Source organism: Streptomyces sp. SS8 (assembly GCF_054072955.1).
In genome coordinates this window covers 113,705-154,599 of the sequence record NZ_JBSVCZ010000015.1, presented here as the reverse complement: position 1 = coordinate 154,599, position 40,895 = coordinate 113,705, and the positions used below count along the sequence as shown (strand labels likewise).

Sequence of the window (40,895 nt, the reverse complement as noted above, 5' to 3'; positions counted from 1 at the left end):
CCGATATCACCCCTCTGCCCCACCCCCCCGCTCTCCCGATCGGGCGCGGCCGGGGCCCGGCCGGGGCGGGGGCGGGGGCTTCACCGGCCTCCCCGGCTCCCCCGGCGGCGGCGCGTGCCGGGGCGCCGGCCGGGACGGTCGTACGGCGGTGCTGCGGCTCGTCCGGAAGGTCGGCGGCCGCGCCGCCGGTCTCGGCTTCGGCGGTGGTCTCGGGGCCCGATGGCACGGTCGCGGCCTTTCTCGCAGGTCGTGCGGTGACGAGCCCGACCGTACAACGCCCGGGGGCTTCCGCGGGGGCGGGGTGGGGACGCGGGGGCTCCGCACGGGGGCGGGGCAGGCGGCCCCGCGCGGCCGGTGGGCGGGAGGGGCGGTGCGGAAGAGGGCAGGGGCGTCCTCGGGATCGGGGCCCGGCGCCCTTCGGGCCGACCTGGGACCCGCTGGCTGCGGATCGGCCGAAAGTCGTTGTCTACTGAGCCTCCGGGCCCCCACCCGGGTCGCACCGCCGACCGGCCGGGATCGCTCCGTCCCCGTGCCGCGGACGCTGGATCTGGCTCCCGGCCGTACGCCGGTGCGACGCACCGCCCATGACCCAGCTCGCTCGACGACTGTGCGCGGAGGATCCCCCGGTCGGATGTCCTGTGGTGGACCCGGCAGAACCTACCCGCCGACCGCCGCGGCCTGTCAACACCCCCACGACCTGCGGCGTTTCCTCAAAGCAGCAGGTCAGTGCGGAGAGAGCCGCCCCGGGAGGGCAGACCTGGGAGGGCATCGTTCGGCGGTATGGCCCGCCCACCGTCACCCGTTCGGGTGTTCGTAGACCGTCCTTCCTCCGACGACCGTCCGCAGGCAGACGGGCAGCGGGCGGTCCGGGCCGAGGTCGGGCAGGCCCGGGGTGCCCGAACGCGGATCGGTGGACCAGGCGGCGATCCGGCCGTCGGGCACCTGCACCACCAGGTCGCCGGTGCGCCACAGGGCGTAGTCGGCCGGGGCCCCGGGGACGAGGACGCCCGCGTCGTCGCGGCCGATCGCCCGCCAGCCGCCGCGGGTGTGGGCGGTGAAGGCGGCGCGGACGGAGATCCGGTGCTCGGGAGTGCGGTGGAAGGCGGCGGCGCGCAGGGTACCCCAGGGGTCGAGCGGGGTGACGGGGCTGTCGGAGCCGAGCGCCAGCGGCACACCGGCGCGCAGCAGGGCGGCGTACGGGTTGAGGGTGCGGGCGCGCTCGCGGCCCAGGCGCCGGGCGTACATGCCGTCCTCGCCGCCCCAGGCGGCGTCGAAGGCCGGCTGGACGGAGGCGGTCAGGGCCAGTTCGGCGAAGGCGGCGATGGTGGCCCCGGTCAGCATCTCGGCGTGCTCGACGCGGTGCCGGGCGGCCCGCACCCGCTCCAGACCGACCCGTTCGGCGGCCGCGCGCACCCCTTCGGTGACGGCGGTGAGGGCGGCGTCGCCGATGGCGTGGAAGCCGGCCTGGAGCCCGGCCTCGGTGCAGGCGGCGACGTGGGCGGCGACGGCGTCGGCGTCCAGGTGGCCGGTGCCGCGGTGGCCGGCGTCGGCGTAGGGCTCGTGCAGATGGGCGGTGTGGGAGCCCAGGGAGCCGTCGGCGAAGAGATCGCCCGCGGCACCGAGGGCGCCGAGCCCCCGCACCCGCCGCGCGCCCTCGGGGGAGGTGATGTGCTCGGCCCAGTAGCCGAAGACGCGGGGTCCGGGCTCGGCGGCGGCCAGTTCCAGCAGCCCGGTGAGGTCGTCCTCGCTCGAGATCTCCGGTCCCGCGCACTCGTGGAGGGTGCCGATGCCCCGGGAGGCCGCGTGGCGCAGGGCGGCGCGCTGGGCCTCGGTGCGCTGGGCGGGGGTGATGGAGGCATGGGCGACGGCGCGCACCGCGTGGTGGGCGTCGCCGGTCAGGGCGGCGCCGGGGGTGTAGCCGGGCAGCTCCGTGACACCGGGGGAGCCGGGGACGAGGTCGAGCAGTGCGGTGGTGGCCAGGGCCGAGTGGACGTCGACGCGGGTGAGGTAGAGCGGCCGCCGGCCGGCGGCCTCGTCGAGCTCGGCGCGGGAGGGGAGCCGCTGCCCGGGCCAGGCGGACGCGTCCCAGCCGTGGCCGAGCAGGATCCGGTCGCCGGGACGGGACCGGGCGTACTCCCGCACACGGTCCAGGAGCTCGGCCGGGGAGCGGACGCCGGCCAGGTCGAGGCCGGTGAGCGCCAGGCCGGTCGCGGTGGCGTGGACGTGGGAGTCGGTGAAGGCCGGGGTGACGAGCGCGCCGTCGAGGTGGACCACCTCGTCGACGCCGTCGGCGAAGGAGTCCGCGGCCCCTTCCGAGCCGACCCAGGCGATGCCGCCGCCCTCGACGACCATGGCGGTGGCGAAGGGATCGGCGGGGCTGTGGACCTCGCCTCCGCGCAGGAGGACGGTGCGGGGGCGGCCGGGGCGGTCAGGGCCGTCGAGGGGGGCCGTGCTGTCGCTCATGGCTGCCAGTCTCCCCCTCCCCCGCCGCTCCCGGCCGCCGGGGTCGCCCGTACGCGGCGCGGAGGCCCTCACACGCGGGGCGGCCGGGCCTCGTAGGGGGTGGACAGCACGACGGTGGTGCGGGTGGAGACCCCGGCCAGGGAGCGGATGCGCGCCAGCAGGTGCTCCAGCTCGACGGGGGCCGCGACCCGGACCTTGAGGATGTAGTTCTCGTCGCCCGCGACGCTGTGGCACGCCTCGATCTCGGGCACCTCGGCGAGCCGGTCGGCGATGTCGTCCGGGGCGCTGGGGTCGAACGGCTTGACCGAGATGAAGGCGGTCATGGGCAGCCCGACGGCCTCGGGGTCGACTACGGCCGCGTAGCCGCGGATGACACCGCGCTGCTCCAGCCTGCGGACGCGCTGGTGCACCGCCGAGGTCGACAGGCCGGTGGCCCTGCCCAGGTCGGTGTAGCTCATCCGCCCGTCCCTGACGAGCAATTCCACGATGCGACGATCCAGCTCCTCCACGACAGGCAACCTACTGCGCCGGGCGCACCACGGCACACCGTTCGGCCCGTCGGCGCCCCCGGGGCGCGGGCATGTGACGAACGCCACACCCGTGCTCCCGTGTCCGGGAGGGTGCGGAGATTACGGATGGGCAACGGAGGGAAATGCTTGCTGTGGCCGGGACACCCTCGATCGGACACCCGGCAGCCCGTCCAAGGGGGATTGCATGCGCAAGGTGAAGTCGCTCCACGCCGGTCACCCGGACACCGAGGCCCAGGAGGAGAGAACCGAGGCCTACGAGAACCACGAGACCTACGAGATCTTCCGGGTGGTCTGCCCGGACTGCGCGCGGCCGATAGCCCTGCTGGCGGACGAGGAGACGCTCCCCGAGCACGCCCTGTGCCCGACTCCGTGGAACCCGTTCGGCCTGACGGTGTGCCAGGGCTCGGGGCGTCCGGTGGAGGACGCCGGGCCCGAGGGCCCGGAGCACGAGACCCGCGAGCAGGACGCCGCCACGCTGCTGACGCTGCCCGAGGGGCTGCACTGGCGGATGCAGCCCTTCTCCCACGCCGGCGGCCCGGGTACGCACCCGATGCGCGTTCCGCACGGGCGGCACCCGCGCCACTGACGGCGTACGCCGCCCCGGCCGGAAGCGCCGTGAGCCCGAAGAGACACCGCACGCCCGGACACCGCCGGGCACGGACGCACCGGCGGTCCGGCCGGCGGTCCGCGCCCGGGCCTCTCCCGGCGGCGCGGACCGCCGTCGCGCTCAGCGGCTCTCGGGGCCGGCCAGGTGGCGGGCGATGACCACCCGCTGGATCTGGTTGGTGCCCTCGACGATCTGCAGCACCTTGGCCTCCCGCATCAGGCGCTCGGCCGGGTAGTCGCGGGTGTAGCCGTAGCCGCCCAGCAACTGGACGGCGTCGGTGGTGGCCTTCATGGCCGTGTCCGTGCAGAACAGCTTGGCCATCGCGGCCTGCCGGGCGAAGGGCTCCCCCGCGTCGCGCAGCCGGGCCGCGGCCAGGTACAGGGCGCGGCCGGCCTCGATCTGGGTGGCCATGTCGGCCAGCATGAACCGCACGCCCTGGAAGTCGGAGACGGGACGCCCGAACTGCTCGCGCCCGGCGGTGTGGGCCAGCGCCTCGTCGAGGGCCGCCTGGGCGATCCCGATCGCACAGGCGGCGATGCCGAGCCGGCCGGAGTTGAGGGCGTCCAGGGCGATGGCGAAGCCCTGCCCCTCCTCGCCGATCCGGCGGCTGTCGGGGACACGGACCCCGTCGAAGTGGACCTGGGCCGTCGGCGACCCGCCCATCCCCATCTTGCGCTCGGGGGTGGCGGCGCTGAGTCCCTCGGCGTCGCCCGGGACGAGGAAGGCGGTGATGCCACGCGGGCCCTCTCCCCCGGTGCGGGCCATGACGGTGTAGAAGTCGGCGATGCCGCCGTGGGTGATCCACGCCTTGGTGCCGTCGAGCACCCAGTCGTCGCCGTCGCGGACGGCGCGGGTGCGCATCGCGGCGGCGTCGGAGCCGGAGGAGGGCTCGGACAGGCAGTACGCGCCCAGCAGCCCGCCGGTGAACATCGCCGGAAGGTGCTCGGCGCACTGCTCCTTGGAGCCGTAGTGGGCGAGCGCGTGGCAGGCGAGGGTGTGGACGCTGACGCCCAGGCCCACGGTGAGCCGGGCCGCGGCCAGCTCCTCCAGGACCTGCAGGTACACCTCGTAGGGCTGCTCGCCGCCGCCGAACTCCTCGCCGTAGGGCAGTGAGAGCAGGCCGGACTCCGACAGCAGGGCGAAGGTCTCGCGGGGGAAGCGGCCGCTCTCCTCCTCCTCGGCCGCGACCGGACGGATCTCGCGCTGGGCGAGTTCACGCACCAGGGTGAGGAGGTCACGGGCCTCCTCGGTGGGCATCCGGCGTTCCACCGGCTGGGTGCCGTACTCGGTCATCGCGGCGCTCTCCTCCCTGTCGGGGGCTGCGGCGGCGGGCGCTCGGGGTGGGGCGCCGCCACCGGGAAGTGGTGGTACCGGCCGATGTCGCCCCTCGGGTCGCGAGAGTGGCTGACCAGCGGCTGTGGCGATTGGAGTATGCCCGATCGGCGGTCCGGCGTCACCGCGGGACGGAGACCGCTGTGGGGATCGCCGCCGGTTGTCGGTCCCCGCTGTCAAACTCCACCGTATGCGGGACGGCCACGGCCCCGGGCGAAGGGGCGGACGGGAAGGGGAGGGCGCGGTGCGCTGGGCGGTGGCGGTGACCGCCGAGGGCACGGCCCTGCTGTGCCCGCTGGACGGGCGGGGACGCGCGGCGGGCCCGGTGGAGGCCGAGCCGGACGTGGCGCGGGCCGTGGCGGAGCGCACCGCCTCCGGCTCGGTCACCCGGTGGGTGTGGCGGTCGACGGCGCAGGTGTACCCGCGGCTGCTGGAGGCCGGGGTGCGGGTGGAGCGGTGCCACGACACGGAGGCGTGCGAGGCGCTGCTGCTGGGCCACGAGGGCCGGTGGGGCGAGCCGCGTTCGCTGGCGGCGGCCTGGGCGCGGCTGCACCGGGCCCCGGTGCCGGAGGACCCGCCGCTGCCCGCGGCCGACCAGCAGCCCTCGCTGTTCGCGCCGGGCCCGGTGCCGCTGCCGCCGGGTGCGGACCCGCTCGCCGCCCTGCTGGAGGTGTACGCCGACCAGCTGCGGCGGGTGGAGGCGGCCGGGCACCCGGAGCGGATGCGGCTGCTGCTGGCGGCGGAGTCCGCGGGGACGCTGGTGGCGGCGGAGATGAACCGCGCGGGGGTGCCCTGGCGGGCGGACGTCCACCGGGAGCTGCTGCGGGAGCTGCTGGGCGAGAGCTATCCGGGCGGCGAGCCGGTGCGGCTGGCCCAGCTGGCCGAGGAGGTCTCGCGCGCCTTCGGGCCGGGGGTGCGGGTGCGGCCCGATCTGCCGGCGGACGTGGTCAGGGCGTTCGCGCGGGACGGGATCCGGCTGTCCTCGACCCGGGCGTGGGAGCTGCGGAAGGTCGACCACCCGGCCGTCGCCCCGCTGCTGCGCCACAAGACGCTGTACCGGCTGCACACCGCGCACGGCCGGTCCTGGCTGCGCACCTGGGTGCGCGACGGCCGCTTCCGTCCCGAGTACGTGCCCGGCGGCTCGGTCACGGGCCGCTGGACGAGCAACGGCGGGGGCGCGCTGCAGATCCCCAAGGTGGTGCGGCGCGCGGTGGTGGCCGATCCGGGGTGGCGGCTGGTGGTCGCCGACGCCGACCAGATGGAGCCCAGGGTGCTGGCCGCCGTCTCCCGCGACCGAGGCCTGATGGAGGTGGCCGGCAGCGGCCGGGACATGTACTCGGTGCTGTCGGACCGGGCGTTCGGCGGCGACCGGGACCGGGCCAAGCTGGCCCTGCTGGGCGCGGTGTACGGGCAGACCTCGGGGGACGGCCTGCGGCACCTGGCGGATCTGCGGCGCCGCTACCCGGCGGCGGTGGCGTACGTGGACGAGGCGGCGCGGGCCGGCGAGGAGGGCCGGCTGGTGCGCACCTGGCTGGGGCGCACCTGTCCGCCCGCGGCCGCCCGGGAGGCGGACTTCGGGGACGGCGGGGTCGGCCCGCCGGATGCGGGTGCGGAGGGTCCGGCGGGCGGCGGCGCGGCCCGGGCCCGCGGGCGGTTCACCCGCAACTTCGTGGTGCAGGGCAGCGGGGCCGACTGGATGCTGCTGGTGCTGGCCTCCCTGCGGCAGTCCCTGGCCGGGATGCGCGCCGAGCTGGTGTTCTTCCAGCACGACGAGGTGATCGTGCACTGCCCCGAGCGGGAGGCGGAGGCGGTGGTGGGGGCCGTCCGGGCGGCGGGCGAGCGGGCGGGCCTCGCGGTCTTCGGCGAGACCCCGGTGCGCTTCCCGTTCACCACGGCCGTGGTGGAGTGCTACGCGGACGCCAAGTGAGCCGGGCCGAGCGGAAGCCGGGGCCCGGGCACCCGGACCGCCCGCGTCCGTTCCGGGCTCAGCCCGCCCGCACTCGTTCCGGGGCGAGGAAGGCGCGCAGCGCCCCGGCTAGCTGCTCGGGCGCCTCCTCGGCCATGTGGTGGCCGCTGTCGATCGTGCCGCAGGTGACGTCGTCCGCCCAGTCGCGCCAGATGCCGGGGATGTCCGGGTAGAGGTCGCCGAGGTCGTCCTTCTCCGACCACAGCACCAGCACCGGGCAGGCGACGCGGCGGCCCGCGGCCCGGTCGGCCTCCTCGTGGCGGCGGTCCACGGTCAGCCCGGCCCGGTAGTCCTCCAGCATCGCCCGCACGGTGGCCGGATTCCGGATGGCCGCCCGGTAGTCCTCCCACGCCTCCGCGCCCATCGCCTCCTTTGAGCCGCCGTACCAGGCGGCGGGGTCGGCGAGGATGGCGCGTTCGGGCTTGTCCGGGACGGCGAAGAAGAACCAGTGGTACCAGGCGCGGGCGAAGCGCTCGTCACAGCGGGCCAGGTGTTCGCTGATGGGGACGCAGTCGCCGACCGCGAGGCGGGTCACGGCCTGCGGCGCGTCCAGCGCGAGCCGGTGGGCGACGTAGGAGCCCCGGTCGTGGCCGAGGACGGCGAAGCGGTCGTGGCCCAGCCGCCGCATCAGCTCCAGGCAGTCGCGGGCCATGGCCCGTTTGGAGTACGGGGTGTGCTCGCGGTCGGTGGGCGGTTTGGAGGACTGGCCGTAGCCGCGCAGGTCGGGGCAGACGACGGTGTGGCCGTCGGCGAGCAGGGGCGCGACGCGGTGCCAGGTGGCGTGGGTGCGCGGATGGCCGTGGAGGAGCAGCACCGGGGGGCCCGAGCCGCCGTGGCGCACCCGCAGGACCGCCTCCCCCACGTCGATCCGCTCCAGCGTGAACCCCTCGAACACACCCGCTCCCTCCGCCGCCCGCTTCCCGGCTACCCGGCGTGGCGGCCGCCACGCCCGGTGGCGGAAGGCCCGCCCGCCCCCAGCATTGGTATGGACATGACCTCAGATCCCTTCTACGCTCTCCTGGACCAGACCTGAGAGCGCTCTCACGTCTCCGCTGTCCGACCCCACCTCGACCTCACCAGGTAGAGCCGACAGAAGGAGAACAACCGTCATGCGACGCAGGATCGGTGTGCGCGCGGGCCTGTCCGCGCTGCTCGCGCTGGGAGCCCTGACCGCCACGGGAGGCGGGCTCGCCTCCGCCTCCCCCGCCCCGGCCGAGCCCCGCGCCGGCGCACCCACCCAGGAACTGGTGGACGCCATGGAGCGCGACCTCGGGCTGACCGAGGGCCAGGCGCGGAAACGGCTGCGGCAGGAGGCGGCTGCCATGGAGGCCGCGCCCGGGGCCGAGCGGGCCGCGGGCGCCGCCTTCGCCGGCTCCTGGTTCGACGCCCGCACCGGCGAGCTCGTCGTCGGTGTGACCGCCCCCGGCAGAGCCGGCGCCGTACGGGCCGCAGGCGCCGAGGTGCGGGTGGTCGAGCACAGCGCGAAGGAACTGGACGCGGCCAAGGAGCGGATCGACGCCCGGGCCGAGCGCGAGGCCGCCCCGGAGGGGGTGAGCGGCTGGTACGTCGACCCCCGGGCCAACAGCGTGGTGGTCGAACTCGTGGAGGGCGCCGGGGACGACGCCGCCGTGCGCGGCTTCCTGGCCGCCGCGCGGAAGACCGGTCCCGTCGAGGTGCGCGAGAGCGCCGGGGAGGCGCCGCGCACCTTCGCCGCCGGCGTCGTCGGCGGCGACCCGTACTACACCGGCAGCGCCCGCTGCTCCATCGGCTTCTCCGTGCACGGCGGCTTCGTCACCGCCGGGCACTGCGGGCCGGCCGGAGCGTCGGTGCGCGGCTGGGACGGCTCCCAGATGGGCACCTTCGCGGGCTCCTCCTTCCCCGGCAACGACTACGCCTTCGTGCGGACCGGTCACGGCTGGTGGACCGTCCCGGTGGTGCTGGGCTGGGGGACGGTGCCCGACGTCCTGGTGCGCGGCTCGGCCGAGGCCCCGGTCGGCGCCTCGATCTGCCGCTCCGGCTCCACGACCCGCTGGCACTGCGGCCAGGTGCTGGCGAAGAACGAGACGGTCAACTACAGCCAGGGCGCCGTCCACCAGATGACCAAGACCAGCGTCTGCGCCGAGCCCGGCGACTCCGGCGGCTCGTTCGTCAGCGGCGACCAGGCCCAGGGCGTGACCTCGGGCGGCTGGGGCAACTGCTCCGGTGGCGGCCAGACGTGGTTCCAGCCGGTCAACGAGATCCTGTCGGTGTACGGCCTGACGCTGCACACCGCCTGACACCGCCCACACCCCCCGTACGCCGCGCCCGGGGGTGCGCGGAATGGAGGCCGCCCGGCCGGACGCCGGGCGGCCTCCGGCCGTCCTCCCGCCCACCGGGGCGGATCTGTGTTACGGTGGACCACGTTGCAGTTTTGGTACCCATGAACTTTGTGCGCGCCTGACGGTTTGTAACCTTCAGGCGCCTTTGTTTTTCCGGCTCTTCCGGCGGGGTCTCATTGCGGCGACACGGAGGTCCGCGCAGTGCGGATCTCCTGCTCTGCCCCTATCTGGAGGAGAAAAAGTATGGCTACTGGCACCGTGAAGTGGTTCAACGCGGAAAAGGGTTTCGGTTTCATCCAGCAGGACGGCGGCGGCGCCGACGTCTTCGCGCACTACTCGAACATCGCCACCCAGGGCTTCCGCGAGCTCCACGAGGGCCAGAAGGTCACCTTCGACGTCACCCAGGGCCAGAAGGGCCCGCAGGCGGAGAACATCCTCCCCGCCTGATCCCGCCGCGTTCGGCGAACGCGACGCGCAGCACCACGAAAGCCGGGGCCCGCACCGCAGGGTGCGGGCCCCGGCTCGTGCCGCGTTCCGGCCCACGGCCGCGCCGCCGCACACCCCGGCCGTACGCCCCTCGCCGGGCCCGTCCGGCCGGCCCTCCCCGCGCAGCAGCGCGATCCGCTCTTTCACCGGCTCGTTCCCGCGACTCTCCGCCCGCTCACGCGCCGCGGAGCCTCCCCGGCACGCGCCGCCCCGAGGAAGGTCACACCCCGCGTGAACCAGAATTCCGGAACCCGTTCCACCCGCTCCTCCCGTCCCGCCCGCCGCCGCCCCTCCCGCTCCCAGGCCCCCGCGCGGATCCCCGCGCAGAAGACGGCCCCCGGCCGCGGGAGCGCCCCGCACCGGGATGAGCCCATGGCGCCGGCCGGCACCCCCGGTCTGCCCCCGGCCGCATCGTTCGCCGAGCTGGACATGCCCGCCCCGCTGCTGGAGGCCCTGGGCCGCGAGGGCGTCACCGCCCCGTTCCCCATCCAGGCGGCCACCCTGCCCGACTCGCTCGGCGGACGTGACGTCCTGGGCCGCGGCCAGACCGGTTCGGGCAAGACCCTGGCCTTCGGACTGGCCCTGCTCGCCCGCACCGCCGGGCACCGCGCCGAGTCGCGCCGCCCGCTGGCCCTGGTGCTCGTGCCCACCCGGGAACTGGCCCAGCAGGTCACCGACGCCCTCACCCCGTACGCGAAGGCCGTACGGCTGCGGACGGCCACGGTCGTGGGCGGTCTGTCCATCGGCCGCCAGGCCGCGGCTCTGCGGAACGGCGCCGAGGTGGTCGTCGCCACCCCCGGGCGGCTGAGGGACCTGGTCGAGCGCGGCGACTGCCGGCTGGACCAGGTGCGCACCACCGTGCTGGACGAGGCCGACCAGATGGCCGACATGGGCTTCCTCCCGCAGGTCACCGCCCTGCTGGACCAGGTGCGCCCGGACGGCCAGCGGATGCTGTTCTCCGCCACCCTGGACCGTGACGTGGATCGGCTGGTGCGGCGCTTCCTGTCCGACCCGGTGGTCCACTCCGTGGATCCCCCGGCGGGCGCCGTCACCACGATGGAGCACCACATCCTGCGGGTGAGCACCGACGACAAGAACGCCGTCGCCACGCGCATCGCCGCCCGCGACGGACGCGTGATCATGTTCGTGCACACCAAGCGCGCCGTGGACCGGCTGGTCAGAAGACTGCTGGCCAGCGGGGTGCGGGCCGGCGCGCTGCACGGAGGCAAGTCGCAGAACCAGCGCAACCGCACGCTGGAGCAGTTCAAGGACGGGCAGGCCACGGTCCTGGTGGCCACCAACGTCGCCGCCCGCGGCATCCACGTCGACAACCTCGACCTGGTCGTCAACGTCGATCCGCCCGCCGACCACAAGGACTACCTGCACCGCGGCGGCCGTACCGCACGGGCCGGCGAGTCCGGCAGCGTCGTGACCCTGGTCACCCCCGAGCAGCGCCGCGATGTCGACCGGATGGTGGCCGCCGCCGGTGTGTCGCCCAAGGTCACCCCGGTGCGCTCCACCGGTGAGGAACTCGTGCGGATCACCGGGGCGAAGGAGCCCTCCGGCGTCCCCGTGGTCCTCGTCGCGCCGCCCGCCGAGCGGCCCCAGCGGCCCCGGGGCGGTTCCTCCGGCCGGAGCGGCGCGTCCGGCCGGGGAGGCTCCTCCGGCCGGGGCGGTGCGTCCGGCTCCTCCCGCGGGCGCCGGGGCCGCCCGGCGCGGGGGCGGCGTACTCCGGGCGCGGCGAGCAGCACCTCCTGAACCGCTCCCGGCCGCCGGGGCACCCGGCGGCCGTACGGGCCGTGCGCCCCCCGCACAGGGGACCCGACGGCGAGGATCAACGACCCGATCGAGCCGCAGAAGGCCCTGGGCGGCGTGGACCACCCCGCCGACCGCGGGTCCCCGGTCAGGAACGGCAGGGAGAAGGGTGCCGAGAAGGAGGCCGTCGAGGAGCTCTCCTCACTGAAGAAGGACCGTTTCGACGGACCGGACGACGTGAGCGAGGCGGTCTTCGGCAAGGACTGATCCCCGCCCGCACATGCCCTCGGGGGCGCGGCCGCCGAGCGGTCGCGCCCCCGAGGGCATGTGCGGGCCGTTCGCGGGGCGGCCCGGCGGCGGTCCGGCCGGCTCGCGGCTAACCCCGCCCGCCCTCGCCCTTCTCGCCGGTGAGGTCCTCGCGGTCCACGCCGGCCTCGTTCATGGCGTCCTCGAGCTGCCGCCCGACGTTCCCGCGGTCCCTGTTGGCCTCCTCGGCCCGGCGGGCGGACTCCTGGCCCTGCTCGTCGAAGACGACCTGATCGGTCTTCTCGGTTTTCGGCCGGTTCTCCTCGGGGGTGGTCATGACGGCCTCCTCGGCTCCGTGGCGTACGCGGTCGTCCGCGACCGCCGTCGATCTCCTGTGCAGGAGGACGCCGTACCCGTTCAGGAGCGCCGCATGCGCGTCCGCGGCCCGCGCCCGCCGGTTCCCGCGGCGGTTCAGGCGGGGACCGCGCGGTCGCCGTGCTTGAAGACCTGGCGGTCGTGCCACTTCACGAAGACGGGGTCGACCGGCGGCAGTCCGGGACGGGGCCTGGCCAGCGGGGCGCCGTCGAGCGCCCCGACGGCGCGGCCCGCCGGGCCGCGGGCGGTGTAGCGGGGGGAGACGCGGATGCGCAGGTCCGGGGTGAGGCCGAGCGCCCCGAGGTCGAACAGCGCGTGGTGCAGGGCGCACAGCGCCAGCCCGTTGGACGGCTCGTCCGGGCCGTCCTGGCTGTGCCAGCGCACATGGGCCGCCTCCAGTCCGGCCGGGTGGCGGCCCAGCGCACCGTCGTAGCCGCACATCGCGCAGGCGCGGGCGTACGCGTGCAGCACCTGCCGGGTGAACTCCGGCCGGCGCGGGCGGCGCCTTCGCGCCCCGAGGGTGAGGGCGGTCTCCTCCACGGCCGTCAGGTCCAGTGCCGTCAGGTCCAGTCCGGCGTCGGCCCGGATGGCGGGTTCGAGGGCAGGGGTGAAGTGGAGGTCCAGCAGGAGCCGGGCGGCGGCGGCCAGGGTGACGGGGTCGGCCAGGAGACGCTCGACGGGCGCGTGCAGCCGTCCGGTCGCGCCCCGGGCGCGCAGCCAGGAGCCGCGTTCGGGGGCCGAGGTGGGTATGGGGCGGCCGTCGGCGTCCCGCAGGTCCCACAGGGTGCGCTCCAGGTGCACGAAAGGCATGGCGGCGCGGTCGGAGGACCGCGCGGGAGGGCCGTAGTCGTCGATCATGCGGCCGACCGGTTCCCCGGCCTCGCCGTAGGCCGCCGCCGTGCTGCCGGTGGCCGCGAGACGGCCCAGCAGCCACAGCAGCAGGAGCGGTTTGTGCGGTGCGCGCCGGCCTGCGACCGGGGCCCGCCTGAGCCCCGCCAGCGCGGACAGCAGTTCGTCCTTCGTCGCCACGTCCCTCGTCACGGCGGCCACGGTGCCATGTCCGGGCCGGACCGCGCCGGGGAACGCGTGGACGGGCCCGGCCGCTCGTCAGTCGCCTTCGGAGGAGGAGCCGCCGCGAGAGGCCCACGGGACGGTCGGCTGGAGCACGGCCTCGGTCAGCGCGCGGGTGCGCAGGGCGGTGACCTCCTGGTACTCGGGGTCGGCGACCATACGGCAGAACGCCTCCCGGCTGGGGTAGCGGACGAGCAGCACCGCGTCCCAGGCCTGCCCGTCCTCGGCGACCAGGGCCGTGGCGCCGTCGCCGGCGTAGAGCACCTCGGCGCCGTAGCGCTCCAGGAAGCGGTCCGCCAGGTGCCGCGCGTACTCCCCGTACGAGGCCCGGCCGTCCGGGGCGAAGCGCAGCAGGTTGAGCATGACGACCGGGCCGCCGGGGTCCTCGGCCAGCATGCGCTTGAGGTCGGCTCCCGTGGGGTCGATGGCCATGGGGTCTCCTTGCCGCCGTGTCGGCGCGTCGGTGAGCGGGCGTGCCGGTGTGCGGGCGTTGCGCCGGTGCACCGCCGGCGGGGTCGGCAGGAGCTTAGACGCCCCACCGCCCGTTGCATACCGTCTGGTCGGTCCGTGTTGGGGCCGTGCGGTTCACCGGTACGGGCGAGCCTGTACCGGACGCCGGGGGGTAGGCCCCTGTGCGCACTGAGGCGGACGGGTTCCCGTCCTCGTCCCACCCCCTCCCCACCCCCTCGGCGGCAGGAGATCCCCTTGTCCTCCACACCCTCCCCCAGACCGTCTCCCGGGCCGTCCTCCGGCCCCTCCCCCCGCCCGACCCGGCGCGGATTCCTGGGCCTGACCGGCGCCGCCGCGACGGCCGCGGCCGGTGCCGCCGCGCTGCCGCCCCTGGGCGCCTTCGGCGCCGGCGCCGCGGCCGGCGAGTACCGCCTCCCGGCGGTCACCCATCCCTACCACCCGGCCGCCCTCTACCCCGGGGACGCCGACGACGACGCCCCCGGCGAGCCCCTCAACGCCGGTGTGGAGTGCTGCCGGGAGGGGGTGGACGCCTGATGGCCGTCTTCGTCCCCCGATCCGAATGGGGCGCCCGGGCCCCCACCAACCGGCCCTCCCACATCACACCGGGCAACGGCGGCACCACCGTCCACCACGTCGGCGGCACCCGCACCGCCCGCTCCGACCACGGCGAGTGCGCCGGCCAGGTGCGCGGCATCCAAAGGCACCACATGGACGGCAACGGCTGGGCCGACATCGCCTACACCTATCTGGTGTGCGTCCACGGCCGCGTCTACGAAGGGCGCGGGCCGTGGGTGCGGACCGCCGCCAACGGCACAGACTCCGGCAACCGGGACTGGTACGCGGTGTGCGCGCTCACCGGCGGCTCCTCCTCCGACTACGACCCCGTCACCGAGGAACTCCTGGACGCCTTCCGCTGGTCGATCGCCAATCTGCGCGACATCGGCGGCGCGGGCCGCGGGATCAACCGGCACAGCGACCACCTGCCGACGTCCTGTCCGGGCCGGCTCTCCTCCTATGTGCGCGACGGCTCGCTGGAGCCCGCCTCCGGTCCCCCCGCCTGGCCCGGCGTCCACCTCAGCCATCCGCCGGCCACCGAGCACCCCGCCGTGGGGCTGTGGCAGCGGCGGATGCGCGAGCTCGGCTGGTCCCCCGGCACGGACGGGCGGTACGACGCGCGCTCCAAGGAGGTGTGCCAGCGCTTCCAGGCGCGGCACGGCCTGACGGTCGACGGTGTCGTCGGTCCGGAGACCTGGGAGGCGTGCTTCGGCTGACGCTCCGCCGGGAGCGGGCCGGTGCCCGGGCACCGGCCCGCTCCGGGCCTCCGGGCGGGGCCGGGTGGCCCGTTCGGCCCTGGGCCCGGGGCGGGAGTCCGCGGAAGGCTTGCGGGCAGCGTGTTCCACGGGGGCGCGGAACCCCGCGCCCCCGCCGGCCCCGCACGGCCGGCCGGACACGTGCACGCGCGCCGGGGCAGGGCGCAGGACGAGGGAGGAAACGGTGGAACGGACGGCACAGGGCACGGCCGGCAGGGCGAAGGAGGCGGTGGACGTCGTCGCCTACGGCGTCGTCGCCGACGAACGGCCCCTGCTGGAGAAGGCGTTCGACGGGCGGCACCGCCTGCGCTGCCTGGATCTGGTCCTGGACCGGGACACCGCCGCCACGGCCGCCGGGTGTGCGGTGGTGTGCAGCAGCGTCAACGACGTGCTGGACGAGGAGGTGCTGACCGCTCTCGCCGACGGCGGCACCAGGCTGGTCACCCAGCGCGCCACCGGCTACAACAACATCGACCTGGACGCCGCCCGGAAGCTGGGTCTGTCGGTGGCGCGGGTGTCGCACTACTCCCCGCACTCGGTGGCCGAGTTCGCCTGGGCGCTGGCCCTGGCGGTCAACCGACGGGTACCCCGCGCGGTGACCCGCACCCGCGACTTCGACTTCCGGCTCAACGGCCTGATGGGACGCGACTTCCACGGGCGCACCGCCGGGATCCTGGGCACCGGGAAGATCGGCGCGGCCTTCGCCCGTATCGCCGCGGGCTTCGGCATGCGCCTGCTCGGCTCCGACGTCGCGGAGAACCCCGAGTGCCTGGCCCTGGGCATGGAGTACGTCGACCGTGACCGGCTGTTCACCGAGTCCGATCTGATCAGCCTCCACCTGCCGCTGCTGCCCGACACCTACCACGTGGTCGACGGCGACGCCCTGCGCAGGATGAAGGACGACGCGATCCTGATCAACACCAGCCGGGGCGGTCTGATGGACGCCCACGCCCTGGTGGAGACCCTGCGCGAGGGCCGCCTGGACGGGGTGGGGCTGGACGTGTACGAGGAGGAGGCCGGAGTCTTCTTCTTCGACCGCTCGCTGGACGTGGTGACCGACGACACCCTCGCCCGGCTGATGACCTTCCGCAACGTCCTGGTCAGCTCCCACCAGGCGTACTTCACCCACGACGCGGTGGAGCAGATCGTCCGGGCCACCGCCGCCAACGTCGAGGACCACCTGGCCGGGCGCACGGGCGAGAACGTCCTCGTCCCCCCGCCCGTCCCGCGCTGACCGGGCCCCGGCCCGGTCCGGCCTGCGTACGGCCGCCGCGCCCGCCCGAGGGAGCGGCGGCCGTACGCGCGTGAGGCCTCAGGCCCGCGGCGGCCCGCCGGAGGCGGGAAGGCCGGCGGAGGTGGGGAAGCCGGCACCGGGAAAGGCGGCCGCCCCTCCCCCGGTGCCTCGCGTGAAGCGGCTCTCGAACCGGGCGGCGGCGAACCCGGCCGCACCGACGGCCGCGACGGCCGCCAGGGCGGACGCGTCCAGCGGCTCGGTACGGAGCAGCCCCTCCAGGAAGGGCACCGTGACGGTGGCCGCGCCCAGCACCACCGCGGCCAGTACCGCCGCCGGCAGGAAGGGGTTCTCCCGCGTCAGCAGCCGTTCCCGCAGCCCCAGCACGACGCCGAGCTGGGCCGCCAGCAGGGCCAGGAACAGCGTGGTCTGCCACGGCCGGCCGGTCTCGCGCGCCCACAGCGCCGCGGCCAGGGAGGCGGCCGTCACCAGCGCGGCCAGCCGCAGGATCCGCAGCCACAGCCCTTCGCCGAGCACATGCCGGCCGGGGGGCCGCGGCGGGCGGTGCATGGCGTCGGCGGAGACCGGCTCGGCCCCCATGGCCACGCCCGTCAGACCGTGGGTGAGCAGGTTGATCCACAGGATCTGGCCCGCCCGCAGCGGCACCGTCAGGCCGAGGAAGGGGCCGATCAGCATCACCAGGATCTCCGCCGCTCCCCCGGCCATGCCGTAGAGCAGGAAACGGCGGATGTTGTCGTAGACCCGCCGGCCCTCCTCCACCGCCGCGACCACCGTGCGCAGTTCGTCGTCGGCGAGCACCAGGTCGGCGGCCTGCCGGGCGACCTCGGTGCCCCGCCGTCCCATCGCCACCCCGATGTCGGCCTGCCGCAGCGCCGGGCCGTCGTTGACGCCGTCGCCGGTCATGGCGGTGACCGCGCCGCGTGCCCGCCAGGCCTGGACGATGTCCACCTTCTGCTGCGGGTCGGTGCGGGCGAACACCCGGACCGTGGACGGGTCGGCGACCCGCCCGGCGGCCAGCGCGCGGCCGGTGACCACCTCGGGCGGCTCGGTGGGCGCGGCCCCGTCGGTTCCGGCCGGGCCCGGGCCCCGGTCGAGGATGCCGAGCCGGGCGGCGATCGCGCGGGCGGTGGCCGGATGGTCCCCGGTGATCATCACCGGGGTGATGCCCGCCTCCCGGAAGGCTGCGACGGTGGCCCCGGCCACCTTCTTGGGCGGATCGCTCAGCGCCGCCAGCCCCAGCAGCCGCAGCCCGCTCTCGGCCTCCTCCCGGCGGCCGGGTTCCCCGCCGAGCGGGCCGGAGGCCACGGCCAGGACGCGGTAGCCCTCCGCCGACAGCGCGGCGGCCTCGCGGTGGGCGCGCTCCAGCCGCAGGGGCGTCTCGTCCAGGAGCGAACCGTTCAAAACCGCCTCGGGGGCGCCCTTGAGACACACCAGGCGCCCGCCGGAGGGCTCCCGGTGGACGGTGGTCATGCGCTTGCGCAGGCTGTCGAAGGGCACCTCGCCGATCCGGGGGTGGGCGCGCAGCACCCCGTCGCGGTCCAGGCCGGCCTTGGCGGCCGCGGCCAGCAGCGCCGCCTCGGTGGGGTCCCCGAGCGCACTCCAGCGCTCCTCGCCCTCGTGCGGGGGGCGCAGCGCGGCGTCGTTGCACAGCACGGCGGCGGTCAGCAGGGCCCGTACGGCCTGTGCCGCCGCGGGGGCGGGCGGCCCGCCGCCGCTGCCGCCGCTGCCACCGCCGTCGGACAGCATCTCGCCGGCCGGCTCGTACCCGCCGCCGGTGAGGCGGACGGTGCCCCGGGGCGTCCACACCCGCTCCACGACCATGCGCCCCTCGGTGAGGGTGCCGGTCTTGTCGGTGGCCAGCACGGTGACCGAGCCGAGGGTCTCCACCGCGGGCAGCCGCCGCACCAGCGCGTTGCGGGCGGCCATCCGCCGGGCGCCGAGGGCCAGGGCGAGGGTGACGACGGCGGGCAGCGACTCGGGGACCGCGGCCACGGCCAGGCTGATCGCGGTGACGGCCATCGTCTCCAGCGACTGGCCGCGGGCCAGGCCCAGCAGCAGCACCAGCAGGCACAGGGCCACCGTGACCGCGGCGAGCACCCGGCCCAGGCCGGCCAGGCGGCGCTGGAGCGGGGTGGGGTCGCGGCGGGGGTGCAGCAGGGCGGCGATGCGGCCCAGCGCGCTGTCCGCACCCGTGGCGGTGACCGACGCCACCGCCCGGCCGCGTACGACGACGGTGCCCGCCCGCAGGGCGCCGGCCTCCGGGCCACCGGCCCGGAGGTCCTTGTCCACGGGCACGGACTCGCCGGTCAGCGCGGACTCGTCCACCGCCAGCACCCAGGAGCGCAGCAGCCGCGCGTCCGCCGGGACGATGTCGCCCTCGCCGAGCAGGAGTACGTCGCCGGGCACCACCTCGGCCGAGGGCACCTCCCGTTCGACGCCGCCGCGCACCACCCGGGCCACGGGGGCGGACATGGCGGTCAGCGCCGCGATGGCGTTGTCGGCACGCACCTCCTGGGCCACTCCGACGCCCGTGTTGGCGACGATCACCAGGGCGATGACGGCCGTGTCGGCGTGATCCCCGGTCAGCAGCGTCAGCACCACCGCGCCGAGCAGGACCAGGATCAGCGGGTCGCGCAGCTGTGCGGCCACCCGTGCCCGCAGCGGTGTGCCCGGGGGCCGTCCCACCTCGTTGCGGCCTCCTTCCGCCAGCCGCCGGGCGGCCTCCTCCTCGGTGAGGCCGTCCGGGCGCGCGGCGGGAGGGGCGGGCGGGTCCTGCATGGTCTGCTCCGGTTGGTCACGGTGGATGCTCGGCGGCGCGTGCGGGCCCGGCCCGGACCGGATCGGATCGGCCCGGCAGTCCGGACCGGATCAGTACAGCGAGGCGGGCCAGGTCAGCGTCACGGCCAGGACGACGCCCGCGTCCAGCGCGATGCCCAGCAGCAGCCACGGGTTGAACCAGACCACCTTCAGCACCAGCCCGCCCGCCGCGGCCACCACGGCAGCGGGCGCCCACCAGCCGGCGTCCGCCAGCAGGGCCACGCCCGCGATGGCGTACAGCAGGGCCGTGACCGCGGCCAGGGCGGTCGCCGCGGCCCGGGATGTCTCCTCGGTCACATGGGCCGCGGCCAGTGCCCAGGAGTGGCCGGGTGCGAAGGGCGGGGGGTTGTCCGGGTCCGGCGGCGTGACCCAGACCCGGAAGTGCACCAGGGCGTGAGCGAGGAGGAAGATCACCACCAGGGCTCTGATCACGGCGCGGGCTCCGGTTCCCTGCCGCCCTGGTCCAGCCGGAAGGGTGGGTAGGCGTCCGTCATCAGCGCCGCGTAGACCGTCACCCGCAGCACCCAGCGGTTGAGCCCGACCAGCAGGTCGAACAGGCCCCTGGGGTAGGTGTCGGTGAAGGCCTTGGCGACGATCGCGAAGAACGCCAGGACGCCGATGAGCCCCGCGTAGGCGAACCACCACTCCTGGCCCCCGGAGCTCCCGGCGAGGAAGGCGACCACGATGTAGTGCGGGATCGCCAGCAGCCACCACTTCACCAGCACCAGGCCGCGCGAGAGCCGCCCGGGGTAGTCGATCTCCAGCCGCGCCGGGTAGTCCGGTTCCGGTCCCAGGCTGAAGGGCGGGTAGCGGTCGGTGGCGAACGCGCTGGTGGAGTAGAAGGCCACCCGCCAGCTCCAGCGCAGCACACCGGTGTTGAAGTCGAACAGCGGCCTGGGGTAGCGGGCGGTGAACAGGATCGCGAAGAACGCGATCACGGTCACCACGAAGAACGCGAACCACAGGAAGAACAGCACGACGAAGTGCGGGATCAGCAGGATCCACTTCACCAGCCACAGCCACCTCGACAGAGGCCGGTCCAGTTCCGCCTCCACCGTCACGGGCCGGCGGGCCCCGGTTGCCGCCATGGAGAACACGGTGATCAGCTCCTTCGTTCTCTGGTGTCCGCGGGCGCTCAGGGACTGCCGGGGGCCGGGTGCAGGGAGTTCGCGACGGTGTCGGCGAAGGCGTCGACCGCCTCCCAGTCGCGGTAGTCGCCGTAGCGCAGGCCCATCGCCCGGAAGATCGCGCGTCCGGCGCCGGGCAGGTGCTCCGGTGCGACGACCCCGGAGAACATGGCGTGCTCGCGGGGGGAGAGGTCGGCCAGGACCTCCTCGGTGACCTTCGGCTCCTCCTTGGCGGCCATGGGCTTCCACGGGCCGCGCAGGGCCGCGGGCATGCCGACGCTGAAGATCCACACCGGTCGGCCGGCCAGCAGCTCCCGGTGGGTGTGGACGAACCCGGTGGCCTCCGGCAGCCAGGCCATTCCGTGGACGGCGCTGCCCAGCACGTAGGCGTCGTAGCCGCCCGCGTCGCCCACCGCGTCCAGGGAGGCGGCCTCGGCCCCGACGCCCCGCTCGGCCAGCCGGGCCGCGATGCGCTCGGCGATCTCGCGGGTGGAGCCGTGGGCGCTGGCGTATCCCACCAGTACGGTCATGTCGCTTCCTCCTCACTGTGATTGCCACCGTGGCCTCCGCCCAGCTCCCCGCCGAGCGGGACCGGCACCACCAGCACCGGGCAGCGGGCGTGGTGGAGCAGGGAGTGCACCACCGGGCCCAGCCGCATCGCCAGCCGGCCGCGCCGCCGGTGGACGGCCACCACCACCACGTCCGCCGCCTCGCTGGCCTCGACCAGCGCGGGGGCGGCGGCGCCGTTGACGGCCCTGACCTCCGCGCGCACCCGCGGATAGCGGTCGCGGAACGGACCCAGCACCCCTTCGGCCGCGGTCGTCTCGGCGCGCGCGACCCGGGCGATGTCCTCGCGCCGCGGGCTGGTGGGCACCAGCGGCTCCCCGGGCGGTGCGAGGTGCCGGTAGACCCAGGCGTGCAGCGCCACCAGGCGCGCCTGCCGGGCGGCGGCCTCGCGGAAGGCCAGATCGACCGCGTCGGTGTCGGCCTCGTCCTCCACGCCCAGCAGCACGGTGTCGTGGGGGACGCGGCCGTGCTCCGGCGGCAGGTCGCCGCGCACCACCAGCAGCGGGCCGGCGGTGTGCGCGGCGACACGCAGGCCCACCGATCCCAGCAGCAGGCCGGTGAAGCCGCCCAGCCCCCGGGAGCCGATCACCGTGAGAGCGGCCCGGTGGCTCAGGCGCACCAGGGCGCCCGGGGCGTCCTCGTCCACGGCCGAGGCCACCACCTCCAGCCCCGGGGCCAGGCGCCGGGCGTGCCCGGCGGCCGACTCCGCCAGCGCCCGGGCGTCCTCGCGGGAGGGGGTGTGCGCCGCCGGTTCCGCCCCGGTCTGCGGGAGCGCGGCCCAGGGGCGGCCGTGCACGACCTCCAGCGGCACCCCGCGGCGCCGCGCCTCGGCCGCCGCCTGCTCCAGCGCCATCTCGGCGTGCCGGGAGCCGTCCACCCCGACGGCCACATGGCCCCGGGGTCCGGCTGTGTTGGAGTCCATGGTCGCTCCTCCCGTTCCGCCGCACGGCGCGGGCACCTCGCCCGCCTCGTTCCACCCTTACCGGAAAAGTCCTTTTCCGCCTGGGGTCGGCCGCCCTTCCGGTGGGCCGATCGGCCCCGGGCGCCGTACACCCGTCCGGGGCCGCTCCCGCCCGGCGCCCGTGCGGGCACCGGGCGGGAGCGGGCGGAGGTCATGCGGTCGTCGACCGCGCACGGCCGGGAGCCAGAGCCGCGCGGGCCGCCTCCAGACGGGCGACCGGCACCCGGAAGGGCGAGCAGGAGACGTAGTCCAGACCCGCCTGGTGGAAGAAGTGCACGGAGTCGGGATCGCCGCCGTGCTCGCCGCACACCCCCACCTTCAGCCCCGGCCGGGCGGCCCGCCCCTCCTCCACGGCGATCCGCACCAGCCGGCCCACACCCTGCCGGTCGAGCGTCTCGAACGGCGAGTCCCGCAGGATGCCCCGCTCCAGATAGGCGGAGAAGAACGACCCCTCCACGTCGTCGCGCGACAGCCCCCAGGTGGTCTGGGTCAGGTCGTTGGTGCCCAGGGAGAAGAACTCGGCCTCGGCCGCGATCCGGTCCGCGGTCAGCGCCGCCCTGGGCAGCTCGATCATCGTGCCGACCGGGCAGGTGACCTCCACTCCCGTCTCCCGGGAGACCTCGGCCAGTACGGCGTCCACCTCCTCGCGCACCAGCCGCAGCTCGTCGGAGGTGTCCACCAGCGGCACCATGATCTCCGCCCGCGGGTCGCCGCCGTCGCGCAGCCGCCGCGCCACGGCCTCGCCCACCGCCCGCACCTGCAGCGCGATCAGCCCCGGCACCACCAGGCCCAGCCGCACCCCGCGCAGCCCCAGCATCGGGTTGTGCTCGTGCATGCGCTCCACCACGCCCAGCAGCCGCACGTCGTGCGGGTCGGGCTCGCTCCCGGCCGCCCCGGCGGACGCCACCCGCACCGCCAGCTCGGTGTGGTCGGGCAGGAACTCGTGCAGCGGCGGGTCCAGCAGGCGGATGGTGACCGGCAGGCCGTCCATCGCCTCCAGCATGGCGGTGAAGTCCTCGCGCTGCGGCGGCAGCAGCGCCGCCAGCGCCTTCTCGCGCCCGGCGTCGTCCTCGGCCAGGATCATCGCCTCCACCAGCCGCCGCCGCTCGCCCAGGAACATGTGCTCGGTGCGGCACAGGCCGATGCCCCGCGCGCCGAAGCGGCGGGCGCGGGCGGCGTCCTCGGGCGTGTCGGCGTTGGCCCGCACTCCCAGACGGCGCGTGGCGTCGGCGTGCTCCATCAGCCGGGCCACCGCGTCGACCACGCCCGGGAGCCGCTGTCCGGTCTCGAAGTACCGCATCACCGGGGAGCCCACCAGAGGCAGCTCGCCCAGGTAGACGGCGCCGGCCGACCCGTCCACGGAGACCGTCTCGCCCTCGGCGACCACCGTGCCGCCCACGGTGAAACGGCGCGCGGCGGCGTCGATCTCCACGGCCTCCGCGCCGCACACGCACACCCGGCCCATGCCCCGGGCCACCACGGCCGCATGGCTGGTCTTGCCGCCCCGGCTGGTCAGGACCGCCTGGGCGGCCACCATCCCCGGCAGGTCGTCGGGCGTGGTCTCGCCGCGCACCAGCACCACCTTCTCCCCGGCCGCCGCCCGGCGGGCGGCCTCGGCCGAGTCGAAGACCACCGCCCCGAAGGCCGCGCCGGGGGACGCCGGCACCCCGCGGGCAAGCGGCTCACCGGCCCCGGCGGTGTCGAAGCTCGGGAACATCAGCCGGGCGAGCTGCTCGCCGCTCACCCGGTCCAGGGCCTCGTCCCAGCCGATCGTCCCCTCGTCCGCGAGCTGGGCGGCGATGCGGAAGGCCGCCTCGGCGGTGCGCTTGCCCACCCGGGTCTGGAGCATCCACAGCCTGCCGCGCTCGATGGTGAACTCGATGTCGCACAGATCCCGGTAGTGCCGTTCCAGCCGCTCCATGTACTCGCACAGCTGCGCGTAGCACTCGGGGTGCATGCGCTCCAGCTCGGCCAGCGGCACGGTGTTGCGCGCCCCGGAGACCACGTCCTCGCCCTGGGCGTCGGCCAGGTAGTCGCCGTAGATCCCCTGCAGCCCGGTGGCCGGGTCGCGGGTGAAGGCCACACCGGTGCCCGAGTCCGGGCCGGCGTTGCCGAAGACCATCGTCTGAACGTTGACGGCCGTGCCCAGGTCCTCGGGAATGCGCTCGCGGCGGCGGTAGACGCGGGCGCGCTCGGTGTTCCACGAGGAGAACACCGCGCGCACCGAGCGCCGCAGCTGCTCGGCCGGATCCTGGGGGAACTCCTCGCCCGTGCGCTCGCGCACGATGCGGCGGAAGTCCTCCACCAGCAGCCGCCGCTGCCCCGGGTCGGGCCGGCGGGCCAGCGCCTCGGCGAACAGGGCCCCGTCGATCCCCATCACCGTGGTGCCGAACATCTGGATCAGCCTCCGGTAGGAGTCCCAGGCGAAGTCCTCGTGCCCGGAGGTGCGGGCCAGCCCGTGCACGGAGGCGTCGTTCAGTCCGATGTCGAGGATCGTCTCCATCATCCCCGGCATGGAGTGGCGGGCGCCCGAGCGCACCGACAGCAGCAGCGGGTCGTCCGGGTCGCCCAGCCTCCGCCCGGCGGCCCGCTCCAGCGCCGCCAGGTGTCCGGCCACCTCCTCCGACAGCCCCTCGGGCTCGGCGCCGGTGGCCAGATAGGCCCGGCACGCCTCGGTGGTGACGGTGAAACCGGGCGGCACGGGCAGGCCGATACGGGTCATCTCGGCGAGATTGGCGCCCTTGCCCCCGAGCAGGTCGGCCTGCTCCCGGCCCCCCTCGGTGAAGTCCTGGACGTAGCGGACCATCTGTGGTGCCTCCTCAGCGGCTCGGCGCCCGCGCGGGCCTGCGCCCGGCGGCGGAGCACCTCGGCGGATGGGGGTCGCGGCCCCGGTGCGGGAGCCTGCCGCGAGGGCCGGCCCGCCGCACCGGGCCGGCTCAGTCGTGCGGTACGACGGCCACCGGCGCCGGCGAGTGGTGCATCAGGGCGTGGGTGACCGGTCCGGTGTGGAAGCCCAGCCGGGCGCGGCGGTTGCGGCGCCCCACCACCAGCAAAGAGGCGTTCTCGGCGGCCTCCAGCAGGTGGTGGGCGGCCCTGCCGACCACGGCCTGCGGCCGCACCTCCACCTCCGGGTGCCTCTCCCGCCAGGGGGCCAGCACCCGGGTCAGGGCGTCGGACTTCTCCTCGGCCAGGTCGTCGATCAGATGGGGGTTCACGGCCACCGGGTTGATGCCGTACACCGGCGGCGGGTCCCAGCCGTGAACGACCGTCAGCGGCACCCCGCGCCGGGCGGCGGCGTCGAAGGCGAACTCCAGCAGCTCCTCGCGCGGCCTGGTCAGGTCCAGTCCCACCACCACGTCACCGGTGTCCTGCTCGGCCGTCCCGGCCCGCACCAGCACCACCGGGCACTCCACGTGCGCCACGGTGGACAGCGCCACCGAGCCCACCAGGAAGCCCGTCAGCGTCCCCCGGCCCCGCGAGCCCAGGACCAGCAGCTCCGCCTCGCCCACCGAATCCCTGATCACCTCGGCCGGGCGGCCGGCCAGCCGCTCCACGGCGACCTCCAGCGGGGGGTGCCTGCGGGCCAGGTCGGCGGCCGTCTCGTCCGGCAGCGCCTCCCACCGCTCCCGCGCCTCCGGGTCCATCCCGGACAGCACCCTCGGGTGGGAGTCGTTCTCCCTCACGTGCAGGAGCCGCAGCGGCAGCGTGCGGCGCAGCGCCTCGCGGGCCGCCCACTCGGCAGCGGCCAGGCTCTCTCGCGAGCCGTCCAGGCCCACGGTGACGGTGCGGGTCATGGTGTGTACCTCCAAGCCTTCCCGGTGGAGCGGTCGTCCGCTCCACCTCCAGGCTGCGGCCGGGTACCCGCCACCGCGAGGGGACACAGGTCCCGACAGACGGGACCGACCGGCCTGCCGGGCCCTCCGCCCCGCCCGGCCCGGGCCGAACGGCCCTGCGCCGGGCCCCTGCCGGCCCTGGGAGCGGCCCCGCTCCCGCAGCACCCTGGAAACCGAGGCAGAAGGAGAGGGGACCGGCCATGACGGGTACCACCGGCACCACCGGAACGGCGGACACCACGGGCGCCGCGCCCACCGTACGGCCGGCCCACGCGCTGCTGGCCGACGGCCGGACCGTGGAGATCCGCCCCGCCCGCCCCGAGGACCGCACCGGCGTCGAGGGGCTGTACGAGCGGATGTCGCCCGAGAACCTGCGCCTGCGGTTCTTCGGCTCCGGCCTCGAGCTGGGCCGGCGGGCCGCCCGCCGCGTCTGCGCCCCGCCCCGCCCCGGCAGCCTGGCCCTGCTGGCCCTCCACGAGGGGCGGCCCGTGGGGATCGCCGAGTACGAGGGCGAGGACGGAAGCGGGGACGGGAACGGGGGCGCGGGCCGCACCGCGGAGGTCGCCCTGGCGGTCACCGACGAGTTCCACCACCGCGGCGTGGGCACCCTGCTGCTCGAACACCTCGTCCACGCCGCCCGCGCCGCCGGCGTCACCGCCTTCACCGCCGGGGCCCTGGCCGACAACCACGCGATGCAGAAGGTCTTCGCCGACCTGGGACTGCACACCACCCGCCGCTACGACGCCGGCGAGGTGCGCTGGACCATCCGGCTGGACCCCGACGAGCACTACCTGACCGCCGTCGACGAGCGCGCCCGCACCGCCGACGCCGCCAGCCTCCGCCCGCTGCTGCGCCCCCGCTCCCTCGTCGTGGTCGGCGCCGACGGACCGGAGGGGGAGGCGGGCCGCACCGTCCTGCGCGGCCTGCGCCGCGCGGGCTTCACCGGGCGCCTGCTGGCCGTCGCCCCCGGCGCACGGTCCGTCGAGGGCGTCCCCGCCCACCCCTCGGTGACCGCCCTGCCCAAGGCACCCGAGCTGGCCGTCCTGGCCCTCCCCGCCCACGAGGTCCCCGAGACCGCCGAGCAGTGCGGCAAGACGGGGGTGCGCGCCCTGGCCGTCCTCGGCCCCCGCCTCGACGCCACCCGGGGCGCCGCCCTGCTGGCCTCCTGCCGCCGCCACGGCATGCGCCTGCTCGGCCCCCACTCGCTGGGCGCCGCCAACACCGAGGACGACGTCCGCCTGGCGGCCGTCCTCACCGCCGCACACCCCGCCCCCGGCACCGCCGGGGTGGCCGTGCAGTCCGGCGGGGTCGGCACCGCCCTGCTGGGCGGGCTGGCCCGCCTGGGCATCGGCGTCTCCACCTTCGCCTCCCTGGGCGACAAGTACGACGTCAGCGGCAACGACATGCTCCGGTGGTGGGAGGGCGACGGCCGCACCGGCCTGGCCCTGCTCCACCTGGAGTCCTTCGGCAACCCGCGCGCCTTCTCCCGCACCGCCCGCCGCGTCGCCCGCCGCATGCCCGTGCTCACCGTCGACGCCGGACGCTCCGAGGCCGGACGCCGCGCCGCCGCGGCCCACACCGCCGCCGCGTCCGCCCCCGCCATGACCCGGCGCGCCCTGTTCGAACAGGCCGGGGTGATCGCCACCCGCGGCATCGGCGAACTCCTGGACACCGCTGCCCTGCTCCACTCCCAGCCCCTGCCCACCGGCACCCGGGTGGCCGTGGTCTCCAACGCCACGGGCGCCGCGGTCCTGGCCGCCGACGCCTGCGCCGAGGCCGGACTGATCCTGCCCCGGCTGCCCGGCTCCCTCACCGCCGAACTGCTCGGCGCCCCGCCCGCTGGCGCCGTCGCCTCCGCCGGCAACCCCGTCGACACCGGCGCCGCCGACGGGCCGGGGCCGGCCGACTGCGCGGGACGGCTGGCCGGGTACGGAGGCGTGGACGCGGTCCTGGCCGTCCTGGTGCCCACCGCCCCGGCCGACGGCAGCGCGGAGGACCACGAGACGACGGTCCGCGAACTGCTGCGCACCGCCGCCGCCCACCCCTCCCGCACCATCGTCGCCGTCCTGCCCGGCCAGGCCGAACGCGTCCGCCTGCTCCGTTCGGACGACGGCACCGCCCTCCCGGCGTACGCCGAACCCCAGGACGCCGCCCGCGCCCTGGCCCACGCCGCCGAACGGACCCGCTGGCTGGGCCGTCCGCCCGGCGAGGTCCCCGAACCGTCCGGCGTGGACACCGGGGCCGCCCGCGCTCTGGTCGGTTCCTTCCTCGCCGACCACCCCGGAGGCGGCCTGCTCGGCCCCCGCGACTGCGCCCGCCTGCTGGACCACTACGGCATCCCCCGCCTCCCCCAGGCCTGGGCCGGGGACGAGGACGCCGCCGCCGAGGCCGCCGCCCGCCTGGCCGCACAGGGCGATGGACGTGTGGCCCTCAAGGCCCACTGGCCCGGCCTGCAGGACAGGAACGAGGAGGAGGCGACCGCCCTCGACCTCCAGGGCGAGGACCGCGTACGGGCCGCCTGGCGGGAGCTGTCCGCCCGCCTGGACGGCGCCATGACCGGCGCACTCGTCCAGCCCATGGCACGGCGCGGCACCGAACTGGTCGCCGGTGTCGTCCAGGACGAGGTCTTCGGCCCCCTGGTCCTCTTCGGACCGGGCGGCACCGCCGCCGAACTCCTGGCCGACCACGCCGCACGCCTCGCCCCGCTCACCGACCGGGACGTCCATGACCTGATCACCGCACCCCGCTGCGCCCCCCTGCTGCTCGGGCGCCGCGGCACACCGGTGGACCTGGAGGCCCTGGAGCAGATCCTGCTGCGCCTGTCGCGGATGGCCTGCGATCTGCCCGAACTCACCGAGGCCCACCTCGGCCCGGTTCTGGCCCGCCCCGACGGCGCCACCGCCGTCGATGTCCGCGTGCGCCTGCTGCCCGGGCGCGCCCACGACCCCCACCTGCGCCGGCTGCGCTGACAGGCCGCCGGAAAGAGAACACGGAGGACGCCATGAAGCACAAAGTGGTCGGCGCCGTCATGACGATCGACGTCGTCAAGGCCCACCCGACGACACCCTTCAAGCAGATCGCCCACCTGCTCGCACGGCACGGCATCAGCGGCCTGCCCGTCGTGGACGGCGACGACAAGGTCCTCGGCATCGTCTCCGAGACCGACCTCCTGGCCCACCAGGCGCGCCAGGGCTCGGACGGCGCCCCGCCCAGGGGGCGCCCCGGCCGCCGCCGGGCCGCCGCCGGACGCCCGCTGACCGCGGGTGAACTGATGACCGCTCCCGCCGTCACCGTCCACGCCCTGGACTCCGTGGCACGCGCGGCCCGCACCATGGTCGCGCACGGCGTCCAGCGGCTGCCGGTCCTGGACGAGGAGGAGCGGCTGGTCGGCATCGTCACCCGCCGCGACCTGCTGGGCGTCTTCCTCCGCCCGGACGCCGACATCCGCGCCCAGGTCGTCGACGAGGTCCTTATCCGGTCCCTGTGGCTGTCCCCGGACACCGTCTCCGTCTCCGTCGCCGAGGGCGTGGTCACCCTCACCGGACAGGTCGAGCGGCGCAGCGAGATCCCCGTCGCCACCGCCCTCATCCGCCGCCTGGACGGCGTGGTCGACGTCGTCAGCCACCTGGCCTACCGCCTGGACGACTCACGGCTGCGGCCCGAGGAACCCGCACTGCACGGCCTCGCCGACCGCTGGCTGCGCAACCACTGACCCACCCGCCGGCACGCCACCGGTACGGCACCGGTCCTCCCGGGCACCCGGGAGGACCGGCAAGGCACAGGAAGGCGATCACGATGACACCACCGCACGTACTCGTCGCCTACGGCTCGAAGAACGGCTCCACCGCGGAAATCGCCCAGTGGATCGGCCAGGACCTGCGGGACAGCGGCCTGACCGCCGACGTCCTGCCCGCCGCCGAGGCCGCGGCCCTCGACGGCCTCGACGCCTACGACGCCGTCCTGCTGGGCTCCGGCCTGTACGCGGGCCGCTGGGTCGGGGAGGCCACCCGCTTCGCCCGGCGCAGGCGCCACGCGCTGGCGCGGCTGCCGGTGTGGCTGTTCAGCAGCGGCCCGCTGGACGCCTCCGCCGAGGAGCGCGACATCCCGCCCGCCCCCGGCGCCGCGCGTGTGGCCGCCCTGATCGACGCACGCGGCCACACCACCTTCGGCGGCCGGCTGGGCGAGGACGCGCGCGGCTTCATCGCCCGGCAGATCGTCAAACAGGGCAAGGGCGGCGACTTCCGCGACCGCGAGCACATCCGCCGGTGGGCGCGCTCGGTCGCCGCCGAACTCACCGGGGCGGCCCAGAACACCTGAGCACCCGAAAGCCGCCGTGTCCTGTGCCGTGTCCCGGGCGGGACACGGCACAGGACACGGCGAAGGTCCGGACTCCGGGCGGAACCCGGAAGCCGGACCGAGGACACCGGGCCGGAAGGCACCCGGCCGAAGACCGCGGCCCGGCCGGTTCCCGGGCCGGGCCGCTCCCCTCCTGGGCCGGTCAGCCGATCTCGATGTCCACCCGCGGCGGCTGCCGCAGCGAGTTGTGCACCGTGCAGTGGTCCACCACCGCCGCCAGTGCCCGGGTGCGCGTCTCCCCGATGTCCCGCGGCAGCACCAGGCGCAGCCGCACCTCCCCCACCCGCGCCGGCCGGTCGGCGGCCATCTCGTACTCCGTCTCCACCCGCAGCCCCTCGCGCGGCAGCCCGTGCCGCGCCAGATAGCGGCCCGCGTAGAAGCCCACGCACGAAGCCAGCGAGGCGACGAACAGGTCCACGGGTGTGGGCCCCAGCCCCTCGCCGCCGGCCTCCGGCGGCTGGTCCACGGTGAACTCGTGACCGCGCACCGAGATCTGGTAGGCATCGCCCCCCGACAGGGCCACCGCCACCTTCTCCATGACGCACCTCCTTGACATCGCCTCCAGTCAACCGACCCGCGCACCGCCGCGGCAGGGGCCGACCGGACGCGCCGGGGGGCCGTACGGCCCCGCTTCCCGGGCCGCCCGGCCGCCTGGACCGGTCGGCGGCGCGGAACGGGACCAACGGCACTGCCCCGGCGCACGGCCGGCCCGGCAGCCTGGTGGCGGCCGGAACGGGAGGAGCACCCCATGCCATCCACCACACTCGACGCGGTCGTCCTGGAGAACCTCGTCTCCGCCGCCGTGGCCGCACCGTCGATCCACAACACCCAGCCCTGGCGCTACCGCCTGGACACCTCCACCTCCACCCTGGAGGTACGCGCCGCCGCGGGGCGGGGGCTGCGCCACACCGACCCCGTCGGCCGGGCCCTGCACGTCTCCGTCGGCGCCGCCGTGTTCAACCTCCGCGTGGCGGTGGCCCACACCGGCTGGGAGCCGTCCGTACGCCTGCTGCCCCGCCCCGGCGAGCCGGACCTGCTGGCCTCCGTGCGCCCGGTCGGAGCCGGCGCCCCGGACCCGCGCCACCGCCCCGACCTGTACGCCGCCCTGTGGCGCCGGCACAGCAGCCGCTTCCCCTTCTCGCCCCACCGCCCGCCCGCCGGGCTCCTGCGCGAGTTGGCCGCCGCCGCCCGTGCCGAGGGCGCCTCCCTGTGGTTCCCCGGCGCCCGGGACACCGCCCGGATGATGCGCCTGACCGCCGCGGCCGAACGCCGCAACACCGAGACCGACGAGCGCCGCGCCGAGAACCGCGCCTGGATGCGCGAGGGAGCCCACGACGGGCTTCCCGGCCCCGCCCTGGGCGCCCGTGACGCCACCGGGCGCCTGCCGCTGCGCGACTTCTCCGGCGTCGGGGCGGCCGGCGCCCTCACGGCCCGGTTCGAGACCGGACCCACCGTCGCCGTCCTGGCCACGGCCCGCGACCGGCGCGCGGACTGGCTCCGCGCCGGGCAGGCGCTGGAACACGTCCTGCTGGTCGCCACCGCCCACTCGGTGCGGACCTCACTGCTGCACCAGGCCCTGGAGTGGCCCGACCTCCGGAGTTCCCTGCACCGCGTCACCGCGGGCCCGCGGTACGTCCAGATGCTCGTCCGCCTCGGCTACGGCCCCGAGGGACCGGCCACACCCCGCCGGCCCGTGCGGGAGGTGCTGGAGACGGGCTTCTGACCGCGCCGCCCCGGCCCGCGGGCCCGGTTCCTCAGGCCCCGTCCAGCGGCACCCGCCACACCAGGCGGGAGCCGCCGGCCGGCGGCCTCTCCACCAGCAGCTCGCCGCCGAGCTTCTCGGCCCGCTCCGCCAGGTTCACCAGCCCGCTGCGGCGGCCGCCCTCCGGGATGCCCACCCCGTCGTCGGCCACCGTGGCGGTCAGGGAGCCGCCCGCCACCACCAGCGACACCTCGGCCACCGCGGCCCGCGCGTGCCGCGCCACGTTCGACAGCGCCTCGGCCAGCACCGCCACCACATGCTCGGCCACGGCGGGCGGAACGTCGGTGTCCACCAGCCCCTCCATGCGCAGGGCCGGGGTGAAGCCCAGGTTCCCCACGGCCTCCTCCACCAGCCGGGCCACCCGCACCCGCAGCCCCTGCTGCCGGGACCGGCCGTCCCCGTGGCTGCGCAGGCCGAAGATCGTCGATCTGATGATCTTGATGGTCTCGTCCAGGTCGTCCACGGCCCGCAGCAGCCGCTCGCTCGCCTCCTGGTGCTGGACGAAGCGCACCGCGCTCTGCAGCGTCATGCCCGTGGCGAACAGCCGCTGGATGGCCAGGTCGTGCAGATCGCGGGCGATGCGGTCGCGGTCCTCCAGCAGAGCCACCTGCTCGGCCGCCCGGCGCCGCTCCGCCAGCTCCATGGCCACCGCGGCCTGTCCGGAGAAGGACGCCAGCGGCGCCGTCTCCGTCTCCGTGAACGGCGCGCGCCTCTCCCGGCGTGCCAGCAGCAGCACACCGCGCACCCCGTCGCCGGCGCCCATCGGCACCGCCACCGCCGGTCCCATGCCCTTCCAGCGTTGCGCACCCGCCGAGACTCGGGGGTCGCCCGCGATGTCGGCGCTGGTGACCGCCTCGCCGGCGGCCAGCGCCGCCCCCACGAACGATCCTTCCGGGGGCAGCACCAGTCCGCGGAACGCCTCGCAGCCCTCCCCTTCCGCCAGCACCACCTGGAGGTTGCCGGTGTCCTCCAGGGGCAGGGTCAGTACGCCCAGGTCGGCGGCGAGGATGTGGCGCGCGTGGCCGACGACCAGGGCCAGCACCTCCTGCTCGTCCACCCCGGACAGCAGTCCGGCGGTGATCTCGGCGTTGGCCTCCATCCAGCGCTCGCGGTTGCGGGCCTGCTCGTAGAGGCGGGCGTTCTCGATGGCCACGCCCGCCGCCACGGCGAGGGTGGACAGCACCGCCTCGTCCTCGGCGTCGAACTCCGCCCCGCTCCGCTTCTCGGTCAAATAGAGGTTGCCGAAGACCTCCTCGCGCACCCGGATCGGCACGCCCAGGAAGGAGTGCATCGGTGGGTGGTTGGGCGGGAAGCCCGAGGAGTTGCGGTGTTCGGCCAGTTCCGGGATGCGCAGCGGCTCCGGGTGGCGGATCAGCTCGCCCAGCAGCCCGTGGCCCGACGGCAGCGGGCCGATGGCCTCGACCGTCTCCGCGTCGATGCCCACCGGGATGAACTGGGAGAGCCTGCCGTCCTCGCCGATGACGCCGAGGGCGCCGTACTCGGCGTCGACCAGCAGCACCGCGGCCTCCACGATCCGCTGGAGGGCGTGGGACAGCTCCAGCTCCTGCCCCACCGACATCACGGCCTCGAGCAGGCTGTGCACCCGGTCCCGGGTGCCGCGCACCGCGTCGACGCGGGCCTGCAACTCGTCCAGCAGCTCGTCCAGCTGCAGCCGAGGCAGACGCCCCGCGTCCTTCTCGCTCCCCATGCCCACCGGCTCCTTCCGTCAGGCTCCAGAGCCTTTGACCAAAGGTATCGGTTCACCCGGGCGGGCCGCTGCCCCGCCTCCGGGTGTCAGGTTCAGGCCACTCATCGCGATCTCCGATTTGCAATACGAACTGCTTGGCACACTATTCAGACGGATGGGGATCCGGCGGCCTTCTCCGCGCTCGGCCCATCGGGTGAACTGTGGCGCCCTGGAGGCAGGCGCCGCCGCCCGCCCGGGAAAGTCTCCACCTCGGACAGCCCGGCCCCGGGCCGGGTTCCCGAACACCGGAAAGCGCCCGAGGACACCCGAAGAGCACTGGAGAGATCCATGGAGATGCCCGCTGTGACCGAATGCGCCGTGGAGCCCTGCGCGTACAACAGGGAGCACGCCTGCCACGCGCTCGCCATCACCGTCGGCGACCCCCAGCAGGCCCAATGCGACACGTTCTTCACCGCCCCGCGCAAGGGCGGCAGTCCGGAGGCCGCCGCGCACGTCGGCGCCTGCAAGATGTCGGACTGCCGGCACAACACCGACTTCGAGTGCCAGGCCACCGGCATCTCGGTGGGCGCCATGCACGGCACGGCCGACTGCCTGACCTACTCCCCCCGCTGACCCCGCCCCGAGCCGGCCCGCCGGCCCCGCTCCGCCCGTCACCGGAAGGCCGCGCGGATCTCCTCCTCGGTGGCGGAGTGCGACACCAGGAGCAGTTCGTCGCCGGGCCTCAGCCGCATCTGCGGTGCGGGGACGGTGGGCCGGCCGTCGCGTACGACGGTGGCCACCACGGTGCCGGGCGGCAGGCCGATGTCCCCCAGCGGCCGGCCGGCGGCGCGGGAGTGCGGCGTGATCGCGGTCTCGATGACGTCCACGCCCGCCCTGCTCAGCCGCAGCGCCACCGTGTCGGCCGCCCCGGTCGCCTCCTCCACCAGGGAGATCAGCGGGTGGTCGCGGGGATGGCGGCGTCGACGCCCCAGCGGCCGTCGAACAGCCAGGCGTTCTCCGTGTCGTTGACGCGGGCGACCACGCGCGGGACGGCGAACCGGCGCTTGGCCAGCAGGCCGATGACGAGATTTTCCTCGTCCCGGTCCGTGGCGGCGATCAGGACGTCCGCGGTGAGCGCCCCGGCACGCTCCAGGACGGCGCTGATGGGCACGAGCGGGAAACCGGCGGCGGTCGCCGCCAGGATGGGTCCGAGTTCGCCGATGTTGCTGCTGGAGGCGTAGACGAGGAACCTGCGGATGTTCTGGTAGACGGAGCGGCCGAGCCCGACGGCGGCGGCGATGGAGGCGAAGGAGTCGTCCAGCAGCACCATCACGGCGGCCTCGCGGGCGACGTCGGTGCCGGAGGCGCCCATCGCCACACCGATGTCGGCGTGTCTGAGGGCGGGGGCGTCGTTGGCGCCGTCGCCGGTGACGGCGACGACCTCGCCGCGCCGCTGGAAGACGGCCACGATCCGGGCCTTGTGCTCGGGTGCGACCCGGCACAGCAGCAGTTCGCGCTCGCCGGCGAGCAGGGCCCGGTCGTCCATCTGTCCCAGGCGCGCGCCGGTCACCACCGCCGGTCCGGGGCCGCGCACGATGCCCACACGGCGGGCGACGGCCTCGGCGGTCAGCGGGTGGTCGCCGGTGACCATCACGATGCGCACGCCCGCGCGGCGGCAGGCCGCGACCGCGTCGCTGACCTCCGGGCGCGGCGGGTCGAGCATGCCGGCCAGGCCCAGGAGCGTCAGGCCCGACTCGGTCTCCTCCCGCCCCGGGCGCGGCCCGTCCGGCAGCGGGCGGTGGGCCACGCCCAGGACGCGCAGGCCCCGGGAGGCCATCTCGTCGTGCGCGGCGGTGACGGCGGCGCGCACCTTCGGTGTCAGCTCCCTGCGCTCGCCGAGCCAGTCGACGGCCCCGCAGCGGGCGAGCACCTCGTGCGGAGCGCCCTTGACGAAGGCGGTGTACGGCGGGCGGTCCGCGCCGCCGCCCGGGGCCCCGGGGGCGCGGTGGACGGTGCTCATCAGCTTGCGGGCCGGGTCGAAGGGGTGCTCGGCGACGCGGGGGGCCGCGGCCTCCTCGGCGGCCGGGTCGATTCCGGCCTTGACCGCGGCCACCAGCAGCGCCCCCTCGGTGGTGTCGCCCAGGATCCGCCACCCCCGGTCCTCCGCGGGCGGCAGGAGCCGGGCGTCGCAGCACAGGGCCGCCGCGCGCAGCAGCGGACGTACCGCCGCGGGGTCGTCCACCTCCCCGGCCGGTTCGTAGCCCACCCCCGAGACCGGGTGGGTCCTCCCGCCGGCCCACACCCGGGTGACGGTCATCTCCGCCCGGGTCAGGGTGCCGGTCTTGTCGGTGCAGATGACGGTGGTGGCGCCCAGCGCCTCCACCGCCAGCGGCCTCTTGACCAGCGCGTGCCGCCGGGCCATGCGCCGCACCCCGATCGCCAGGGACACCGACAGGGTGGCGGGCAGCCCCTCGGGGACGAGGGCGACCATCACCCCCAGCGCGAAGACGAAGCCGGCCACCAGGTCCTGGCCGGCGGGCAGGCGTACGGCGAACAGCGCCGCTCCGACGGCCAGCGCCGTGCCCGCCACCCGGCGTGCCATGGAGGCGACCTGACGCTGCAGCGGCGTCCGCTGCCGGGGCGCCGCGGACGCCAGCCGGAAGATCCGCCCGAACTCCGTGGCCGCGCCGGTGGCGCACACCACGGCCTTGGCCGTTCCGGTGACGACGTCGGTGCCCATGAAGACGCGGTTGCGGGCCTCCAGGGGCGGCCCGGGCGCCACGGCGTCGGCGGTGCGGCGCACGGGCGCGCTCTCCCCGGTCAGGGGCGCGTTGTCGACCGGGACCTCGTGGGCCTCCACCAGGCGGCAGTCGGCCGGCACCGCGTCCCCGGCCTCCAGTACCACCACGTCGCCGGGCGCCAGTTCGTCCGCGGGGACCTCGCGCCGCTCGCCGTCGCGCAGCACCCGGCTGGTGTGCGGCACCATCGCCTGGAGCGTCTCGGCGGTGCGCTCGGCGGAGTACTCCTGGGCGAAGCCGATGACCGCGTTGAGCACGACCACGCAGAGGATGGCGACGGCCAGTTGCAGGGTGCCCTCCTGCGGGGGGTCCTGGAGGGCGTGGGCCAGGAAGGTGATCGCCGAGGCGGCGGTCAGGACGACCGCGAACAGGTCGGTGAACTGGGCGGTCAGCAGCCGCCAGGAGCCTCGGCGGGCGGCGTGCGGCAGCCGGTTGGGCCCGTGCCTGCCGCGCCGTGCGGCGGCCTCGGCCGCGGTCAGGCCGCGCGGGGAGGTGCCCAGCAAGGCGTGGACCTGCGCGGCAGGCACCGTCTGCGCCGCGTTCCCGGCCGGGAGGGCGGCGTCCGCCAGGGGCTCGGTCCCGGTGCTCATCGGGGTGCGCCGCCGCCGTCCGCGCCGCCCCCGCAGGGCCGGGTCTCGGGGAGGGCGGTGCTCATGTCCTCAGTGTGGGCACGGCCCGCGGGCGCCGCAATCGGAGGTCCCGCGGGGTTGTTCCCGCCGGTTGCGGGTACCGCGTCGCGGGGCCCCGGTCCTGCGTCCGGGGCGCACGGAGGCCGGGGGAAGGCGCCGAAGGGCGGGCGCCGGAGAGTTTCGGAGAGCGGTGACGACCATGCACGCGGAACTGGGAGACGAGCTGATCATCGAGAGCCCGGCCACGGGCGTCGCCCGGCGGGACGGCGAGATCATCGGGCTGCGCCACGGCGACGGGACACCGCCGTACGACGTGCGCTGGTCGGACACCGGCCGGGTCTCGCTGGTCTTCCCCGGGCCCGACGCCCACGTCCGGCATCTGCACCACCACGAGGGCCCGGGCACCGCCCCGGGCCCGGCGGAGCCGGGCAGGCCCGGCGCGGGCCCGGCGGAGCCGGGCAGGCCCGGCGCGGGCGGCCGGGGGTGAACCGGCCGTAGCCCGGCGGGCCCGGTCCGGCGGGCTACGGCTCGATGTCGAGCACCTCGCCCGGCGGGCGGCGCGGGGTGCCGGGCCCCGGCGGCCCGTATCCCAGCCGCAGCACCATCTGCGCCTGGCCCCGGCCCGACACCGGGTCGCGCAGTGGCCCGCGCAGGTCGGGCCACTCCACGGGCTGGGTGGCCGGTGAGCCGACCAGGCCCTCCAAGGTGGCCGTCAGCAGGACGCGCTCCATGGCCTGCCCCGCCCTCAGCCAGTCACCGGGACGGTCCTTCACCGTGCTGATCAGGGCGATCTGCGGGCGCCGCTCGAAGTCCTCCGAGCGGCGCCCGGGCACGCGCCCGGTGCCCGCGAAGTCCCGTACCGGGGCGCGTCCGTCGAACTTGCGCGGCCCGAAGGCGTACTCGGGGACCCCGTCACCGGCCGTGCCCGTCCCGCCGGCCGCGTCCGCCCCGGCGGTCGCGGTACGGGTCCAGTGCGCCAGGTCCTCCGCCTCGCCGCGGTCGGCGCGGTTGCGGGCCTCGGCCTCCTCCACCAGTTCCAGCACCCACCGCAGATGCCCCGGGCCGGGGAAGTCCAGCAGGGCGCCCTCCCGCAGGGCGGCGTCGGACAGCGCGGTGCGCGACTCCTGGGGGATCTCGGTCTCGGCGAACGGCCGGCGACTGGTGTGGCGGCGGTGGACGGCCGGGTGGAGCGCGCCGATCCCGTCCTCGCCGTCCCCGCCGCCTCCGGGTCCCTCGCCGTCCCCGGGGCCGGCCGGACGCACCACGGCGAGCAGGGCGGGATCGTCCGGGTCCGGCAGCAGCCGGGTCACCGGCCGCAGTCCCTCGTGGGCGAGCGAGACCCTCAGGTTGAACAGGGCGGCGCCACAGCTGATGTGGAGGGCGCGCCCGTCGGGGTCGGTGTGCGGGAGCACCCGGCCGGAGTCCGCGCGCACCTGGAAGGCACCCTCGCTCCTCAGATAGCGGAACCGCCACGGCTGGGTGTTGTGCACGGACGGGGCCGCGGCGGCGTCGCGGACCGCGGCCGTCACCCGTTCGTCGGACATCTCCCGTGTGCTCATCGGGCCTCCCCGCTCCTGACGGTCCGCCGGCCTGCCGGTGTGGGACTGCGAAGGGCGCGTCCGCGGGCCGGGGGCGCGGTCGGTCCGGGGCCTGCCCGGCAGCAGGGGCCTCCCCGGGCCCCGGGGGGACGCGTTCTCAAGGCGGCCGGAAGCCGCGTGTGGTCGTTCTGCCCGGGCTTCCGGTCGACGCGGCATGGGGGCACCCGGCCGGAGGCCGGAAGGCGGCGGGCGGGGTGGCCCCTGGCCGACGCGGCACCAGCTCAGGGCCCGGGGTGCGCCACGCCCTCGATGTCGGTGCGCGCGACGCTCAGCAGCTTCTGCGCCAGGTCGTTCATCGCGCGTCCCGCCGCGAGTTCGTCTCCGATCTCGGGGACGTCCCTGTCGTGCGGGTTGCGCCGTGCGACGCCCTGCCCGCTGATCTCCGTGCCCCCGAGGTCCAGTACCGCGTGGGCCTTCGTCGTGCCCTCCTCCTCGAAGAGGTGGAGGCGGACCTTCCAGTCCTGTGTGTGAGCCATCGTCTGCTCCCTGGGGTGGTGCGGGGCCGATGGGGTCCGGATGCGTTCGGCCCGGTCCGTGTGTACGTGCCTGCCGCGGCCCTCCCGGCGTGGCCGCGCCTCCCGCGGCGCACTCCGCCCACCGGACCCGCCGGCCTCGGTGGTCGCCGCGCCGGGCATCGCCGGCTCCTCCTCGGCGTGGACACGCCTGCGGCCTCTGTCTCCCACGGTAACCCCGGCGCCGTGAGCCTTCCATCGGACGGCGTACGGCCCGCGTCCCGCTCCGGGCGGGGCCGCGGGTTTCCGAAGCGGCCTTCCCGGTACTCCCCACCGGGCGACGGCCGGCGTCCGCACGGCCCCCGCACGACATCGGCACGCTCGACGGCAGCCAAGGAGCCACAGGATGCCCACACCCCCGACCTCCGGTCCCGCTCCCCGCCCCGACGCCGATCCCGGCACCGGGGCGGGAGCGGCGCACCCCCCGCGCGCGGAGGCAGGCGAGACCCACACCGCGGTGCTGTTCTTCCTCGGGGACCGCGTCTACAAGCTCAAGAAGCCGGTCTCCCTGGGGTTCGTGGACTTCACCACCCTCGCCGCCCGGCGGTGGGGGTGCGAGCGGGAGGTCGAGCTCAACCGCCGTTTCGCGCCCGACGTCTACCTGGGGCTCGCGGAGGTCCACTGCCCCTTCGACCCCCCTTCCGGACGGGAGGGGGACGGCGGGCCCGAGCCGGTCGTGGTGATGCGCCGTATGCCGGCCGGGCGCCGGCTGTCCGCCCTGGTGCGCCGGGGCGAGGACGTGCGGGAGCCGCTGCGGGCCGTGGCACGGCTGCTGGCGGCGCGGCACGCGGACTCCCCGCGCGGCCCGGAGGTGGTGCGCGAGGGCACCCGGGACGCGCTCGCCGGGCGCTGGGAGGCGAACTTCACCGAGGTCCGCGCCCTGGAGGGCGCGGTCGGGCTGCCCGAGGGGGTGTCCGAGGCCGAGCGGCTGGTGCGCCGCTACCTCGGCGGCCGCGAGGTGCTGTTCGAGACGCGTATCCGCCGCAACCGAGTCGTCGACGGGCACGGCGACCTGCGGGCCGAGGACATCTTCTGCCTCGACGACGGCCCGCGCGTCCTGGACTGCCTGGAGTTCGACGACCGGCTGCGCCACGTCGACGGCCTGGACGACGCCGCGTTCCTCGCGATGGACCTGGAGCGGCTGGGCGCGCCGGACGCGGCGGCGTTCTTCCTGGCCCGCTACAGCGAGTACTCCGCGGACCCCGCGCCGCCCTCCCTGTGGCACCACTACGTCGCCTACCGCGCCTTCGTCCGCGCCAAGGTCTCCCTCATCCAGGCCGTCCAGGGCGCGCCAGGGGCGCGGGAGGAGGCGCGGGGGCTGGTGGCGGCCGCCCTGCGCCACCTGCGCGCCTCCGCCGTGCGCCTGGTGCTGGTCGGCGGGCTGCCGGGCCGCGGCAAGTCCACGCTCTCGGGGGCGCTGGCGGACCGGATGGGCGTCACGCTGCTCAGCAGCGACCGCGTCCGCAAGGAACTGGCGGGCATCCCGGCCGAGCGGCCGGCTCCCGCCCCCTACGGCGAGGGCCTGTACACGCCCGAGCGGACGCGCGCCACCTACGCGGCCCTCCTGGACCGCGCGGCCGCCCTGCTGGCCTCGGGCGAGTCGGTGGTGCTGGACGCCAGCTGGACGGACCCGGAGCAGCGGGAGGCGGCCCGGCGGACCGCCGAGCGTGCCGGCGCGGAGCTGGTCGCCCTGAACTGCCGGACGCCGGGCGATGTGGCCGACTCCCGGCTGGCCGGCCGGGGGCCGGGGGTCTCCGACGCCGGGGCGGAGGTGGCCGCCGCGATGGCGCGGCGGGAGGCGCCGTGGCCGGAGGCCGTCACCGTGGACACCTCCGGCCCGCTCCGGACGGCGGCCGACCAGGCGCTGGCGGCGGTGTACCCGTACGACGCCGGGCCCGCGCCGGCCTTCCGCCGCCCCTACATGGAGCCGGGCTGACGGGCTGAGGGCCCGGGCGGAGGGGCCGGGCCGTGTGGAGGTGCGCCGGGCCGCGCGCGGAAGGAGGATGCGGACATGACCGGACAGATGACCGTACCCGGAGCGCTCACCACGGACCTGTACGAGGTGA

At 76.0% G+C, this 40,895-nt stretch carries 36 protein-coding genes and 1 pseudogene (1 of these 37 cut by a window edge); 17 read left to right on the top strand and 20 right to left on the bottom strand.

The genetic code is table 11. From position 1 onward, the window contains the following. Positions 1 to 795 precede the first annotated feature (795 nt). Together ACW69E_RS16615 and ACW69E_RS16610 are read right to left on the bottom strand one after the other, a co-directional pair. Entirely contained in the window at positions 796 to 2,463 is a 1,668-nt protein-coding gene (locus ACW69E_RS16615) for an amidohydrolase (RefSeq protein WP_457499023.1), read from the bottom strand. Between the two features lie 68 nt (positions 2,464 to 2,531). Further along, positions 2,532 to 2,972 carry an Lrp/AsnC family transcriptional regulator gene (locus tag ACW69E_RS16610; RefSeq protein WP_457499022.1) on the bottom strand — a complete coding sequence of 147 codons (441 nt, stop codon included), beginning with the start codon at positions 2,970 to 2,972 and terminating at the stop codon, positions 2,532 to 2,534. A 205-nt stretch (positions 2,973 to 3,177) separates the two neighbouring features. Between ACW69E_RS16610 and ACW69E_RS16605 the strand changes: the two genes are divergently transcribed. Then, a complete protein-coding gene (locus ACW69E_RS16605; protein ID WP_457499021.1) occupies positions 3,178 to 3,579 on the top strand; it encodes a hypothetical protein in 402 nt (133 codons plus the stop codon). A gap of 141 nt (positions 3,580 to 3,720) precedes the next feature. On the opposite strand, the gene ACW69E_RS16600 is transcribed toward ACW69E_RS16605, so the two are convergent. Beyond that, a complete protein-coding gene (locus ACW69E_RS16600; RefSeq protein WP_457499020.1) occupies positions 3,721 to 4,893 on the bottom strand; it encodes an acyl-CoA dehydrogenase family protein in 1,173 nt (390 codons plus the stop codon). Positions 4,894 to 5,122: 229 nt separating this feature from the next. Between ACW69E_RS16600 and ACW69E_RS16595 the strand changes: the two genes are divergently transcribed. Beyond that, positions 5,123 to 6,859 carry a bifunctional 3'-5' exonuclease/DNA polymerase gene (locus ACW69E_RS16595; RefSeq protein WP_457499019.1) on the top strand — a complete coding sequence of 579 codons (1,737 nt, stop codon included), beginning with the start codon at positions 5,123 to 5,125 and terminating at the stop codon, positions 6,857 to 6,859. 58 nt (positions 6,860 to 6,917) lie between these two features. Here the strand turns inward: ACW69E_RS16595 and ACW69E_RS16590 are convergent, their stop codons facing one another. Continuing rightward, entirely contained in the window at positions 6,918 to 7,793 is an 876-nt protein-coding gene (locus tag ACW69E_RS16590) for an alpha/beta fold hydrolase (RefSeq protein ID WP_457499018.1), read from the bottom strand. 214 nt (positions 7,794 to 8,007) lie between these two features. On the opposite strand from ACW69E_RS16590, the gene ACW69E_RS16585 reads away from it, so the two are divergent. From ACW69E_RS16585 to ACW69E_RS16570, 4 genes are all read left to right on the top strand, one after another. Beyond that, positions 8,008 to 9,174, top strand: a complete 1,167-nt coding sequence (locus ACW69E_RS16585; RefSeq protein WP_457499017.1) for a S1 family peptidase — start codon at positions 8,008 to 8,010, stop codon at positions 9,172 to 9,174. Between the two features lie 285 nt (positions 9,175 to 9,459). After that, positions 9,460 to 9,663, top strand: a complete 204-nt coding sequence (locus tag ACW69E_RS16580; RefSeq protein WP_093656524.1) for a cold-shock protein — start codon at positions 9,460 to 9,462, stop codon at positions 9,661 to 9,663. Positions 9,664 to 9,933: 270 nt separating this feature from the next. Beyond that, positions 9,934 to 11,460 carry a DEAD/DEAH box helicase gene (locus tag ACW69E_RS16575; protein ID WP_457499016.1) on the top strand — a complete coding sequence of 509 codons (1,527 nt, stop codon included), beginning with the start codon at positions 9,934 to 9,936 and terminating at the stop codon, positions 11,458 to 11,460. A gap of 114 nt (positions 11,461 to 11,574) precedes the next feature. Next, the gene (locus ACW69E_RS16570; RefSeq protein WP_457499015.1) at positions 11,575 to 11,724 is read left to right on the top strand and encodes a DUF2795 domain-containing protein; all 150 of its coding nucleotides are present in this window, start codon (positions 11,575 to 11,577) and stop codon (positions 11,722 to 11,724) included. A 109-nt stretch (positions 11,725 to 11,833) separates the two neighbouring features. Here the strand turns inward: ACW69E_RS16570 and ACW69E_RS16565 are convergent, their stop codons facing one another. The 3 genes from ACW69E_RS16565 to ACW69E_RS16555 all read right to left on the bottom strand — a co-directional run bounded on the left by ACW69E_RS16565 (position 11,834) and on the right by ACW69E_RS16555 (position 13,581). Next, positions 11,834 to 12,040: a hypothetical protein gene (locus ACW69E_RS16565; protein WP_457499014.1), complete on the bottom strand. Its 207-nt coding sequence runs from the start codon at positions 12,038 to 12,040 to the stop codon at positions 11,834 to 11,836. 134 nt (positions 12,041 to 12,174) lie between these two features. Further along, positions 12,175 to 13,107: a phosphorothioated DNA-binding restriction endonuclease gene (locus tag ACW69E_RS16560; RefSeq protein WP_457499029.1), complete on the bottom strand. Its 933-nt coding sequence runs from the start codon at positions 13,105 to 13,107 to the stop codon at positions 12,175 to 12,177. A gap of 78 nt (positions 13,108 to 13,185) precedes the next feature. Next, a complete protein-coding gene (locus ACW69E_RS16555; protein WP_457499013.1) occupies positions 13,186 to 13,581 on the bottom strand; it encodes a DUF1330 domain-containing protein in 396 nt (131 codons plus the stop codon). Between the two features lie 273 nt (positions 13,582 to 13,854). Here ACW69E_RS16555 and ACW69E_RS16550 point away from each other — a divergent pair, with 273 nt between their 5' ends. From ACW69E_RS16550 to ACW69E_RS16540, 3 genes are all read left to right on the top strand, one after another. After that, positions 13,855 to 14,154, top strand: coding sequence for a hypothetical protein (locus ACW69E_RS16550; RefSeq protein WP_457499012.1), 300 nt, complete (start codon positions 13,855 to 13,857; stop codon positions 14,152 to 14,154). Beyond that, positions 14,154 to 14,891 (top strand): peptidoglycan-binding protein, encoded by a 738-nt coding sequence (locus tag ACW69E_RS16545; RefSeq protein WP_457499011.1) that lies wholly within the window; start codon positions 14,154 to 14,156, stop codon positions 14,889 to 14,891. The genes ACW69E_RS16550 and ACW69E_RS16545 overlap by 1 nt, the downstream gene beginning before the upstream one ends. A 268-nt stretch (positions 14,892 to 15,159) precedes the next feature. Beyond that, positions 15,160 to 16,164, top strand: a complete 1,005-nt coding sequence (locus ACW69E_RS16540) for a 2-hydroxyacid dehydrogenase (RefSeq protein ID WP_457499028.1) — start codon at positions 15,160 to 15,162, stop codon at positions 16,162 to 16,164. A 78-nt stretch (positions 16,165 to 16,242) separates the two neighbouring features. Here the strand turns inward: ACW69E_RS16540 and ACW69E_RS16535 are convergent, their stop codons facing one another. From ACW69E_RS16535 to ACW69E_RS16505, 7 genes are all read right to left on the bottom strand, one after another. Then, on the bottom strand, positions 16,243 to 18,960 hold the full coding sequence (locus tag ACW69E_RS16535) for a cation-translocating P-type ATPase (RefSeq protein WP_457499010.1): 2,718 nt from the start codon (positions 18,958 to 18,960) through the stop codon (positions 16,243 to 16,245). 90 nt (positions 18,961 to 19,050) lie between these two features. Beyond that, on the bottom strand, positions 19,051 to 19,431 hold the full coding sequence (locus ACW69E_RS16530) for a hypothetical protein (RefSeq protein ID WP_279951376.1): 381 nt from the start codon (positions 19,429 to 19,431) through the stop codon (positions 19,051 to 19,053). After that, the gene (locus ACW69E_RS16525) at positions 19,428 to 20,087 is read right to left on the bottom strand and encodes a DUF4389 domain-containing protein (protein WP_457499009.1); all 660 of its coding nucleotides are present in this window, start codon (positions 20,085 to 20,087) and stop codon (positions 19,428 to 19,430) included. The genes ACW69E_RS16530 and ACW69E_RS16525 overlap by 4 nt, the downstream gene beginning before the upstream one ends. 47 nt (positions 20,088 to 20,134) lie before the next feature. Next, positions 20,135 to 20,656 carry a flavodoxin domain-containing protein gene (locus ACW69E_RS16520; protein WP_457499008.1) on the bottom strand — a complete coding sequence of 174 codons (522 nt, stop codon included), beginning with the start codon at positions 20,654 to 20,656 and terminating at the stop codon, positions 20,135 to 20,137. Further along, the gene (locus tag ACW69E_RS16515; protein WP_457499007.1) at positions 20,653 to 21,615 is read right to left on the bottom strand and encodes a universal stress protein; all 963 of its coding nucleotides are present in this window, start codon (positions 21,613 to 21,615) and stop codon (positions 20,653 to 20,655) included. The genes ACW69E_RS16520 and ACW69E_RS16515 overlap by 4 nt, the downstream gene beginning before the upstream one ends. A gap of 190 nt (positions 21,616 to 21,805) precedes the next feature. Next, positions 21,806 to 24,460: a pyruvate, phosphate dikinase gene (gene ppdK / locus ACW69E_RS16510; protein WP_457499006.1), complete on the bottom strand. Its 2,655-nt coding sequence runs from the start codon at positions 24,458 to 24,460 to the stop codon at positions 21,806 to 21,808. Between the two features lie 130 nt (positions 24,461 to 24,590). Beyond that, positions 24,591 to 25,448 carry a universal stress protein gene (locus tag ACW69E_RS16505; protein WP_457499005.1) on the bottom strand — a complete coding sequence of 286 codons (858 nt, stop codon included), beginning with the start codon at positions 25,446 to 25,448 and terminating at the stop codon, positions 24,591 to 24,593. 239 nt (positions 25,449 to 25,687) lie between these two features. Between ACW69E_RS16505 and ACW69E_RS16500 the strand changes: the two genes are divergently transcribed. From ACW69E_RS16500 to ACW69E_RS16490, 3 genes are all read left to right on the top strand, one after another. Continuing rightward, positions 25,688 to 28,456, top strand: a complete 2,769-nt coding sequence (locus ACW69E_RS16500; protein ID WP_457499004.1) for a bifunctional acetate--CoA ligase family protein/GNAT family N-acetyltransferase — start codon at positions 25,688 to 25,690, stop codon at positions 28,454 to 28,456. Positions 28,457 to 28,488: 32 nt separating this feature from the next. Then, on the top strand, positions 28,489 to 29,199 hold the full coding sequence (locus ACW69E_RS16495) for a CBS domain-containing protein (protein WP_457499003.1): 711 nt from the start codon (positions 28,489 to 28,491) through the stop codon (positions 29,197 to 29,199). Between the two features lie 83 nt (positions 29,200 to 29,282). Beyond that, positions 29,283 to 29,804: a flavodoxin domain-containing protein gene (locus ACW69E_RS16490; protein ID WP_457499002.1), complete on the top strand. Its 522-nt coding sequence runs from the start codon at positions 29,283 to 29,285 to the stop codon at positions 29,802 to 29,804. 181 nt (positions 29,805 to 29,985) lie between these two features. On the opposite strand, the gene ACW69E_RS16485 is transcribed toward ACW69E_RS16490, so the two are convergent. Then, the gene (locus ACW69E_RS16485; protein WP_457499001.1) at positions 29,986 to 30,381 is read right to left on the bottom strand and encodes an OsmC family protein; all 396 of its coding nucleotides are present in this window, start codon (positions 30,379 to 30,381) and stop codon (positions 29,986 to 29,988) included. 210 nt (positions 30,382 to 30,591) lie between these two features. Here ACW69E_RS16485 and ACW69E_RS16480 point away from each other — a divergent pair, with 210 nt between their 5' ends. Further along, positions 30,592 to 31,566, top strand: coding sequence for an Acg family FMN-binding oxidoreductase (locus ACW69E_RS16480; protein ID WP_457499000.1), 975 nt, complete (start codon positions 30,592 to 30,594; stop codon positions 31,564 to 31,566). 31 nt (positions 31,567 to 31,597) lie between these two features. On the opposite strand, the gene ACW69E_RS16475 is transcribed toward ACW69E_RS16480, so the two are convergent. Continuing rightward, complete coding sequence (locus ACW69E_RS16475) at positions 31,598 to 33,313, bottom strand: GAF domain-containing protein (RefSeq protein WP_457498999.1); 1,716 nt, start codon at positions 33,311 to 33,313, stop codon at positions 31,598 to 31,600. Between the two features lie 327 nt (positions 33,314 to 33,640). On the opposite strand from ACW69E_RS16475, the gene ACW69E_RS16470 reads away from it, so the two are divergent. Then, the gene (locus ACW69E_RS16470; RefSeq protein ID WP_457498998.1) at positions 33,641 to 33,925 is read left to right on the top strand and encodes a DUF1540 domain-containing protein; all 285 of its coding nucleotides are present in this window, start codon (positions 33,641 to 33,643) and stop codon (positions 33,923 to 33,925) included. 38 nt (positions 33,926 to 33,963) lie between these two features. Here the strand turns inward: ACW69E_RS16470 and ACW69E_RS16465 are convergent, their stop codons facing one another. Both ACW69E_RS16465 and ACW69E_RS16460 read right to left on the bottom strand, forming a co-directional pair. Beyond that, positions 33,964 to 34,236: a TrkA C-terminal domain-containing protein gene (locus tag ACW69E_RS16465; protein ID WP_457498997.1), complete on the bottom strand. Its 273-nt coding sequence runs from the start codon at positions 34,234 to 34,236 to the stop codon at positions 33,964 to 33,966. A gap of 8 nt (positions 34,237 to 34,244) precedes the next feature. Then, positions 34,245 to 36,680 carry an HAD-IC family P-type ATPase gene (locus ACW69E_RS16460; RefSeq protein WP_457498996.1) on the bottom strand — a complete coding sequence of 812 codons (2,436 nt, stop codon included), beginning with the start codon at positions 36,678 to 36,680 and terminating at the stop codon, positions 34,245 to 34,247. A gap of 238 nt (positions 36,681 to 36,918) precedes the next feature. On the opposite strand from ACW69E_RS16460, the pseudogene ACW69E_RS16455 reads away from it, so the two are divergent. Then, positions 36,919 to 37,200: pseudogene (locus tag ACW69E_RS16455) on the top strand (DUF1918 domain-containing protein); the annotation flags it as partial. A gap of 40 nt (positions 37,201 to 37,240) precedes the next feature. Here the strand turns inward: ACW69E_RS16455 and ACW69E_RS16450 are convergent. Both ACW69E_RS16450 and ACW69E_RS16445 read right to left on the bottom strand, forming a co-directional pair. After that, on the bottom strand, positions 37,241 to 38,278 hold the full coding sequence (locus ACW69E_RS16450) for an Acg family FMN-binding oxidoreductase (RefSeq protein ID WP_457498995.1): 1,038 nt from the start codon (positions 38,276 to 38,278) through the stop codon (positions 37,241 to 37,243). 260 nt (positions 38,279 to 38,538) lie between these two features. Next, a complete protein-coding gene (locus tag ACW69E_RS16445) occupies positions 38,539 to 38,793 on the bottom strand; it encodes a DUF1876 domain-containing protein (RefSeq protein ID WP_093849325.1) in 255 nt (84 codons plus the stop codon). 382 nt (positions 38,794 to 39,175) lie between these two features. On the opposite strand from ACW69E_RS16445, the gene ACW69E_RS16440 reads away from it, so the two are divergent. Together ACW69E_RS16440 and ACW69E_RS16435 are read left to right on the top strand one after the other, a co-directional pair. Then, entirely contained in the window at positions 39,176 to 40,765 is a 1,590-nt protein-coding gene (locus ACW69E_RS16440; RefSeq protein WP_457498994.1) for a bifunctional aminoglycoside phosphotransferase/ATP-binding protein, read from the top strand. Between the two features lie 75 nt (positions 40,766 to 40,840). Then, positions 40,841 to 40,895, top strand: the beginning of a protein-coding gene (locus ACW69E_RS16435; RefSeq protein ID WP_457498993.1) for a nicotinate phosphoribosyltransferase. 1,310 nt of this gene lie beyond the right edge of the window; 55 of the gene's 1,365 nt are visible here — the first part of the coding sequence; the start codon lies at positions 40,841 to 40,843; its stop codon lies beyond the right edge, outside the window.

Excerpts from the sequence above, each read along its gene's own strand:
- ACW69E_RS16515 (WP_457499007.1), bottom strand. The coding sequence starts at position 21,615 with ATGGACTCCAACACAGCCGGACCCCGGGGCCATGTGGCCGTCGGGGTG.
- ACW69E_RS16600 (WP_457499020.1), bottom strand. The coding sequence starts at position 4,893 with ATGACCGAGTACGGCACCCAGCCGGTGGAACGCCGGATGCCCACCGAG.
- ACW69E_RS16485 (WP_457499001.1), bottom strand. The coding sequence starts at position 30,381 with ATGGAGAAGGTGGCGGTGGCCCTGTCGGGGGGCGATGCCTACCAGATC.
- ACW69E_RS16585 (WP_457499017.1), top strand. The coding sequence starts at position 8,008 with ATGCGACGCAGGATCGGTGTGCGCGCGGGCCTGTCCGCGCTGCTCGCG.
- ACW69E_RS16505 (WP_457499005.1), bottom strand. The coding sequence starts at position 25,448 with ATGACCCGCACCGTCACCGTGGGCCTGGACGGCTCGCGAGAGAGCCTG.
- ppdK (WP_457499006.1), bottom strand. The coding sequence starts at position 24,460 with ATGGTCCGCTACGTCCAGGACTTCACCGAGGGGGGCCGGGAGCAGGCC.
- ACW69E_RS16500 (WP_457499004.1), top strand. The coding sequence starts at position 25,688 with ATGACGGGTACCACCGGCACCACCGGAACGGCGGACACCACGGGCGCC.
- ACW69E_RS16470 (WP_457498998.1), top strand. The coding sequence starts at position 33,641 with ATGGAGATGCCCGCTGTGACCGAATGCGCCGTGGAGCCCTGCGCGTAC.
- ACW69E_RS16545 (WP_457499011.1), top strand. The coding sequence starts at position 14,154 with ATGGCCGTCTTCGTCCCCCGATCCGAATGGGGCGCCCGGGCCCCCACC.
- ACW69E_RS16495 (WP_457499003.1), top strand. The coding sequence starts at position 28,489 with ATGAAGCACAAAGTGGTCGGCGCCGTCATGACGATCGACGTCGTCAAG.
- ACW69E_RS16615 (WP_457499023.1), bottom strand. The coding sequence starts at position 2,463 with ATGAGCGACAGCACGGCCCCCCTCGACGGCCCTGACCGCCCCGGCCGC.
- ACW69E_RS16535 (WP_457499010.1), bottom strand. The coding sequence starts at position 18,960 with ATGCAGGACCCGCCCGCCCCTCCCGCCGCGCGCCCGGACGGCCTCACC.
- ACW69E_RS16460 (WP_457498996.1), bottom strand. The coding sequence starts at position 36,680 with ATGAGCACCGGGACCGAGCCCCTGGCGGACGCCGCCCTCCCGGCCGGG.
- ACW69E_RS16475 (WP_457498999.1), bottom strand. The coding sequence starts at position 33,313 with ATGGGGAGCGAGAAGGACGCGGGGCGTCTGCCTCGGCTGCAGCTGGAC.
- ACW69E_RS16445 (WP_093849325.1), bottom strand. The coding sequence starts at position 38,793 with ATGGCTCACACACAGGACTGGAAGGTCCGCCTCCACCTCTTCGAGGAG.
- ACW69E_RS16605 (WP_457499021.1), top strand. The coding sequence starts at position 3,178 with ATGCGCAAGGTGAAGTCGCTCCACGCCGGTCACCCGGACACCGAGGCC.
- ACW69E_RS16525 (WP_457499009.1), bottom strand. The coding sequence starts at position 20,087 with ATGGCGGCAACCGGGGCCCGCCGGCCCGTGACGGTGGAGGCGGAACTG.
- ACW69E_RS16450 (WP_457498995.1), bottom strand. The coding sequence starts at position 38,278 with ATGAGCACACGGGAGATGTCCGACGAACGGGTGACGGCCGCGGTCCGC.
- ACW69E_RS16480 (WP_457499000.1), top strand. The coding sequence starts at position 30,592 with ATGCCATCCACCACACTCGACGCGGTCGTCCTGGAGAACCTCGTCTCC.
- ACW69E_RS16580 (WP_093656524.1), top strand. The coding sequence starts at position 9,460 with ATGGCTACTGGCACCGTGAAGTGGTTCAACGCGGAAAAGGGTTTCGGT.
- ACW69E_RS16565 (WP_457499014.1), bottom strand. The coding sequence starts at position 12,040 with ATGACCACCCCCGAGGAGAACCGGCCGAAAACCGAGAAGACCGATCAG.
- ACW69E_RS16595 (WP_457499019.1), top strand. The coding sequence starts at position 5,123 with ATGCGGGACGGCCACGGCCCCGGGCGAAGGGGCGGACGGGAAGGGGAG.
- ACW69E_RS16490 (WP_457499002.1), top strand. The coding sequence starts at position 29,283 with ATGACACCACCGCACGTACTCGTCGCCTACGGCTCGAAGAACGGCTCC.
- ACW69E_RS16520 (WP_457499008.1), bottom strand. The coding sequence starts at position 20,656 with ATGACCGTACTGGTGGGATACGCCAGCGCCCACGGCTCCACCCGCGAG.
- ACW69E_RS16555 (WP_457499013.1), bottom strand. The coding sequence starts at position 13,581 with ATGGCCATCGACCCCACGGGAGCCGACCTCAAGCGCATGCTGGCCGAG.
- ACW69E_RS16440 (WP_457498994.1), top strand. The coding sequence starts at position 39,176 with ATGCCCACACCCCCGACCTCCGGTCCCGCTCCCCGCCCCGACGCCGAT.